The organism is Aliiroseovarius sp. F20344, assembly GCF_023016155.1.
Classification (GTDB): Bacteria; Pseudomonadota; Alphaproteobacteria; order Rhodobacterales; family Rhodobacteraceae; genus Aliiroseovarius.
This window is the reverse complement of the sequence record NZ_JALKBG010000008.1, coordinates 575897-633567: the sequence shown is the minus strand read 5'-3', so window position 1 is coordinate 633567 and position 57671 is coordinate 575897. Positions and strand designations below refer to the sequence as shown.

Below are 57671 nucleotides of genomic sequence, written 5' to 3'. Positions count from 1 at the left end.
CCACCGTGGACGAGCGCGCTGCCAATGACACGCGCGGGTTGCACATTGCCTCGGACACGGATCCGGCGGCTTTGGCTGATCTAATGGTGGGCGTGCCTGCCATTCGCATCGACTTTCCGTCTTTTGCGGATGGTCGTGGTTTTACACTGGGCCGTCAGCTGCGCCTTCTGGGCTTTGAAGGGCGTCTGCGCGCCCATGGCCATGTGATCTCGGACCAATACGCGATGGCGCGTCGCTCGGGCTTTGACGAGGTCGAGATCTCGGACGAGCTGGCTCAGCGCCAACCCGAATCCGAATGGCAGTTCCGGGCGGACTGGAAAGCCTATGACTATAGGTCGCGGATGACCGGCTAGACCGGCCTTCGCAACCCTCCTATATACTCTGACAAGAAAGGGCGAGGCACCGTACCTCGCTTTACGCTGATGAATGAAGTGACGCCCGTTATGGATGCTGAAACCAAAGTAAAACCGGTCCCGACCCTGCCCGACGCGCAGACGGTGACCGAAGTTGAACATTACACCGACCGCCTGTTCCGCTTCCGCTGCACGCGCCCTGCCAGCCTGCGCTTCCGCTCGGGCGAGTTCGTGATGATCGGGCTGATGGGCGACCCGGACCCGAAGACCGGCAAACAGAAACCGCTCCTGCGCGCCTATTCCATCGCCTCGCCCAGCTGGGATGAAGAGCTCGAGTTCTATTCGATCAAAGTGCCAGACGGCCCGCTGACCTCGAAGCTGCAGCACCTTCAGGTTGGGGACGAGATCATCTTGCGTCCGAAACCCGTTGGAACCTTGGTGCACGACGCGCTGATCCCCGGCAAGCGCATCTGGTTCTTCGCCACTGGCACTGGTTTTGCCCCCTTCGCCTCGCTTCTGCGTGAGCCGCAGACCTATGAAGATTACGACGAGGTGATCATCACCCACACGTGCCGCGAAGTCGGCGAACTGACCTATGGCGCGAACCTGATCGAGGCGCTGAAGGATGATGAGCTTCTGAACGAAGTGATCGGCGAGGGCTTCTGGAAGAAGATCAAGTACTATCCGACCACCACCCGTGAAGAGAGCCCCAAGATGGGCCGCATCACCGACCTGATGCGCTCGGGCGAAGCGTTTAAGGATCTGGGCGTTGAGCCCTTGAACCCTGAACATGACCGCGCGATGATCTGTGGCAATCTGGCCTTTAACCTGGAACTGAAAGAGATGTTCGAGGAATACGGGCTTGAGGAAGGCGCGAACTCTAAGCCTGCACAATATGTGGTCGAGAAAGCGTTCCTGGACTGATCCACGCTGATCACAGCTGACAGATTTGCCGCCCGCTGCACCCCCGTGCAGCGGGCGGCTTTGTTCTCTGTATGTTCCTTCCGGCGACGCGATGCTAATCTGAACCCATGCAGATTCTCGACCGGCCTCATTTCCCACCTACCAAGACCCGCACACACGAGGTCTATGGCCCTGGCGCACCGGTCTTCGCCTTCGCGCTGGCCGCGCGATTGGGCGGGCCCTGCTTGTGGGTGCGCGGCGGATGGGACGCGGCCCAGATCAACCCCAACGGCTTTGCCCCCTTCATCGACCCGGCTGACTTTGCCCTGTGTAACACCAAGGACCAGATGCAATCACTGGCCGTCGCGGAAGAGGCGCTGCGCGACGGGGCCGTACCGCTTGTCGTGATGGCGCTGCACAAGCCTCTTGGTTTGACCGAGGGCCGGCGCCTGCAACTTGCCGCCCGCGATGGAAAATCCACCGGCTTGGCAATTATTCCTGAAGGCATGGGCAGCAATGCAGCCGAGACGCGCTGGCATTGCGCGCCGGTTTTTGACCCGGAATATGGCGGCGAAGACTCGACTCTGCATCGGTGGGAGCTTAAAAAGAACAAATCAGGAACATTGGGTGTTTGGTATGTTCGATGGGATCGGGCGTCGCGTCGTGTCGTTGTGGTTCCCCCGGTTGGCAAGTGACCGGGTTCTACGCCGCTGTCCGCTGGATGGCCCCTTTGCCCTGACCCAGAAAATCAGCAACACGGATCGGCTGTATTGTCTGAACGCGCAGGCGCTGAAGCAAGGGTTGCACGCGGGCATGCCCTTCTCTGACGCCCGCGCCTTTTGCCCGGACCTGCAAACCGCCCCGGTGGAGCTGCCGCAGGACGAACGTTTCCTGCATCTGTTGCGCCGCTGGGCCACGCGCTATTGCCCGTGGGTCGGGCTTGAGGGTCGGGATGGGCTGGTGTTGGACGTGACCGGAGCCACCCATCTGTTTGGCGGCGAAAACCGGATGTTGGCCGACATGCGGATGCGTCTGATGCGCGCGGGGCTGTCGGTGCAAATCGGGATGGCGGACACGCGGGGGGCGTCTTGGGCCTTGGCCCATTTTGGCGAGGGCGTGGCCCCTGCGGGCAATCCCCTGCCCGTGCTCCAGACGCTGCCCGTGGCGGCGCTGCGGCTGGGGGACAAGACCACCACCGCGCTGGAGCGGTTGGGACTGCGCAAGATCGGCGATCTGGCCAGCACTGCCCGCGCACCCCTTGCACGACGCTTTGGGACGGATGTGCTGATGCGGCTGGACCAAGCCCTTGGCCATCAGCCCGAGGACATCACCCCGCTGGCCGACCCGCCCCATTTTGGGGTCCGCATGACCCTGCCCGAGCCCATTGGCCTGATCGGGGATGTGATGGCGGGCGTTTCGCGCCTGCTGGATCAGCTTTGTGCCAAGCTGCAAACGCATGAGATGGGTGCGCGGGTGCTGACAGTCACGGTGCGCCGGGTGGATCAGGACAGTCAGGATGTGGAACTGCGGCTGGCCCGCGCCCTGCATGATCCCCAACGCATCCTGCCGCTCTTTGAACGTGGCCTGACCGAGGTCGACGCGGGTTACGGCATTGATCAGCTCAGGCTTCAGGCCACCCATGTCGAACCCCTGCGTGCCCAGCAGATCACCCATGCCTCGACCACGCAAAACGGCAGCGCGGGGCAGCTTGAGGATCTTGTCACCCGGATCGGTGCGCGCATTGGGCTTGAGAACATCCAGCGTTTCCTGCCCGCCGACAGCCACATCCCTGAACGCAGCTTCCTGATCGCCCCCGTTGCCTATTCCGAGGCCACGCGCGGCGGGCCATGGGCCTGTACACAACCCCGCCCCCTGTCCCTGTTCCCGCCCGAATCGATTGCTGCCCACGGCCCACAGCCCCCCAAGCGCTTTCGCTGGCGGCGCATGTCCCTGATCACAGGACGCGCTACGGGGCCGGAACGCATCGCGCCGGAATGGTGGTTTCAAGATGAAAACTGGCGCGCGGGCCTGCGCGATTATTGGCGGGTCGAGACCACGCAAGGCCGCAGGCTGTGGCTGTTTTATACCCCACAGAATCCCGGCTGGTTCGTACAGGGGGAGTTTGCATGACTCCGCCCAACACGCCACATCTGCGCAGCCTACACACGCAGGGCAATTCCTATGCCGAGCTGTGCGTCACCACGAACTTCACCTTCCTGACCGGCGCCTCGCATCCGGAAGAGCTGATCGTCCGCGCGGCTGAGCTTGGGCTCTCTGCCATTGCCATCACGGACCACAACTCACTGGCCGGGGTGGTGCGTGCGTGGTCCGCCTTGAAGCAACTCAAGCAAGAGGCCGACGCGGCGGTGAAAATCCAGTCACAGCAGCGGGTGGATGCGTCTTCACGCCAGAAAACTGGCCCTGAGACACCGATTGCCAAGCCCGATACCGTCCAACTGCCAAAGCTGATTGCCGGATGTCGTTTGGTCTTGCAGGACAGCACAGTGGACTGGGTCGCCCTGCCCCGCGACCGCGCCGCCTATCAGCGCCTGACACGCCTGCTGACCTTGGGCAAACGCCGGGCCGAGAAAGGCCAGTGTATCCTTTACGCCAAGGACATGCTTGCCGCGTGCAAAAGCATGATCCTGATTGCCCTGCCGCAGAAAGGGTTCCGGCAGGCTGTGTCCGAGATCCAGCAAATGCGCCGCCGCTTTCCCGATCACGTTTTCTTGGGGGCAGCGCCTCGTTATGACGGAAGCGATCAGGCCTATCTGACGGCCTGTGCCGATCTCGCGCACCGCGCCTCGGCCCCGATGGTGGCCGTGGGGGATGTGCTGATGCACCACGCCAGCCGCAGGCAGTTGGCAGATGTGCTGACCTGTATGCGCGAACATATCACCATCGACCAAATCGGCACCCGCGCCCTGCCCAATGCCGAACGCCGTATCAAACCCGCCCACGATATGATCCGCCTGTTTCGCAACCACCCCGGCGCGATCCGCCGCACGTTGGAAATCGCGGATCGCTGCAGCTTTGATCTGGGCGAGCTGTCCTATGAGTATCCGCATGAAGAGGACGCGACCGAGCCCCCCTTCGCCCGGCTGGAACGGCTGGCGCAGGAAGGGCTGGAACGGCGCTATCCTAATGGCGCGCCGGACCGCGCGCGCACGCTGATGGCCAAGGAACTCGCGGTGGTGAAAGAGCTTGATTTCCCAGCCTATTTCCTGACCGTCCATGACATTGTGCAATTCGCCAAGTCGCAGGGCATCCTGTGTCAGGGGCGTGGATCTGCCGCCAATTCGATCCTCTGTTACCTTCTGGGCATCACCGATGTCAGCCCGGACATGATCTCGATGGTGTTCGAGCGTTTCATCTCGAAATACCGGGGCGAGCCGCCGGATATCGACGTGGATTTCGAACATGAACGCCGCGAAGAGGTGATCCAGTGGATTTACCAAAAATACGGCCGTCACCGCGCGGGGCTGTGTGCCACGGTGATCCATTTCCGAAGCCGTGCCGCCATCCGCGAGGTCGGGAAGGTCATGGGCCTGTCGCAGGACGTGACCGCCAGCCTATCCGGCCAGATCTGGGGGATGAGTAATGGCGGCGTCGATCTGGATCGCATCCGCGAGCTGGGGCTGGACCCCGACGACCGCCGCCTGATGCAAACCATCCACCTGATCCGCGAGGTCATCGGCTTTCCGCGCCACCTGTCTCAGCATGTGGGCGGGTTCGTCATCACGCGCGGACGGCTAGACGAGCTGGCCCCGATTGAAAACGCCGCGATGGAGGACCGCACCGTCATCTGCTGGGACAAGGATGACATCGACGCTTTGGGTATTCTGAAGGTGGATATTCTGGGGCTGGGGATGCTCAGCTGTCTGCGCAAGAGCTTCGAATTGCTGGACGAATTCGAGGGGCAGGATCTGAACATCGCCACCGTCCCGCAAGAAGACAAAACCACCTATGACATGCTCTGCGCTGCCGATGCGGTCGGGGTGTTTCAGGTCGAAAGCCGCGCCCAGATGAACTTCCTGCCCCGGATGAAACCGCGAACCTTCTATGATCTGGTGATCGAGGTCGCCATCGTCCGCCCCGGCCCCATTCAGGGCGGCATGGTGCAGCCCTTTATCAAGCGTCGTCAAGGGCTTGAGCAACCCGAACCCTTCGGCCCCGAACTGGAAGAGGTGACACGCCGCACCCTTGGCGTGCCGCTGTTTCAGGAACAGGCCATGCAGATCGCCGTGGTCGGCGCGGGCTTCACCGCGGAAGAGGCTGACCACCTGCGCCGCTCGCTCGCCTCGTTCCGGCGGATGGGCACGATTGGGCAATACCGCGACAAGTTCATCACCGGGATGCTGAAGAACGGCTACAGCACAGACGTCGCCGAGCGCTGTTTCGGCCAGATCGAAGGCTTCGCCGACTACGGCTTCCCCGAAAGCCACGCCGCCGCTTTTGCCATGCTGGCTTACGTGTCGGCCTGGATGAAATGCCACCACCCGGCGGTCTTTGCTTGCGCGCTTCTGAACTCGCAACCCATGGGGTTTTACGCGCCTGCCCAGATCGTGCGCGATGCCCGCGAACATGGGGTCGAAACGCGGCCTATCTGCGTAAACCATTCAGACTGGGACAACCGGCTGGAACGCCGCCCGGATGGAACGCTGGCGCTGCGGTTGGGGTTTCGCCAGATCAAAGGGTTTCGCGAGGAAGACGCAGGCTGGATCGTGGCGGCGCGCGGGAACGGATACCCGGATCCGCAAGCGCTGTGGCTGCGCGCGGGCCTGATCCCATCTGCGCTGGAACGGCTGGCCGAGGCGGACGCCTTCGCCGATATGGGCCTGACCCGGCGCGACGCGCTGTGGCAGGTCAAGGCGATCCAAAGCCCCAAGCCCCTGCCCCTGTTCAACGACCCAATTGACGGCGAAAACATCAACGAACCCTCGGTCGCCCTGCCCGCGATGCATCTGGGCGAAGAGGTGGTCGAAGATTACGTCGCCACCCGCCTAACCCTGCGCGCCCATCCGATGGAGCTTTTGCGCCCCAAAATACCCGGCCTGACCCGCCATGACACGCTGCAACAGGTGCCGTTGGGCCGCCATGCGGTCTGTGGCCTTGTCATCACCCGCCAGCGCCCCGGCACCGCTTCGGGCGTGATTTTCCTGACGCTGGAAGATGAAACCGGCGTCAGCAATGTGGTGGTCTGGCCCAAAGTCTATGAACAATACCGCCGCATCGTCATGGGTGCGCGGTTGCTGCAAGTGAAAGGCTATCTGCAACGCGAAGGCATCGTCGTGCACCTGATCGCGCAGGAGATCACCGACCTGTCTTACAAACTTTATGAACTGGGTCACCCAATGCCCGAGGCGCTCACCACAGAAGGGCCACGAGCAGACGACACCCCGAAAAAGTCCCGCTATCCTTCCCGCGCCATGCATCCGCGTGATCAGGCAAAACGACTATTTCCCAGCAGGGATTTTCACTAATCCGCAGGCCCCTCTCAATGACGCCCGCCCCAGCGCGCAGCCCTCTACCGAAAGGTGAATAAAAAATACCGCCTAATTAATAGTCAAATTTTTTCGCAATTTGTGTTAAAAGTACCGAGTGGGGGACATTTATTAATATTTTCAGACGCCCGGCAACTATTTTAGATCCGGACACATGACCCCTCGAATTTAAAAGATCCATTAGTTTCTCGAAAGAGAAATGCCTGTGGATTGTTAAATACTTGGAGGACTAAATTATGGTTGTAATTAACGGAAATGGTGCCAACAACACGATCACTGGCACGAATGGGAATGACACACTTCGAGGCAAAGGTGGCGATGACACCATTCGCGGTCTCGGTGGGAACGATAAAATCTTTGGTGGCATCGGTGCTGATCTGCTGCTCGGCGGCGCCGGAAATGATTATATCCACGCCGGACTCAACGGCTCCGGAGATTATGATGTCGTCAGAGGCGGCGCTGGAAATGATACGATTATTTCGAGCGGCGAAGGCGAATACTATGGCGGCTCTGGAAACGACTATTTCGTAGGCGGGTTCACCGACTTTGGCGCGACCGAGTTGCTGGACGGTGGCAGTGGCATTGACTGGCTTGATCTCTCGAACGTGCACGATAACTATACCATCAACATGACCACCGGTGTCACGTACTGGTCTGCCGAGTCCTTTATCAATTTCGAGAACATCCTGACCGGCCGCGGAAATGACAATGTGACCGGCACCAGTGGTAAGAACATCATCATGACCGGTGCTGGGGATGACACGATCAATGCCGGCGGTGGGAATGATATACTCGCCGGCGGAAAAGGCGCCGATACCTTGAATGGGGGATCGGGAACGGACACTGCTGACTATAGCAATGCGACCAGTTCGATCACGGTAGTCATTGATACCAACAGTGTCTACGATGGAACAGGAACCGATACCGTATCAAGTATCGAAAAGTTCAAAGGCAGTGACAACACTGATTATTTCTATTCAGATTACGGTGACAATTATACCTTCCTTGGCCGTGCCGGAAATGACTACTTCAACAAGACAGAATTCACCGGCGGCGGCAATATTCACACCTTCAATGGTGGAAGTGGAACTGACACATTTGTGGGATCCGGTCTTGGATCGGGCCATACGATCAACTTAACGAAAGGGAATATCTTTCTTGGTACAGCGGTACGCGACAAACTGATCTCGATCGAGAATGTCACCGCGTATAACGGCACGAGTGTTGTCGGCAGCCACGGGGACAATGTTTTGTCGTGCGTTGGCAGTTACTCTTATACCCTGAAAGGGAACAAAGGGAACGACACCATCAATGGCAATTCACTAGGTGACACTCTGTTTGGTGGCGCAGGGAATGACATTATCCGCGGAAACGGTGGCAACGATACTATCAATGGCGATCCGGGGAACGACAAGATGTGGGGCGGAGCTGGCTCGGACACATTCGTGTTCAAAGGCCAGTTCGGTAAAGACCGCATCAATGACTTTGACGCCTTTGATGGGAACGAGAAGGTCGACTTCAGCAATATCGGGGCCATCACAGGCTTCAATGACCTGATGAACAACCATGCCTCGCAGGTCGGCACCAATGTTGTGATCAAGGTTGGCAACAACAAAGTGACCCTGGTGGACGTCTATCTGGACGAATTGGATTCAGGCGACTTCCTATTTTGATGCAAGCATTTGCCCAGGGCGAGACAGTGTTCGGCCTGGGCGATTTGCAGAGCGTTAGTCCGGGTGTACCGATTAGACTCGACGCCAGATCGGGATTGCACACCAGAAAACCGTGTTGAAAAGAACCACCACAGACCAGGCGTTCACGCTTGGTCTGTGGTAGAGTTTTCCGCCTTACTGGGCGTCCAGCCTGTTCCTGATGTAACGCAGCACCTTTGGCGACATGGTCATGTCAATCTCTTCGTATTCAGATGGCAAACCGGTTTGGTTGAGTGGGAACATGTGGCAGACCCGCCGAACGACACCAAAACTGGATTTGAAAAAGAGCGGAGCGCTTCATCGGGTTGCAAGAAGCGTCTTCCATTCCCCAGGGCGAAACTGATGAAATGGTGCCCCACACGGACTCGAACCGCGGACCTACTGATTACAAACGGCCAAAATGGGATTTCTCAGGATTTCTCCAATCATCGCCAAACCGACATAAATGCATGAACTCAAACAGTATTTATTGACACTTCACGCGCTGATCTTTCATCACTGACGCCACGAAACGCTGCACAGTGCTTCCGATATGCTTCCGGATTTCGCAGCTAGGAGTGGATAAGAAGATGCCAAAACTGACCAAACGTCTTGTCGAAAGTCTAGCAGCAGAACCCAAAGAGCGCATCCTTTGGGATGATGAATTGGCAGGCTTTGGGGTCAGGATATATCCGACCGGACGGCGGGTCTATGTGGTGCAGTACCGCCTGCATGGGCGGACCCGGCGAAAGAACCTCGGGCAACACGGCGTACTGACCGCCGAGGAAGCCCGCAAGGACGCAAAGCTAGTGCAGGCAGATGTAGCGCGCGGGTCTGACCCCTCAGCAGAGCGCAAGGCGCGTCTGCGCAGCCCAACCATCAAGGAACTAGGAGAACGCTTCCTGACCGACCACGTAGCGCTACATTGCAAGCCAACGACCCTATACGACTATCGCAACATGCTGCGCGGTGTCGTGAACCCTGTTCTCGGTGGCATCAAAGTTTCTGAAATCACATTCACTGATATTCAAGCGTTTCACCTGAGACGGCGTGAAACGCCCTATCAAGCCAATCGCGGGGTCATGATCCTGTCGAAGATGTTGAACCTTGCCGAGGACTGGGGATTGCGCCCCATGAACTCCAACCCAACACGCCGCATCAAACGCTACCCAGAAGAAGAAAAGAAACGCTATCTGGACGAGGTTGAACAGGAACGCCTAGGTATGGTTCTGGCGAACATGCTGCAAAACGAAGAAATCACTCGGTACGTATTTGCCGCCTTCTATTTGCTTTTGCTGACAGGGTGTCGCCTTGGTGAAATCCAGAAGCTGAAATGGGATTATGTCACCCGCACGCATCTGGAGTTGCCCGACAGTAAGACCGGTCGTCGGCGCATCCCCCTGCCCCGCGAGGCTCGCGCACTACTGGACACATTGGAGCGCCGTGAGGGCAACCCTTATGTAATCTTAGGAACGCACTCTGAGGGCTACTACAACGACTTACAAAAGCCTTGGCGCAAAATCCGGGAACGCGCGGGATTGACTGATGTCAGGGTGCACGATCTGCGACACACCTATGCGTCAGTGGCAGTGATGAACGGGATTGATCCATTCACCCTGAAAGAAATTCTCGGCCACAAAAACCTGTCTACGACACTACGCTATGCGCACCTTTCTGATGATGCCGTGCAGAAAGCGGCGGGACAAATTGCCAATCGACTTGCAAGTGCGTTGGGAAGTGTGGCGTAAACCAAATAGTAAGTAGGCAAACAGTATTCAGCCAATTGAAAGATGTTAGCTTGGAATGAGCTCACGAGAAGAAATTGCCGACCGGGTTTCGGATGAAATTGTCGACAGGCTCCACCAACTCATAGAAGGACGGCGTGAAATTCACCTGTTCAAAGATAGGTTGGTTCATTTCTTGATCCGATACGAACGTTACTTGGCGAACACCCCACAGATCACGCGAAAGGAGCGCCGAACGCAGGTTTCTCGGCTTCGTGATAAAACTGCGGGTTTCTTGAGCGCGCTGGCTCAATTGCACGATGAAATCGAGCGCGATTTGAATTCCCAGTTGGATCACCTAACGCATGATGAGAGGTGGGAAGGGTTCGACTTCTTAAATAAAAATAAAGGGTTACCCCCCGAAGATGATACCCTGCAACAAGCAAAACGCGCGAGCGAGAGAATTCTCGAAGTATGCCAAGCAGAACTTGATCACCTCGAAACGACCAAAGGTGTTAAAAAGGGCAGTTTAAACCCTGCTCTAGACCAAATTCTTGTTGACTTGGCAGCATTGTTTGAAACGGAAACGGGGCTTCCAGCGCATTCACAATGCTATCGTGACGAAACCGCTTCTGATGAATTCAGTGGTAAATTCTTTCATATGGCAAAAGCAATTTTGGATGAGTTTTTGCCGGACAGTTTCGGCACTTCAATTGCCCTAGGGAGGCGCATCAATCGGGTCATTACAAAAGACTAATTTATTCCACACCACATAGGGTTCAAAATTTTCCCTATGTGGTGTTACAGAACAATTCCATTACGCCGCACTTTCACCTCAACGCAAACAGCGACAACGAGGTGAACATGACAAATGCAGATCAAAACAGCCAGTTAGTGGACGAACGCGAAGCCGCGTCGATCCTTTGCTATTCCGTCCGGGCCTTGCAGAATTGGCGGCATCGCGGTGGCGGTCCGAGCTTTGTGAAAGTGTCCGCCCGATCGATCCGGTATCGCCGTGCCGATCTGGAAAAGTGGATTGCGGATCGCACTGTGTCCAACACGTCGCAAGCACCAAACACATAAGAGTTTTGCCCCGCAACAGTTGGTAGCGGTTGTGGGGATTTTGGGGCCGAGAGGCTTTCAAACGGGGCGCGAGGTGTCGCCACCTTGCGCCCTTCCTATGCCTGCCAACAACATAAATTGGAGAAAGGAAATCCATGAGTAATTTACCAGATTACAAATTCCGGGTCGGGCTGATCACAGCCACGATTTGGAAGAATGACAACTTCTATTCTGTCGACTTCACACGCTCCTACAAGGACGCACAAGGCGATTGGCACAGCACTCAGAGCTTTGCCCATGCCGACCTTCTGAACATCTCTAAATGCGCTGAACGCGCCGAAAACTGGATTGCGAGAAAAACCAATGACCAAGCCTAATCAGAAAACCGAATTCAACTCACGGCCCCAAAACACAAGCTACCCCGCCGGAGGCTCTCACGCGTCCAGCGAAAGCAGCCAGTCGAAGGGCATGCGCCTCAAGAGGGGGGTGATAGTAGCACCCCCCTCTGGAAATACAGAACCCCCGGAAGACTATACCGTGTTGCATCGGGGCTTTGACACTCTGGCCCTGTCCATTCAGGCCAATATTGGCCCAGAACTGTTCGAATACTTGGAAGCGCAGAAAGCGATTGCCGAGGAAGAGCAGAAAGATGTGCTGATCTCCTATGGCGGCGCAGAGTTCCTGCTGAAGCCTTATGGCGGTAAGGGTTATCGTTTCTTGTTGGACGGCGGGCCGGAAGGCGCGAACTGGTCGATCAAGAAACCCAACGCGCGGGACAAATGGGGCATCCGCCTGTCCTTTGGGTCGTTCTTCATGTCCCTCTATGGTCTAGGTGCCGCCAAGGCCCATTGTGAGCGCGTTCTAGGCGCCTTTGGGGTGCGATATGGCCCGGAGGACGTTAGCATCTCTCGTGCCGACTTCTGCGTCGATGTGCTGGTGAATGGGTTGGTGCTGGACCCGAACAACTTGATCGCCCACTCAGCCGCCGGTCGCCGTGACAACATCACCTATGAGGACGTGGCCGTGCATGGCAAATCCGGCTGGGTATCGTCCGTCACATCCGGCAGCATCACCAACCGGCAGGTGATCATCTATAACAAACGGTCCGAGGTAATCGCCCATAGCAAGCGCCATTGGTGGGACATCTGGAACCATACGTTACGTAGTGGGGTTGGGAACACCAACGCCCCCTATACGTTACATAGGGGCCATGTTCCCGGCCCCCTGACCCCAGACAAGACCCAAGCGGCCCAGAACCAAGTCTGGCGGGTGGAATTCCGAGCGGGAAAGAGCCTCCTGAAAGACCGTTGGGACATCCGCACATGGGAGCAGTTCTTTGACCAGTTCGGAGACCTCTGCCGCTCGTCAGGAGAGCGTATCCGCTATACCGAACCCGACCCCAACGACACCAACCGCGCGCGCTGGCCGAACCACCCGCTCTGGGAGGTGGTCTGCGCCGAGATGAATGACGACCTGATCGAGATGCGCAGCGGTGCCGACCCGAACCCGATGAAGGAAGTGCACCGTGAGGAACACATCGCAAGCTTGCTCAAACAGGTCACCGGCACCTGCATCACAATGGCCGCGCTGGAAGGCTGGGAGCATGAGGAACTGCCCGTGGCGTTCCAAGGTATTGCAGAGCGTATGACCGAAGTTGTTAAGGATGATCCGGAACGGTCCGCCAAGCAGTTGCAGGATGCCAAGGATCGGTATGTGTTCACAAGGGAAGCCCGCGAGCCGCCTACGTAAGGTTACGTTACATAAGATGGAGAACTGCTGAGAGCGCCCTATGTAAGGTAACATGGGGCGCTCTTCTTTCGTGGGCACTGCAATGGTTGGCTCTAGTAGATTGGAAGAGGCAGTTCCCGGAAGTTTAATAGCAATCCCTATCTTGCGCCAAATTCGCCAATCAATCAGAATGCGAATTACATTCTTTGGGAATATTTATGCAAGACGACAAAGTAACAGGATCGGCCACCACAGAAGCGCTGGTAAGTGAAATTTTATCAGATGATGTTGAAGGTTTATCACTTCACCAGCTTCTCTCTGACAAAGATGTTAAAGCCGCACTAGTTGCGGAAATAAGAGACGCCGGAGTGCCAGCTCCGGGAATTGTATATCGGCTGATCGTGTTTGCTCTAGGCGGGTGTGAGCGCTTCTTGGGGGGATCGATAAAGTCCAGATTGCAGGCCTATATCGATCGGCACCAACAACTAGCGGGCATTTTTCAGAAGCTTATCGAGTTGCGGCATGGTGAGAAAACAAAGGACGAACTCAAGACTTCATTGCTGAGTGTTCTCAATGATGGCGGCAAGTTAGATACCGGTATCCAAGCAGATGAAGCTACCCCACTTGAGATGGTGATTGCATTACACACATCTAAAGAGCTTGGAGCTTTGGATCGTTCAATTACCGCGCTTGGAGACAACCTTTTATCAGATTTCCGGGATGATCTAGCAAATCAGTTCAATGAACTGATTGCACCAAATCTGAGATGGCAAAATGAGGTGAACAATTCGGACAGCCTCTCCGCTTTTGATCGGATAAAGTATACATCCGGAATTGATCAGTTCATAGGCAGAGAAAAGGAAACCGATCTTCTCCATAGGTTTGCCGGAGACCCATCTTTCGGGGGAAAGATATTTAATTTCAGATGGATGCTAATGACCGGTCCCGGCGGGGAAGGTAAGACAAGGCTGGCATATCATTTTACTCGGAACGAATTGAGCGAGCACTGGTATAAAGGCAAGTTGGATTTCGCTAGTTTAAAAGCATTCGATCAGCCAGAAAAGTGGCGACCGAGACAACCAACTTTCATTGTTATCGACTATGCACAAAGCGTTCCGCTAGAGATCAATAGGCTTCTGTTAGCATTCAGCGCCGAAGCGGAAAATTACGAATTCCCCGTGCGAGTGTTGCTCTTAGAGCGAAGTGCGGAGGCACGCTGGACGGACAAAATGCTGCCGGAGACAAACGATAAGCCGGTTATCGAGCAGCATAATTTCGGCGGAGACAGTGTTCGGGGTACAGTTATCTTGGCGCTTGCACCGACGCACATTGTCAATCTAATGCAGCACCGAATTGCAACGGCAGGACTTGAAGCTCCGGTGGGACACAAGCTTCTTAAACTAGCCCTCGGAGTCGATCCAAGAAGAGTTCCAGTTGAGATGCGTGGGCAGGTGGTTGCCGCTCCATCACCTCGCCCTCTTTTCGCGCTTGCAGTCGCAGAAGCAATCATCGAAGCCCTCAAGTCCGGACAAGAATTTCCTGACAGCTTTGAGCAGGAAAGTGTGTTGCGAGGGATCATCCAGCGCGATCGGCATACCATTTGGGAAAAAGCGGTTCCAAATGAAGGAATGCGCCGACGTTACGAAATGGGGTTGGCTATTGTGACATTAGCACAAGGTATTTCGCTTAGTGAACTGAGCAAAGTGAACTTTGAAGGTGCTTGTGAGTGGTTGCCACCGACCCCGCCAAATCACGATAGCATCGCCTTGGCTGCATTCGGGTATAGTGGCAATCATTGGCCCCAAATGGAGCCAGATATTTTGGGAGAGTTCTTCCTCTCGGAACAACTATCTAACTGTGAACTGTCTCTTGAACAACGCTCGGCCCTCGTCGGGGGCGCGATGTCTTGTGGGGAAGATCAATCCATCATCAGCCTGATCCGATTGGCAAGGGACTTTCCCAAGCGATTAGTAGATCTCAAACTAGCCGAGATCGCGCAAGTGGTTAGCAAAGATGAAGCTCTGCTAAGTTTCGGGCGGCTGACTATTGGTCTTTCGAGCGATTGTTTGGACGAAGAAACCGCACTTCAAGTATTCAAATCTCTGTTTGATCGTGCCGCCTGGAAAACGTCAACCCGACAGTCTTTGGATCTGGCAAAGTCAGCATACAATATCGCCAAATACGCTGGACAAGCAGGTAATTGGGCAAGAGTTGATGACATGCTTACAGCGCTGGAAACGTTGCAAACTGCATTCCCTGAGGATCGAGAGATTGCTCTGCGAATGGCACATGCAGCGGTCAACACTTCCGTTTACGCGGGAGATGCAGACGATTGGGCTAGGGTCGATGATATGTTAGCAAAGCTGGAAAGGCTGCGAGGCGCATTCCCTAAAGATTGCGAAATTGCTGTGGCGCTCGCGGACCTAACGTCCAATATCTTAAAACACGCGGGAGACGCAGGCGATTGGGCGCGGATCGACGATATGCTCGCAAGACTGCATGCGCTGCTAAAAGAGTTTCCTAAGGATCGCAGTGTTGCCCTAGCAGTAGCAAATTCAGCTATCAACATTTCCAAGTACGCGGGAGCTGCGGGCGATTGGGCGCGAGCCGATGATATTCTTGCATGGCTAGATATGTTGCGAAATGTGTATCCTGAGGATAGCGAAGTTGCCCTGACATTAGCAAAAACAGCGGTCAACATCTCCAATTATGCCGGAGATGTAGGTGACTGGGCAAGGATCGACGATATTCTTGCAAAGATGGATTCACTGCGAGGTATGTTTCCAAAGGATCACGAGATCGCTCTGACAGACTCCCAGATAGCCTTCAACATCACCAAATATGCAGCGGTTGCAGGAGATTGGACGCGGGTCGACGATACGCTTGCAAGGTTGGATGCACTGCGCAAAACTTTCCCTAGGGATCACGAGATTGCGCAGGAGGAGGCAAAAACAACGGTCAACATCTCCATCCACGCAGGAGCCTCAGGCGATTGGACGCGTATCGACAATATGCTTGCTAGGATGGATGCGCTGCAAGGTGTGTTCCCAGAGGATCACGAAATTGCTCTAACTGCTGCAATCATTGCGTTCAACATCTCCAACGATGCTGGAGCAGCAGACGATTGGGAGCGTGTCGACCACATGCTAGCACGACTGGAAACGCTGCGAGATGCTTTCCCTGAGCATCGCGAAATCGCTTTGAATCAGGCAAATGCAGCGGTCAACATCTCCTACTTTTCGAGAGCCGCAAGCGATTGGGAACGGGTCGACGATTTGCTCGCAATGCTGGAAACGCTGCGAGGCGCATTCCCGGAAGATCGCGAAATTGCACTGGTATTTGCAAAGACAACTTTCAACTTGTCCAAACGCGCGGGAAATGTAGGCGAGTGGGCGCGGGTCAACGATTTGCTAGCAAAACTGAATACTCTGCAAATCACGTTCCCAGACAGCCGCGAAATTGCTCTGGAAGAAGCAAAGGCCTTGGCCAATGCTCTCACAGTTGCGGGGGATGCAGGAGATTGGGCACGTATTGACGACATGTTTACAAGGCTGGATGTACTGCGAGAAGCGTTCGCGGAGGATCGCGAAATTGCGTTGAGAGTAGCAAGAGCGGCATCCGGTATCTCGTTTATTGCTGTAGAAGCACGCGACTGGACGCGTGTTGGCAAAATGCTTGCAAGGCTGAATGAGTTACGCGGCACGTTTGTTGAGGATCACGAAATTGTCTTGATGGAGGTAAAGGTAGTGGTCGGAATCTCCACTTACGCGGCTGATGCAGGCGATTGGACACGGCTCGACGATATGCTTGCTAGGATAAATGAAATTCTCGAAAGTGTCGGAAGCTTCACCTTCTCGGGCCCAGAAGGTTCACAAATTTCGCTTCTAGAGCTTCGAGATCGAGTTGCCCTTTGGCGGGAACTCGGAGCAGAGTAGAGAAATTCTGGCACATCGCCCAGACTATGTTGACGGCACATGCTGCCACATGCCGACCAGAATGCAATTCCTGTTCAAACTGCTTCTGCTTGACCGCGTCGAATCTATCACTTGACCGTAACGCACCTGCCACAGCCCAAAACCTGCTTCCGATATGCTTCCGGATTTTTCCAACCAAACGCAGTCATAATGTAGAACGCGGCAAACACTTGATATTATTTATAAAATGGTGCCCCCACACGGACTCGAACCGCGGACCTACTGATTACAAATCAGTTGCTCTACCAGCTGAGCTATAGGGGCACTTCGGTCGATCTAATTGCTTCTTTCGGAAGGTGCAAGAGAAAGTTCAACGTCGGCTTGCGCGCGCCATCAAAGCGACTGCACATAGGCCGACTGCGATCACCATTAATGCGGGGGGTGCGGCTTGGCCAAGCTGCTCAAGCGAGGCTTGTTCATAGACCCGCGTGGCCAGTGTTCCATAGTTAAATGGGCGCAGCAGAAGGGTCGCGGGCAGCTCTTTCACGCTATCGACGAAGACCAGCAGAAGCGCTGTGCCGACCGACCCGCGAATTAGTGGAAAATAGACCTCGGACAGGGTGCTGCCCGCAGACCGGCCAAGCGATCGGGCGGCCATCGGGATGTTGGGCGAAACACGCTCGATCGCCGCGTCGGTGGCCCCTTGCGCAATCGCGAAGAAGCGCACGCAATAGGCGTAGATCACCGCAAACGCGGTGCCGGTCATGACCAGTCCGGGGTCCCAGCCTGTCAGGGCCAACACTCCGTCTGCCATGGCATTGTCTGCCGCCGCCATGGGAATCAGTATTCCGATGCCCAGAACAGCCCCCGGTGCGGCGTAGCCAATGGTCGTGACCGGCATCAGTTTCCGGGCAAGCATATTTCCGGACAGGCGCACGCCGTAGACAAGGAACATAGCCCCCAGAACGGTGACAAGCGCAGCGATGGACCCCACGGTCAACGTGTTGATCAGTGCCGACACCAGCCCATTCGACAGCCAGTATTCTGGTTTTGACAAGGCGTGTGAAACCAACACGGAGACGGGCAATACAAAGCCAATTATAAACGGAACGCTGCACGCTGCCAAAGCCGCCACTCCGCCCCAGCGATCCAACTGGCGGGGTTCAACTGGGCGGCTTTGACGGGACATCCGGTAAAACCGGCTGCGCGACCGTCCGATTTTTTCAAGCGCGGCCAGTAGGAAAACGAAACCAAGTATGACCAAGGCAATCTGCGCTGCCCCGCCGGCATTGTGGCTCTCAAGCCAGACGGTGAAAATCCCTGTGGTCAGGGTTTGAACGGCGAAGTAATCAACCACCCCGAAATCGGACACTGTTTCCATCATCACAATGGCGACACCGGCTGCAATGGCAGGACGAGCCAAGGGAAGGCCAACACGCCAAAAACGTGCAAAGGGCCCTGCCCCCAAGGCACGGGCAACTTCGTAGGCATCTGCTGATTGTTCACGGAATGCCGCGCGAGCCAAAAGGAACACATACGGATTCAGCGCCGCACCCAACACCACGATAGCGGCCCAGCGAGATCGGATTTCTGGGAACCAGTAGTCGCGTGCGCTTTCCCATCCAAACAGGGATCTTAACCCGGTTTGTAACGGACCCGCATACTCCAGAAAATCAACAAGCGCGTAGGCGCCAACGTAGGCAGGAATGGCCAAGGGGGTGAGCAACAACCACTCTAACCAGCGTGCGCCCGGAAACCGATACATGGTGATCAGCCAGGCTGATCCTGTTCCAACGGCCGCCGAAAGAAACCCAACAGACAGCGAGATGACCATCGTGTTGATTACATAACGCGGCAACGTTGTTGCCATCAGGTGCGGCCAGGCATTTTCTTCGGGCGTAAACGCCAACCATAGGATCGAGAGAATGGGCAGCAAGACCAGCGCGGCAATCAAAATTGCCCCGAAAGACCAAATGTTTAGGCGCAACCGATTGCGGCCCACCTTATCTTTCCGAGTCTTTTGCTCAACCATATACCGGCTTTAACCTGAAATTAGTTTAACTGTCCAGAAATCCCCGGTATGTTTTACTCCGGCAGGACATCAGGACGCGGGCGATAGATGAAAATTGCAATACATATCGGTGCTCATTGCACGGACGAAGACCAGCTGACCAAATCGCTGCTCAAGAATGCCAACAAATTGTTCATCAAGGGCGTCGCTGTACCGGGGCCGACGCGCTATCGTGGTTTGCTTGGGCAAATCATGACGAAGCTAAACGGAAGCGTTGCAAATTCCAACACCCAAGACATGTTAATAGATGAACTGATCGACTCCAAACAGGCGGAAAGAATTGTGATGGGGCATCAGCACAGCTTGGGGACACATCAACAGGCGATTGAAGGCGGCAGGTTGTACCCGCTTGCTGGGCATAACTCAGCGGGGCTGCGAAAGCTTTTCCCGTCACATGACGTCAGCTATTATATCGGCATCAGCAACATCGCCAATTTCATGCCAGATGTTGCGGCGCGTTTGGATGACAAGACGCGCGCCCAGATGCTTGAAACGACCAATCCTCTGGAGCTCTATTGGGCGGATGTGATCGAAAGCATTCGCCAAGCAAACCCTGACACCCCGATCACTGTTTGGTGCAATGAAGACACGCCACTGATTTGGCCCGAAATAATGCATGCGATTTCAGGATTGGATGATGACACGCAACTGGATCGCGGTGACTTAGACATTCTAGAACAGATTACCAAGGAGGACGGAATGACCCGGTTGCGCAACTATCTGTTTGACAACCCCTTTCAAAACGAAGTCCACCGCCGCCGCATCTTGGCAGCCTTTCTTGATAAATTTGCGAAGGATGGCGTTGTTGAGCGCGAGATCGATCTTCCCGGATGGACCCAGGGCTTGGTCGATGAACTGACCGAGAATTACGAAGAGGATCTGAAAGACATTTCCGGGATTGAAGGCGTAACTTTGTTATCCCCATAAAAAAAGGCCCCACGAAGGGGCCGTTTTTTAGAAACTTTCGGGCAGACTTACATGCCCAGCGCTTCTTTATACATTTCAAGTACGGCTTCTTCTTCAGCGATGTCATTGGCGTCCCGTTTGCGAAGAGCAATAACTTTGCGCATGACTTTCGTGTCATATCCGCGACCTTTCGCTTCAGCCATGACTTCTTTCTGTTGATCCGCGATGTCTTTTTTCTCCATCTCGAGACGTTCAATGCGTTCGATAAACTGGCGCAACTCGTCGGCTGTGACGCGGTAGCTGCTTTGGGTCTGATGATCGTCCATTGGGCCCTCTTGCCTGTGATCGCCTGCGGTTCACCACGAGATGTGGCATCAACTGCGTATCTGCAGCATTTCGTGACAGGCATTGTTGCAATCCGATTTAGCCTGACAGATACCAGCCTTCAAGACCTCTCGGGGCTTGCGAAGCGTCATTGCGCGCTGTAGGCGCAGACAAACCGGAATAGGAGACCGCCATGGAGTGGCTGATTATCATTGGGGCAATCATGTCCGGCCTTGGCCTGATCGGACTGGTGGCCAGTGCGCTCAAGGTTATGAAAGCGAAGCGCGAAGGGCTTGACGACGCCGAGCTGCGCGCCCGAATTCAAAAGGCAATGGCGCTAAACATGGGCGCACTTGGCCTGTCGGTGCTTGGCCTGATGTGTGTGATCGTGGGAGTATCGCTGGGTTAAATTGGCAAAGGGCTTGTTTATCCCCTCGCCTCAACCCAGAACTTCAGCTCATAAATCGCTGAATTTTCGCCCATTTTTGATCAGCTCATCAAACATGGGGCTTGGCTCCCAGAATCGCGGCTCTTCCGCTTTCCACGACAACAGCGCGTTCTTAACAGTTAGCAGCCCAACCTGATCTGCCGCCATCATCGGGCCACCGCGATAGCGCGGAAAACCGTAGCCATACAGAAGCACAACATCCACGTCAGATGGGCGCAAAGCCACCCCTTCCGACACCAGGCGCGCGCCCTCGTTTGCCATGGCAAACAGGCAGCGGTCTTGGATTTCCTTGGCCGAGAAGCTGCGGGGAGTGATGCCAAGCAGCTTGCGTTCTTCTTGGATGATGGCCAGAACGTCCGGGTTTTCAACGGGTCCACCATCTTGATCATGGATGTAATACCCCCTGCCCGTCTTTTGCCCGAACCAGCCCTGTTCGCAAATCTTGTCTCCAATCGTGACATAGCGATCCTCGGGCGCACGCGTTGCTGCAAGCCGTTTACGCCGTGCCCACGAGATATCCAGCCCCGCCATATCCAGAACTTGGTAAGGTCCGATTGGGAACCCATAGGCGCGCATCGCCGCGTCAATCTGTGCCGGGCTTGCTCCATCCTCAAGCATGAAATCCGCAGCCAGGCGATAGGCTGCCAAAACGCGATTGCCGATGAACCCGTCAGCCACCCCGGCCCGCACGGGAACTTTGCGCAGTTTCTTGGCAAGTTTGAAGCCCGTTGCGACCACGTTGGGATCGGTTTTCTCTCCAACAACAATTTCTAGCAACTTCATGATGTGAGCGGGCGAAAAGAAGTGATAACCCACCACATCCTGAGGACGCGAGATCGTGGCGGCCAGTGCATCAATATCCAGATACGAGGTGTTGGTCGCCAGAATCCCGCCCGGCTTCATAACCGCATCCAACTGGGCGAACACGTTGCGTTTCACATCCTCGTCTTCAAACACGGCTTCGATGATCAGGTCGACCTTGGAAAGGTCCTGCATGTCGGTGGTGCCGGTTAGGCGCGACAGACGCTCTTCCCCCGTTGCTGCGTCGATACGCTTTTTCGCGACGGACTTGTCATAATTGGCGACGATACGTTCGACACCGCGTTCCAACCCGTCCTGATCGCGTTCAACCAGAACAACGGGGAAACCTGCATCTAGGCAAGAGATTGCAATTCCCGCCCCCATCGTGCCTGCGCCGACCACACCAATTGTATCGATCTTGCGCAGTTTCGCACCCTTCAGTTCGGGAACTTTGGCGGCACGCCGTTCAGCAAAGAAGGCGTGGCGCATGGCTGTCGCTTCAGGGCCAGTTTCACATTCGTCAAACGCAGCGCGCTCCATTGCGATGCCTGCTTCAAAGGGCAGGATTTGCGCGGCTTCAACGCAGTCGATGATCTTTGCGACCGAGGGCTGCGGATCGTTTTTCTTATTTTCACGTTGTTTGGCGACGGCATTGGCGAAACCAACAGCGTCCTGAAACCCTTCTATCCGATCACGCGTTGGAACCGTTTTTGCCCCCGCTGCGATCACATCTGTGGCCATGGACATCGCGGCCTGATCCACGTCTTCGTCCGCGATTTTGTCAATCAATCCAAGATCGTGCGCGTGCTTTGCGGAAATGAGTTTGCCGCTCAGCATCAATTCAAGGGCTGCTTCGGCACCGACGATCCGGGGAACACGCTGTGTCCCACCGCCGCCCGGCAAGACGCCCAGTTTTACTTCTGGCAGCCCCACCTTGGCACTGCGCAGGACAACACGGTAATGGCAGGCCAGAGCCAGTTCAAATCCCCCCCCCAATGCGTTGCCATGTACCGCGGCAATTGTGGGTTTCGGACTTGTCTCAAGCAGGTCACATATCTGCGAAAGGATCGGAGTTTCCCGCGGCCGACCGAATTCACTGACATCCGCACCCGCGGGGAAGGTCCGCCCGCTGGCGTTTAGCACAATGGCCTGAACCGCGTCATCAGCAATCGCGGCTTGGATCTTGTCCGACAGCCCAACACGCACCCCGTGGCTCAGTGCATTGACCGGCGGATTATTGATCGTGATGACTGCAATATTGTTTTCGATGCGAAGTGCGACAAGTTCGGACATGGTTCCTCCGTGATCAGTTCCCTTCAAGGGCCAGATCAAGGGTGGCGTTGTCAATGCCTCTTGGCGTCATTTGCAAAACTTTCCCGACCATTTGGTCGGTTTTGCCACTTGTGTGCCATATAACCGGTGATCAAACAGGCATATTGTCGAACAGATCGTCCGCGTCGTCGTCTTCCAACTTGTCTTCAAAGCGCCGAATGTCTTCCGGCACCGGCAGACCAAGCTTGTCCAGCTCTGCAATCTTTTCGCGCAGCTGTTCTTGCAAGACGTGCCGATCTTCTGGCCGCTTCGCAATCTCATCCAAGATCATACTGATCGAGGCCTTAAGCTCTTCAAACGCCATAGCGTCCTCCCTTCATTTCATCGAATGGGTTTGCACCCAATCTACGTAGTGGGGTGTCGCAGCAGGTCGCCCTGCAGCGACAATCCGTCATGCATGCTTGGCCGCGCAGTCGCGACAGAATGGTGTATGAGGCAGTACATTAAGGCGTTCGGGCGAAATCTCATTCCCACACTCGACGCAATACCCAAACTCGCCCTCATCCATTCGGGCAAATGCCGCTTTAATCTGCGCGATTTCAGTCTGTCCCGAGGTTCCAAGACCTTCCAGAACTTCATCCTCTTCGCGTTCCACGGCCAGTTCTTCCCAGTCTTTTGACTGGTGACTGTCCAATTCATCTTCAATCTCGTGAAGTCGTTTGTCCAGTTCATTCATGCGCGCGTTCAGAATGGCGCGATATTTGTTCACATCAACCATTGCGTTCTCCTTCGGATCAAATTTGAAGCGATATGCGGAGGTTTGCATTGATACAGGTCAAGCTTTTGGACGGACCTTATACCACCGGAATATCCACCTGATCAGCGGTTGCAGCAGGATCAGTGTCGGGCTGAGCCAGCACATTGCCTTGTAAAGGATCGGTATTCTGAGGTGCTGCCGATGTGATCGCTGTCAAACCCGTGAGATCCCTATTAGGCACTGCCGCTGTTTCAAATGCCATCGCGGGCCCAATGCGCAGTGCCCGTTGCCCCCTGACCTGCCCCAACCGGCAAGTTGTGACTTCAGCCCCATCCGTGTCCATCAGGCTGACTTGCCCAAGCGCTTGCAGCGGGACCGGCAGTACCATGCCGACCTCAAGACCAGCCACATCGGTCACCGGCAGCTGCACCTCATGTAGTATCGCGCGCAGCTCTGCCTGACAGGTCAGGGCCACATCCGCTACCGTTTGAACCTCTGCCCCATCGCCACCTGATGCTGCTTGTTTGGATTTTGCAGGAGGCTCTAACGGCAGGATCAACGTTAGAACGCCCCGCCTTGCGTCACCATCCAATCCCAGCTCAACACGGAACGTGCGATACACCACGTTTTCAAGCGTCAGAGAAATCACCTGGGGATCCATGAACGGCAAAGCATACCGATAGCCAGAGACACGCGCAGCCATGGATAAACCTGCGTCGGAAGCCTCGGTTTCAAAGCATTCCAATGTACGGTCTAAATAATCCGCGCATATCGCAGCATCAGTGCGTGTGGGTTCGCGGTTTGCCGAGGCATTCGCGGACAGTTTTCCAACTGTCATCGCCTCGACCAAACCAGCCGTAAGCTGGTTGTCCAATATCGCCATTCCGAAACTGCTGTCAGGTCCTTCAACCATGCACAAAAGCGCCTGCTCTGGAAGCTCGCCAAGAATACTCTCAAGCACCGCTGTACCTTCTGCGGCAGCCCCCACAGAAACCGCAATACTTGCTATATCCTGCCCGGCGCGGCGTAACGCATTGCCAAGCGCCCCTGTCACCGTCAGGGGGCTTATTTCCGCCGTAGCACGGCGCGCGCCCGCTTTGCGCTGCAGGACGCTGATGGTTTCTGTGTCGGCCATGTCCGCTCCAAGCGATCAATCGCTCTGACATTGCCGCGACAAGGTTTACAAATGATTGATTTGGGCGTGTGGATTGTCGGTTTGATGCAATCTTGCCCGCACTGGCAATGTCACACGGAAGGCACCGCCACTTTGCCCCGGAAGATAAGTGATCGAACCACCCAGCTTGTCCATAATCTCGCGACAAATGGCGAGCCCAAGACCAGCGCCACCAGCTGCGGCTTGGTCTGATAGGCGCGAGAATTTTTCGAATATCATCGACTGGCTTTCCAACGGCACGCCGCTGCCATTGTCCACAAAGTCCACTTGCAGCTCTCCGCCGCGCTCCCGCACCCGAATGGCCAGACGTTTGCCCTTGGCATCGCAGTATTTCGCGGCGTTTGAGATCAGGTTGATGAAGACCTGCGCCAAGCGGTCCGTATCCGTATAAAGGGCGATGCCTTCGTCTGATCGGTTTCTGTGAATATGGACCTTCTCTTGATCGATCACAGAACTGGTCGCAGCCAGTGCCCGATCCAAGACAGTGCGCACAGCCTCGCGTTTTGGATAGAGCTGCACCTGACCATTCTCCAAAACGCTAAGGTCCAGAAGGTCATCCAGCAACCTCGTAAGCCGCACGCTTTCATCATGAATGATCGAGGCATGCCGCGCGGCCGCTTCGGGATCATCCGCGCCCCCATCCCGCAGAATTTCCGAGAATGCGCGGATTGACGTCATGGGCGTGCGCAGCTCGTGGCTAATTTGGCTTAGGAAGGCATCTTTCTGGATCGACAGCTGTGTCAGTTTCTCGTTCACATCGGAAAGCTGACGCGCGGTCGTTGCGAGCTCTTCCTGCTTGGCTTCCATCAGAGATGTCTGTTCCAACATCTGTTGCGTTTCATCCGCCACAGCCAAAAGATCATCCACCGAAACCGTCGCCCCCCCCAGAATTTGGGCGATCATCGCATGTGCGGTTGCTGTGCCAACCAAACCTGACAACTCACGCTCTAAGCGCGCGATGAAATCTGGGGTTGTGTCCGGAAGGTAACCTTGTTTGCCTTGCTGTTCGGCCTGCGATTGGAACCAAGCCTGAGCCTGCTCTGCCCCCATGATTTGTTGCGCCATCACCAACAGGTCTTCAGACGTTGCTGCATTGAAGCTTCGCCCACGCGCAGAGCTTGTGTGATCAAGCACATTTACAAATTGCGCAGCCTGAAGGCGCTCCAACGGGCTGGGGAAGGACATCAGAGATATGAAAACGAACACAACGCAATTCAGGATCAACGACCAGAAAAGCGCGTGAACCACGGGATCCAACCCATCCACGCCAAACAAAGCTTGTGGGCGAAGGGCTTCGATCCCCCAAGGGCCATTCGCGAGCACGGATGCACTCATCACACCCGCTTCGCCAAAGCTGGGCAGAAACAAAGTGTAGGCCCAAATTGCGAACCCCGTGACCAGCCCGGCAACCGCGCCGCTGCGCGATGCACCGCGCCAAAACAATCCGCCCGCCATCGCCGGAAGCACTTGTGCCACACCTGCAAATGAGATCAGGCCAATCGCAGCTAACGCAGCACCGCCACCGGACAGGCGGTAGTAGAAATAGCCCAACGCCAGAATGGCCCCAATGGACAATCTGCGAGCTGCCAAAAGGATCTGGCGGGCGTCGCCGTATTCCGCAGCGCCGCTAAGGCGTGTTGATAGCCAGATCGGCATGATGATATGGTTTGACACCATCGTCGACAAGGCGATTGAGGCCACGATCACCATTGAAGTCGCGGAACTGAACCCTCCAAGGAAGGACAGCATCGCAAGGCCATCCTGTTCGAAGTAAAGCGGAAGCGTCAGAACAAACAAATCGGGGTTCTCACCCGCTGGCATCAGCGATAACCCGACGACAGCGATCGGGATGACGAAGAGGCTCATCAAAAAGAGGTAGAGGGGGAACGCCCAAGACGCCATGGCAAGCTGGCGCTCGTTCACGTTCTCGACGACAAGAACCTGAAACATGCGCGGCAGGGTCAAAAAGGCAGCCGCAGATAGGAACGTCAGCCCAACCCAGCGTCCACCTTGCATTGCCCATGCCCCTTCGGGCGCATCCTGAATGACCTGATCCATGGCTGCGGCGATACCTTGAGGACCACCGCCGATCCCCCAAACAACGAAGATCCCAACCGCCAAAAGCGCTACCAGTTTGACCACGGCCTCGACCGCGATCGCAGTGACAACGCCGTGATGACGTTCGTTTACATCAAGGTTCCGCGTGCCGAACAAGATCGTGAACAGGGCCAATCCACCCGCAACCCAAATTGCGGTTTGTTCAAGGTCTGGCACAGCCCACCCGGCGGAACGATCACGCGCAAAAACAGCAAATGACAATGTGACCGATTGCAGCTGGAGCGCGATGTAAGGCGTGGTGCCCACCACAGCGATCAGCGTAACCAGCACGCCCAGAAGATTCGACTTTCCATAGCGCGACGATACAAGGTCCGCGATGGACGTGACCCGTTGGCTGCGCCCCACGCGCACGAGCTTGCGCAGGAACCACCACCAACCGATCATGACCAGCGTCGGGCCGAGGTAAATGGTGACAAATTCCAACCCGGATCGCGCGGCATATCCAACGGCCCCATAAAAGGTCCATGCCGTACAGTAGACGGACAGCGACAGGGTATAGATCATGGGTGTGCTGAGGAATCGCACCTTGCTTCGGCGTGCGCGCTTGTCAGCGCCGAAGGCCACCAGAAACAACAGCACAACATACAAAAAACAGACGACGACCAGCGTGTTAAACGTCAGCATCAGAGGCGCCTTGTATCGTCGCTGGTTTTATCAATTCCACCTGAGCTTTCCGGCCGCCCCGTATCTTCACCAGATGCATCCTGATCCAGATTCTGGCCAAGGAAAAATGACAGAATGCCAGCTGAAAAGATCAACAGGAACCAAGCGGTAAACACATATGCCAACCGCATTGATCCCACCTCCCCGCCAACCATAAGCGGCAGCAGAAAGAGGATCACACCCAGAAGAGGCAGCAAACGCGCTGCATCCTCGATCCGGCGTTTTCTGTAACTTTGACGGGCGAGGAATAAAGGTTCGCGCGGGGTTCTCATGCAGGGTCCGCCTTTTCAGTTAGCCCCCGACCAGCTCGCGCAGATTGCTGAGCATCTCGGTGTTAGAGAAAGGCTTGGTCATGAAACGATTGACGCCTAAGCGCTGTGCCAGCTCCCGGTCAGTTTTCTGACCGCGCGCTGTCAGCATTAGGACAGGCAGTGCGCGCGTTGCATCTGAACTGCGCAGATCCTGCAAGATATCATAGCCAGACTTGCCGGGCAGCATGACATCCAGAATCAAAACATCAGGCGATACATCATGAACGGCCTGAACAGCGGTTGTTCCACTGGAGTGGATCGACACCTTCCAACCTTCACGGCTTAGAATAAAGCTGATGGCCTCGGCGATGTTTGGTTCATCCTCGATAACCAGCACCTGTTTTGTCATGAAGTCCTCCCCCGGGATGCGCATGGCCGCAACCTCTTGTGACTATTGCCAAGAAAGTGGTCTCAATCAAGCGAAACACGTGAAGTACATCTATCACGGGAGGTGGCGATGGCGCTGTTAGAGGGGAGAGCCTGCCGATAGGATGGTCGCCTCACGTCGGGCGGCACAATCGGTGCGAGGGCACACACGGCAAGACGACCCGACCTCGGTTGGCGTTGCATGCACCAAAGCTTCATCGTCCAAAGTGTCATTCAGTTCTCGGATCAGCATATAGGCTTCAAACGCAGCTGGGCGGTCAAACGATGGTGCATCTTTCTGAACACATATTGCTTGGCAGACAAAGCGGCGGCGCGCCCCGCCCGGATGGCGCACCACCGCCCTCACCGGTCGTTCCGGCTGGGAAAGCGCTTGAAACAAAGGCCAATACGGGCACGCGGCACCAAAGCGGGGCAAAGGAAAACCGGGAAGCGTTCTGCGCAACTCCAATGCGCCCGCCCCGTCACAACTGACCACCCCAGCGCTGACCGTTTGAGACGTCGTGGGCAAAAACGCGATCCGCCGCATGACCGCTGGCAGCGCTTGCCCAAACTTCTGCGCAAGCGCCGTTGGGTCCCAGTTCAAGACATTCCGAGCCGCGTTGAATTCCTCTTCCGGCATCGCCTGTGCGTCCGCGATGTAACGTTCCAGAAATTGCCGCGCCATGTCCTGCGCTTCTCTAGACGTCAGGGCATCGTCGCCCGCAATCACCTGCCCGATCGCTTGATCCCGAACTCCGGTTTCCCACGCGGTCGGATTCTCCAACACAGGGAAGTAATGATCATTTTGATCCAGAAATGTCGCAAGTTCTTCGGACGGACCGATGGGCACAACGTCTTCGCTGGCCCCTGCATCCAAAAACTCAACCAATCCCTGCGCTGCGGTGGACAGACGCATTCCTTCATCGCGCATGTTACGCAGGAATCTGTCCTGCCATTCCTGGTCCACCTCACCACCGCCTGACAAAATGGCCGCTGTCGACCGGATCGCCGTCACCGCCGAGATCACCTCGTGCAATGACGCGGCAAGTTCGGGGTCGTGCGTCAAACGGTCTGAGAGCGCTTCAACCATTTGCTCCAGCTCGTGAATGCGCTGGTTCTGAGCCATCACCAGTGACGCCCAACCGGGAAATCGGCCAGCGAAGTCTTCTGACTTCTCCAGCTCTGCCTGCGCATCTGGAATACGTTTGTCAGCTTCGCTCAGCGCACCCAAAAGCGCAGCTTCTGCCCCTTCGGCCAGAACGGATGGGTCGGTTTTAAGTTCCTGTGCGATGACATCCAGAAGCGCGTCACCAACGCGTCGGCGGTTGTGCTCGATCAGATTCAGATATGCCGCGGATATCCCCACAGACTTGGCCAGACTTGCCTGTTTCAGCCCCAAAACAAGGCGACGTTCCCGGATACGGCTTCCTGTCAATCGGGATTGGGGCATCGGCGTATTCAGCTTTCATGCATTGGGTTGGTGTTTTCGTCGACTTATCAATCGAACCAAGGCTACCTCGGCGGCTTTACAGAAAGATGCATACTTTTTAGCGCTTTAACAGAGAATTTTCCCTACGCCTCCCCTCCAGCCCAGTTTGTTTACAAGCCCCGTATGTGATTTAACATCTTCAACTGAACCTCCAACGGCGAAATACCGCCGGGATTTCACTTTGAAGTAACAGTTGAGTTTCCTTGACCTCGCAATCGCCTAGAAAGAGTATGAAAACTGCATTCATCCAGGAGGATATGATGAAAAAATCAGTATTGACCCTTGCCTGTGTGGCGTCGTTGGCCCTGACCGCCTGCATGAACCGCCCACTAACAGATCAGGAAAAAACCATCGCCGGCGGTCTTGCTGGTATCGGTGCTGGTCTGATCACGGCCAACGCCATTGGCGCCAACAAAAACTGGACTGTTCTGACCACCTTGGCTGGCGCTGCCGCCGGTATCATGGTTGCGCGCAACTATCAGACCAACATGTGCGCCTACTCGAATGGCGACGGCACATACCGCGAGCGTCCCTGCCCGGTCTGATTTCGGACCAGCATGGCAAGAAATCACGCGCGTCAGAAATGGCGCGCGTTTTTTATGTAAGCCGTTTGCGCAGTTCTGTTTTCAAAACTTTGCCGTAGTTGTTCTTTGGAAGCTCTTTTAACGCTATGTAAGCCTTTGGCCGCTTGAACCGGGCGATATTTGCCAAGCAATGCGCATCAAGCGCTGCCTCATCCAACTTGGCCCCGCTCGCAAGCACCACAAATGCGACCACGTCTTCCCCCCATTCCGCGCTGGAGCGCCCAACCACGCTCACCTCATGCACATCGGGATGCGTTAGGATCGCTTCCTCCACTTCGCGTGGGTAAATGTTGCTTCCGCCCGAAATGATCACGTCTTTGGACCTGTCGCGCATGGTCAGGTAACCATCTTCATCCAAAAACCCCATGTCACCCGTCATCAGCCAGCCATCCTCCAGTGTTTTCGCTGTTGCGTCTGGATTGTTCCAATAGCCGGGCATAACCGGCGTACCGCGCACCATGATCTCGCCCACCTCTCCGGCAGGAAGTGCCGCGCCGGCTTCATCCCCGATCCGCAGCTCAACCACGCTTTGCGCCCGTCCGACCGAGGCAAGCCGTTCGCGCCATCGCGGATGGGTCCGATCCGCAACATCTTCGCGCGACAACGCCGTGATGGCCATCGGGCATTCGCCTTGGCCGTAGATCTGGATGAAGCGCGGGCCAAACCAATCCACGGCGTCTTCGATATCCGCCAGATACATCGGCCCACCGCCATAAACGATGGTCTTGATCCCCTCCCCGCGTCGCCCCGCGGCTTTGGCAATATCTGTAAATCGCCGCACCATGGTCGGCGCCATAAACATCTGTAGCGGCCCTTGATCACGCGCTGCGTCCAGCAGCTCGATCTCATCAAATCCACCAGAGGCAGGTGTGATATGGCGCGCACCGCATGCGACGTGAATGGGGGCATAGATTCCTGCCCCGTGGCTCATCGGGGCCATATAGTAAACGCCATCCTCAGACGCGACAGTGTCGCAATCCAGCAAATAGGAAAGCGACGTCGACCGGATCATACCGTGGCTGATATACACCCCTTTTGGCTGCCCCGTTGTGCCGGATGTGTAGAACAACCACGCCAAATCCGTGTCCAAACACGAAGCCACGGGCAAAGGGTCCGTCGCGCATAATTCGTTGAATTCTGGCTGCTCGATACGGATCAAAGGCACAGAGGTCACTTCTGCCAAATCGGATGCCATATCATCACTGACCAAAGCCAGCTTTGCCCCTGAGTTTTCAATAATATACGCCGCTTCTTTCGCGTGCAGTTTGGCGTTGATCGGCACCACTGCCGCACCCAGCCCCCAAACGCCAAAGAATCCCAACAGATATTCAGGGCAGTTTTTCATGAACAGAGCAACCCGATCCCCAGGTTCGATTCCTCGGGCAGCAAGACCCGCCGCAAGCCCCTGTGCGGCGCGAAAGAACTGCTCATAAGTAAAAATCTGAGTTGGCCCACAAAACACAGCCGGTTGGTCACCTTTTGTCTGTGCGGTGCGTTCAAGCCAATGCGCCAAATTCATGAAACTGCCCTTCCGTTCAGATCGTTATTGCGACTATCCGCTAAGAATTTCACGTCAGGCAAGCCCCGTAATACTACGCAACTGTTTGAATTGCTGCAAAAGCTTTGGCAGGATGGCAGGCATGACGCAAATGGACCTTGCCTTTATGCACGCGCCCACCGGGCTCGCGTTGACCGAAAACAGAATTGTACGCCAATGCAATCTGCGCTTTGCCGAAGTATTCGGGGCTGAGGTCGATGCCTTTAAAGATATGCCCCTTGAGCGCCTGTATCCATCGCTCAAGGAATACGAAAAGGTCGCCCGTGTTGGCGGCGACATTCTGCGTGAAACAGGGCGTTATGAGGACGAGCGTGTCATGCGCCGACTTGATGGCAACATGTTTTGGTGCAGGGTACGCGGCACAAGCCTGACACCAGATGACCCGTTCAGACAAGGTGTTTGGAGCTTTGCAGACCTATCGGCCGAGCGTCCCGTGGTCGAGTTGACCCCACGCGAACGCGACGTGGCCATCCTGACATGTCAGGGCAAAACCTCGAAAGAAATAGGGATTGCTCTGGGGTTAAGCTATCGCACGGTCGAAGCGCATCGCGCGCGATTGCTTCAAAAATTTGGAGCACGAAAACTGCCAGAACTTGTCGCAAAGTTCTCGGGCATGCCGTTGTGACGAGACTTAACCTCCTGTTAACCTTCATTAAAACTTCCTCACAAATCGTAAGGCTCTGTTAATCAGTAGCGGCTCAATTTGGGAATTGGTGGGGGCTTCGCATTCGATGGAGCTTAGAAATGGAGTTTACGCTATCCTCGGCTTTGGGGGCACAAGCCAGCATCGCGGCACGACAACCTGCGCGCAAAGCGCCGGATCCAACGCGTGTTGAGAAAGCGAACAATACGGGCAAGCCACGGGCTGACGCCCATAACTCTCAGGATCATGGGACGCAGAGAATTCTGCACCAGCCCCCTGACCCGGATCAGCCTGTCGGACCGCCCCCCTCGTTTCAACTCAATATTCTTGAAATGGAGCGCGAACTTCAGCAGCGGCTTGCAAAGATCGAGGTTTCGCGCACGCTTGTGAATGAAGCTTCTGCCCCAAATTCAACACCTCCTGCCACGCAGACCGACGATCCGCCCATATTGTCCGTTGATGTGCTTGATTCAGACAGGGTCCCAAAAGGCGAAAATATGAACAAGCCCTGAAAACCTGACAGATTTCGGGGGAATTTCTGATTTGGCAAACCTTCTTGCTTTTCTCCCCTTACGTAGCGTCCTATAAGCATTGCAAAGAAACAAGGCCTGCATAAATGACAGGCAGACAATCTAGGGCGAGGACCCATGGCTAAGAAAAATCACGAGACCGATGTGGTCTTCATCGAAGCGCTGGCAAAACTGCTTCAGGAAAACGACCTGACCGAGCTGGAAGTTATGCGCGACTACGGAGAAAACGACAGCCTGAACGTGCGAGTAAGCCGCGCCAAGGAAGTTGTTCAGCAAATCGCGGCCCCGGTTGCCGCTGCCCCCGCCGCCGTGGCAGCTGCCCCCGCAGCGGCCGCCCCTGCGGCTGAAGCCTCTGCGGCCTCGGACGATCCGGCAAGCCATCCCGGCGCTGTTCCGTCCCCAATGGTTGGCACTGCCTATTTGCAGCCTGAGCCCGGCGCGCCTTCGTTTGTAAGTGTGGGCGATACCGTTTCTGAAGGTCAGACCGTTCTGATCGTCGAAGCGATGAAAACCATGAACCAGATCCCGGCCCCGCGTGCTGGTAAAGTTACACGTATCTTGGTCGAAGACGGCTCGCCGGTCGAGTTTGGCGCGCCTCTGATGATCATCGAATAAGGGGCAGACCATGGCCCAGTTCGATAAAATCCTGATCGCCAACCGCGGCGAGATCGCGCTTCGCGTCATCCGCGCGGCCCGCGAAATGGGGATTAAAACCGTTGCCGTGCATTCAACCGCTGATGTGGACGCGATGCATGTGCGTATGGCAGATGAAAGCGTCTGTATTGGCCCGAATGCGGGAACTGACAGCTATCTTTCAATCCCCGCCATCATCGCAGCCTGCGAAATCACTGGTGCACAAGCCGTTCACCCCGGCTATGGCTTCCTGTCGGAAAACGCGACCTTTGTGCAGGCGTTGGAAGATCACGAGATCACCTTTATCGGCCCCTCGGCCGAGCACATCCGCATGATGGGCGACAAGATCACCGCAAAAGACACTGCGGACAAGCTGGGCATTCCCTGCGTTCCTGGGTCCGAAGGTGGAGTGCCCGACATCGAAACGGCCCGCAAAGCGGCGGCCGAGATGGGCTATCCGGTGATCATCAAAGCCACCGCTGGTGGCGGCGGTCGCGGCATGAAAGTGGCCGAATCCGAAGCTGACATCGACACGGCCTTTTCGACCGCGCGTTCGGAAGCAAAAGCCGCCTTCGGCAATGACGAAGTTTACATGGAGAAATACCTCCAAAAACCGCGTCACATCGAAGTGCAGGTCTTTGGTGACGGGCAAGGCGGTGGCGTACATTTGGCAGAACGCGACTGTTCGCTACAGCGCCGCCACCAGAAAGTTTTCGAAGAGGCCCCCGGCCCATCGATCACCCCGGAAGAACGCGAAAAGATCGGTACGATCTGCGCCGAAGCCGTCGCTGAGATGAGCTATTCAGGTGCTGGCACAATCGAATTCCTCTATGAAGATGGCGAGTTCTATTTCATCGAAATGAACACCCGTTTGCAGGTGGAACACCCTGTTACGGAAGCGATTTTTGGGGTGGACCTTGTGCGCGAACAGATCCTTGTGGCCGAAGGCAACAAACTGTCCTTTGCGCAGTCAGATCTGGAAGTGAACGGTCACGCCATCGAGGTGCGCCTGAACGCCGAGCGTCTGCCGAACTTCACACCAAACCCGGGCAAGATCACCCAGTATCACGCCCCCGGCGGCTTGGGTGTGCGCATGGATAGCGCGCTTTACGACGGCTATTCGATCCCGCCCTATTACGACAGCTTGATCGGTAAGCTGATCGTACACGGACGTGACCGTCCAGAAGCGCTGGCACGTCTAAGCCGAGCATTGGGCGAGCTGATCATCGACGGCATCGAAACCACGGTCCCGCTGTTTGATATGCTGCTGGCCGAAGCTGACATCCATTCCGGTGACTATAACATCCACTGGCTGGAACGCTGGCTGGATGAAAACATGGGGTAAGGGCCATTGGCCCTCCCCCCTTCCGATCACCCTCCTTTGACCGCTGATTTACTATTGCGTGCCTATGCCATGGGCATTTTTCCTATGGCAGAAGCGCAAGATGATCCTGAGGTTTTCTGGGTTGACCCCAAACAGCGTGGCATCGTGCCGCTGGACGGCTTTCGCATCTCGCGAAGCCTTGCCCGCACAATTCGCCGATGCCCATATCACGTCACATTGAACCGTGATTTCGAAGGGACTGTGGCAGGCTGCGCTGACCGCGAGGAAACTTGGATCAACGACACAATCTTTTCTCTCTACAAACAGTTACACCAGATGGGACATGCCCATTCGATTGAGATTTGGGATGCGGAAGAGTTGGTTGGGGGAGTCTACGGCGTGACCCTTGGGCAGGCATTTTTCGGGGAAAGCATGTTCTCGCGCCGCCGGGATGTTTCCAAAATCGCGTTGGCATATCTGGTCGCACAGTTGCGCCAAACAGGATTTACCCTATTCGACACGCAGTTCCTAACACCACATTTGGAAAGTCTTGGCGCGATCGAAGTCCCGCGTGAAGCCTATCACCAACTTCTCAGATCGGCACTTGAGGGCACGGCGGACATTGAAAGCTGCCCCTTGCCAGACGCTTATTCCGTCGCGCAGCGCAACACCCAGACGTCATAACGCGGGTGATCCAGAGCGCTCAGCGCAGGGGATGACGCGATCATCCAGCCTTCGAATGTTGTCTGTTCAGCATTTCCGTCGCGCACAACCAGCCATGCAAAAGCGTCACCCGACGGGTTGTCCGTTGGATAGCGACATTCGCCCAAGGTCACACGCAGCCGTCCAAGCTCAACCGTGTCACCCACGTTCATCTTGAAATCGACAGGCGTTCCCGAGATTTTGTCCAACCCACGCAGATGTGCGCCCGGTGCCTTTGCCGTTTCCGCCCAAACAGGCGCGGCTGCCAACAGGGCAGCGGTAAAAGCAACGGCGCGTAAAATCACTGGGAGCTGTCCTCGCCACCGGCGACGTATTTCAGCAAAAGCTGCACAAGGCTGACGGAGCCCTGCGTGTCCTCAATCTCGGCACCCGGATCCAGATTGAAGGGTGACCCGCCGGGCAGAAGTTCAACGAAATTGCCGCCCAGAAGGCCCTCGGAAGAAATGATGATTGCCGTATCCTCGGGCAAAGCGACGTCCGATTGAACGGTGAAATCCGCATCTGCGCGGAAGGTTTCGGGGTTCAGATTGATATCCGTCACGGCGCCAACTTTAACGCCGCCCAAGCGCACATCCGTTCCGATCGAGATGCCATCGGCTGTACGGAAAGACGCAGTATAGGTGCTTGTTGTTCCAGTGCCCGACAAGCCTATAATTTGCCCCGCATACAGCAGAAAGCCAACGGCAACGGCAAGAACGATGCTGCCAGTGACGACTTCAGTTGTGTGACTGTTGCTCATGTGAAACTTCCCGTGCTCAAGGGGCCAGACGCCAACTCGGCTTGCGTTACTCGGGCTGCCAAGCTTCGTAATCGCTGCGGTCTGCAGGTGCCGACTGACGCAAAGATCCCACAGGCGCATATGCCATGGCTGTGCCGGTCAGGTTGTCCTGATGCGGTTTTTCCCATGGCTTGTGGGCCAGTGGTTTGTCTTCCGGGCAGTTGTCAAAGGTGTGGTGCAGCCACCCATGCCATTCGGGGCTTACACGGCTGGCTTCGGGTTCGCCATTATAGATCACCCAGCGGCGGCTATCGTCTTTGTTGCGATAGAAGACGTTGCCTTGTTCGTCCTCGCCCACTTTCACGCCTCTGCGACGCGTAAACAGCCAAGTTCCGATTGTCTCACTGTGATACCAAGTCAAAAGCGAAAGAAGCCGCATGTTGATCTCCGAAATTTCTTACACTTGATATGGCCTATGGCAGTGCGAAGGTCCAGAGCTTTGCCTGCCTTTCCCCCTGCATTGCGCAAAATGAAGCCTGTTTCGCCTTAAGAGCGGCCGAAATAAGAAAAGCCACCGCAAAGGCGATGGCTTTCCAAATGTATTGGGAATCAGTTTTCGCCCTTATCAGCTGGCGCTGACTTCTTCTTTGGCGGTGTCTGAATAGATGATCAGCGGCTTTGCGTCCGAATTCACAGCCTCGTCGTTCACGACAACCTCATCCACATTCTCAAGCCCCGGCAGGTCGAACATCGTGTCCAGCAGGATGTCTTCCATAATCGAGCGCAATCCGCGTGCACCGGTCTTGCGTTCGATGGCGCGTTTCGCGATGGCTTTCAGCGCATCTTCGGTGAAGGTCAGCTGTGCCTCTTCCAGTTCGAACAGGCGCTGGTACTGTTTGACCAACGCGTTCTTAGGCGCGGTCAGGATGGTGACCAGTGCTTCCGCATCCAAATCTTCCAGAGTTGCGATCACTGGCAGACGGCCGACGAACTCCGGGATCAGGCCGAATTTCAACAGATCTTCGGGTTCCAGCTCTTTAAACAATTCGCCTACGCCGCGATCATCATTCTCACGTACGTCAGCACCAAAGCCCATCGCCGAGCCTTTGCCGCGCTGCGCGATGATCTTGTCCAGACCGGCAAATGCACCGCCACAGATGAACAGGATGTTCGTGGTGTCCACTTGCAGGAATTCCTGCTGCGGGTGCTTACGGCCACCCTGCGGCGGAACCGAGGCCACAGTGCCTTCCATGATCTTCAGAAGTGCTTGTTGAACGCCTTCACCCGACACGTCGCGCGTGATCGAGGGGTTGTCCGACTTGCGGGTGATCTTGTCGACTTCGTCGATATAGACGATGCCGCGCTGCGCGCGTTCGACATTGTATTCGGATGCCTGCAGCAGCTTCAGGATGATGTTTTCCACATCCTCGCCCACGTAACCCGCTTCGGTCAGCGTGGTTGCATCTGCCATGGTAAAGGGCACGTCCAGAATGCGCGCAAGCGTTTGCGCGAGCAGCGTCTTGCCGCAACCCGTCGGGCCGATCAGCATAATGTTGGATTTCGCCAGCTCAATCTCGTCACCATTGGCGGCGGCGTGGTTGAGGCGCTTATAGTGGTTGTGAACCGCCACAGACAGCACACGTTTTGCATGCCCCTGCCCGATCACGTAGTCGTCCAGAACCTGGCAGATCTCTAGCGGGGTTGGCACGCCGTCCGAGGATTTCAGTCCGGAAGATTTCGTCTCTTCCCGGATGATGTCCATGCACAGCTCGACGCATTCATCACAGATGAAAACGGTTGGTCCCGCAATCAGCTTACGTACCTCGTGCTGGCTTTTGCCGCAGAACGAGCAGTAGAGCGTGTTCTTGCTGTCACCAGAGGAATTATTCGCCATAGTCCAGTCCTATTAGGCCGAATTCCGACCCCGTTAAGCCCATCTGGGCGGTCTTGTGCCCCTTTCGCCAGCTTAGGCCAGGGATGGGGCATGCACAATCAGCTTTTTGAAAGGCCCTTATGCGGGCCCTCCAGAGTTTGATCAGTCTTCAGCGTCGTCACTTTTGGCACGGTTCTCGACGATCTCGTCGATCAGGCCCCAGTCTTTGGCTTCTTGGGGATCCATGAAGTTGTCACGCTCCAGCGCTTCAACAACCGCAGGCAACTTCTGGCCAGTGTGTTTGACATAGATACCGTTCAGCCGATCTTTCAGCTTTTGGGTTTCTTGTGCGTGGATCATGATGTCTGTGGCCTGACCCTGATACCCACCAGATGGCTGGTGCACCATGATACGCGAGTTCGGCAGCGAGAAGCGCATGCCTTTTTCGCCGGCGGCCAACAGAAGCGACCCCATTGAAGCGGCCTGGCCAATCACCAAAGTCGACACTTTCGGTTTGATGTATTGCATCGTGTCATAGATCGACAAACCCGAAGTAACCACGCCGCCGGGCGAGTTGATGTACATCGAGATTTCTTTGTTAGGGTTTTCCGCTTCCAAATGCAGAAGCTGTGCCACGATCAGGCTGGACATGCCGTCATGCACCGGACCGGACAGGAAAATGATCCGTTCCTTCAACAGGCGCGAGAAAATATCATAGGCCCGTTCTCCGCGAGAGGTCTGTTCAACCACCATTGGGACAAGAGTATTCATATAGGTATCAATCGGATCGTGCATGTCGCCTGCTTTCTTTTCGCGCCTAAGCCCGTTCTGGGCACCTGCTGCCAACCTAGTCCCGTGCAAAGGGGGCTGCAAGGGGCCGAAACCCCGCTCACCCTAGACTGAAGCACATTTCAAACAGAGATGCCGGAAAACGGTTAATAAATTCCTTCCCAAAGCATCGTCTAAGCAACGTTGTCCAAAAGAAAAGGCGCTATGAAAGCGCCTGATCTGAGTTCAATTGTTTGTCGGGATCAGCCCGGTGACATTCCGCGAAGACGCTCGGACCGGCGGCGCAGAAGCTCAACCGTGGTCAAAAGCGCAATCGAAATCACAACCAGGATCGTCGCAACCGCCAGAATGGTCGGGCTGATCTGCTCACGCAGGCCAGTGAACATCTGCCATGGAAGCGTCTGTTGCTTGGCAGAGCCCACGAATATCACGACCACGACTTCGTCGAACGAGGTGATGAAAGCGAAGAGTGCGCCCGAGATCACGCCTGGTAGGATCAGTGGCATCTGCACCCGGAAGAATGTGGTCACAGGATCTGCACCCATGTTCGCTGCCGCACGGGTCAACGAACGGTCAAAGCCCACAAGCGTTGCGGTCACCGTGATGATCACGAAGGGAATACCCAGTGCGGCGTGTGCCAGAACGACGCCCCAATACGTACCTGCAAGGCCGATGCGCGAGTAGAAGAAATACATTCCCGCTGCAGAGATGATCAGCGGCACAATCATGGGTGAGATCAGCGTCGCCATAATCGCCCGGCGCGCGGGTACATGCGGCTGGCTCAGGCCAATCGCGGCCAAGGTTCCCAGCGACACCGACAGCAGTGTCGCCGCGGGCGCGATCTTGACCGAGTTCCACAAGGCGTCTTGCCAATCAGGATTACCAAAGAAATCCCTGTAGTGCTTCAGCGAATACCCAGCGGGATCAAAGCTCAGCATCTCTTTGGTGAAGGTAAAGAAGTCCTGCGAGTTGAAGCTCAGAGGGATTACCACAACGATGGGAGCGATCAGGAAAAAGAAGATCAGCCCACAGATTACGCGGAACGTATAGTGCCAAACGCGCTGGCCGGTGCTTGCATATGGAGGAAGTGCCATGTCGATTACCCCAGCTTCACGTTGTCAATGCCGACGATCTTGTCATAGGCCCAGTAAAGGACCAGCACGACCGCCAGAAGAATTGCGCCCAGCGCCGAGGCCAGACCCCAGTTCAGAGAGCTTGAGATGTGGAAAGCAATCTGGTTCGAAATGAACGTCCCTTTGGTCCCCCCAACAAGCGCCGGCGTGATGTAGTAGCCAATCGCCAGAATGAACACGAGGATCGAGCCTGCGCCAATGCCCGGAATGGTCTGCGGGAAATAGACGCGCCAGAACGCGGTCCAATCGGTCGCGCCAAGGCTTTTGGCAGCGCGCAGGTAAGTGGGCGGAATGGTCTGCATTACCGAATACATCGGAAGGATCATGAACGGCAGCAGAATATGGGTCATCGCCACAATGGTGCCGAACTGGTTGTTGATGATGACAAGCCGTGCGCTGTCATCCACCAAGCCGATCCAGACCAAAATATCGTTGATCACCCCCTGTTGTTGCAGAAGGATTTTCCAAGCGGATGTTCGTACCAGAAGTGATGTCCAGAAGGGTAGCAACACCAGGATCATCAGCATGTTGGCTTGACGCATTGGCAGGTTGGCCAAGATCCATGCAACCGGGTACGCCAGCAAAATGCAGCACACGGTGATGGTCAGCGACATCCACAGAGTGCGTCCCAACAGGTTCATATAAATCTGTTCGCTTTCAGGACGGGCTTCTGGGCCATCGGGACCAACGCGCATATCCACGGCGTTTAGGAAGTAACCTGCTGTCACCGGCGGAGAATAGGTTTGAATGGTGCGCCAGAGATCTGGGTCGCCCCACCCTTTGTTCAGGTCGATCAGGGCTTCTTTCCAAGGGCCATCATTCTCAATGTCAAACTTCTTGGCTTTCCGGCCAGTTTTGCGGAAAACCGAAGATATGCCCGGGTTTTCATAGTTGAGGCGCGTGCCGACCTTGGTATGGGTCTTGGCCGCCGCCGCATCCTTAAGATCGGCTGCCATCGCCGCGTACACGGCTTCTTCAGGCAAGTCGCCGCTATCGGCATCCCAATCCGCAAGCGCAACCACTGTGCGTGGCAGCGTTTCGCTTACAATCCCGTTTTGAACCGAACGATACAACATGTCCGCTACTGGCAGAATGAAGCTGATCAGGATGAACAGCAAAAGTGGTGCAATCAGCATCAAGGCCCGCAGCTTCTGCCGGCGCAACGCGCGCGCAAGGCTGCGCTTTAGCGGTGTTCCATCTGCGGCCAGTACCGGGCCGCCGGTGTCGGTCATATCGCTCATATCTTCCCTGTCGGCTGTTGCCGTTTCTTGGTTTCAGTCAGGTTAATTGACAAACAAATCAGGTATATAAAAAGGGAGGTGAAGGAGGCCCGAAGGCCCCCTTCAAGATCGGATTACTTGGCAAGCCAAGCTTCGAACTTAGCGTTCAGATCATCACGGTTGTCTGCCCACCATTCGTAGTCATAGACGTGAACGTTGGAGGCATTGGCCGGATCGGTTGGCATATGCGGTGCCATGTCGATGCCCAGATCGGCGTGCTTACCAACCAGCGGGGCCGACGATGCACGTGCCGGACCGTACGAGATGTACTTGGCTTGGTCAGCCAGACGCTGAGTGTCGGTTGCGAACTTCAGGAAGTCCATCACGCGCGCTTTACGATCTGCTGGCAGACCGGCGGGAACAACCCAACCATCAAGGTCAAACGACTGCATATCCCAGAGCATGCCAATCGGCTGGTTCTGTTCAGCAATTGCCGAGAAAAGGCGACCGTTGAAGGTCGAACCAAAGACAACTTCGCCATCGGCCAGAAGCTGCGGGGTTTCTGCACCAGCAGTCCACCAAACAACGCTGTCTTTGATGCTGTCGAGCTTGGCAAGAGCACGCTCCATACCACCGTCTGCGCCGAGAACGTCATAGATCTCGTCTTTGGCTACGCCATCGCAATATAGTGCCCATTCGACGTTGTCGATCGGACGCTTCTGCAGCGAACGCTTGCCTGGGTATTTCGCCAGATCAAAGATATCGCAAACCGAGGAAGGTGCCGTATCACCAACCATATCGGTGCGGTAACCGAATGTGGTCGAGTATACGATCTGCGGTACGAAGCAATCCGAAACGATCAGATCACCGAAGTCATCGGATGCCGAAGTGCCATCGGGGGCAGCAGCCAGGGCTTCGTCGTGGTTGATTTCTTCCGCCAGACCTTCGTCACACAGACGCATCGAATCCGATGCGGTCGCGTCGACAAGATCCCAGGTCACATTGCCCGCTTCGTTCATCGCGCGCAGCTTGGCCACGGCTTCACCCGAGCTTTCGTCCCAAGTCACTTTGACTTCAGGATGCATAGCCAGGTAGGGCTCTACATAAGCTTTGTTCTGGCTGGCCTGATAGGCTCCACCCCAGGACACAAGCGTCAGTTCGTTGGCCATTTCCTCAGCGGTTGCCACGTTGGCAGCAAGCGTCAGGGCCGAGGTGGCCATAAACATCTTCGCAAGTTTCATACTATTATTCTCCCTAGTTATCCCGTTTGATTTGTCGGAACTGCATGACGGGCTGCATGGCAATTCCCTGGCAGAATGCCCGGGGCCATGATCACATGCCCCCAGCGCAATTGATGTTACGCGTCCAGCGCGCGGCAATCCTGTGGCAGCCAACCGATCTCGATCTGCTGACCCGGCTTAAGGCGCTCAACATCCGGCGCGTTACGCGTTTTGATGATGAATTCGTCATTGCCCGCGACGCGAAGGCGGGTGCGGAAAATATCACCCATATAGATGAATTCCAGCACTTCAGCCTTAAGGGTGTGCGCACCTTTCTGAAGGCGTTCTTTATTGTATTCAACACGCTCAGGACGGATCGACACCGTAGTGCGATCGCCGACATTCGACACGTTGATCGGGGTCGCGTCCAGCTCTTCCCCGTCATCCAGACGGACAACGCAGGTATCGCCGGAAATCTCGGTCACCACGCCTTCAAGCGTGTTGTTTTCACCGATGAACTGAGCCACGAAGCTGTTTTCTGGCTTTTCATATAGAAGATCAGGTGGCGCTAATTGCTGAATGCGGCCATCGTCAAACACGGCCACGTTGTCAGACATGGTCAGCGCTTCGGTCTGATCGTGAGTCACGTAAACCGTGGTGATGCCCAGATTGTGCGCCAGGTGCGTGATTTCGAACTGCATTTTCTCACGCAGTTGCTTGTCCAAAGCGCCAAGAGGTTCATCCATCAGCACCAGTTCAGGCTCAAACACCAGCGCGCGCGCCAAGGCGATACGCTGTTGCTGACCACCTGAAAGCTGTGCAGGACGGCGACCACCGAAGTCACCCATCTCAACCATGTCCAAAGCGCGCTTGATCTTCGCCTCACGATCGGACTTACCAATTTTCCGCACTTCCAAGGGGAAGGCGAGGTTTTCGGCAATCGTCATATGTGGGAACAACGCATAGTTCTGGAACACCATGCCAATGCCACGCTTGTGTGGTGGAATGTTGTTGATTGGTTGGCCGCCCAGACGAATGTCGCCATGGGTTGCGGTCTCAAATCCAGCCAACATCATCAAGCATGTGGTCTTACCAGAGCCTGACGGTCCAAGCATGGTAAGAAACTCGCCCTTAGCAACGGACAGGTTCAGGTCTTTTACAACCAGTGTTTCCCCGTCATAGCTTTTCTGGACACGATCAAAAACGACAAATCCGTCGTCGGAAGCAGTTTCAGCCAAGTGACCCCCCTGGTCTATGTTCTTTTTTATCTCGCACCAGCCAACACGAAGAAATGAGCAAATTCAACAGTCAATTCGACTTTATTCACCTCATTCCACCGGAAGATGCGCTTTTCGACGGCTCAAACGAGCACTTCAGCGCCTCCTCCAACACTCGCACGTGCGTTCTGGTCTTTCCCGTCTTTTGGTGCCATTTCGCCGTATTGTCCGGCGAAACGGCTTTTTTGAAAACAGGGCATCTTGTGCGATGATTCCCGCCCTGCCTTGGATCATGGTAGCTTTGTGCCCACGACACTTTTCGTCGAATACATGTAGTTTGACGACTATTTTTGTCGCAATTTAGCTGGCAAGCGACCAGCAATGAGGTTTTTGCGCCAAAATCAGAGCTTATCGCAAGATGATGTTATGCTCCGGTCCATAAGGGAAACCGGTGATGTTTTCCGCACTATCTTCTCCGACCACCAGAATATCATGCTCGCGATACCCCCCGGCGCCAGGTGTGCCTTCGGGCAGAAACAACATCGGCTCCATTGAAACAACCATGCCGGGTTCAAGAACCGTGTCGATGTCTTCACGCAACTCAAGGCCTGCCTCCCGGCCATAGTAATGCGACAGAACCCCGAACGAGTGGCCATAGCCAAAAGAGCGATACTGAAGCAGCCCTTCGCTTTCGAAGAACTTGTTGATCTCAGCCGTGATGCCCGAGCATGTCGCGCCCGGCTTGATCAGGCTAAGCCCCAGTTCATGCGCGGCCACGTTGGCTTTCCAGATCCGCAGGCTTTCGGCGTCAGGTTCACCAACAAACAACGTCCGCTCAAGCGCGGTATAATAGCCCGAGATCATCGGGAAGGTGTTCAGCGACAGAATATCCCCATCTTCCAGACGGCGTGTGGTGACCGGGTTATGTGCCCCATCGGTGTTGATGCCTGACTGAAACCAAACCCAGCTGTCACGAATTTCGCTGTTGGGATGGGCATGGGAAATCTCAAGCTCCATCGCGTCGCGACCCGCCATGGCGATGTCGATTTCGCGCGCCCCGACCTTGATGGCTTCATGAATAGCGGCCCCGCCCACATCTGCAACACGCGCGCCTTCGCGGATCAATACGATCTCTTCAGCGGATTTGATCATGCGCGCCTGCATCGTGTCTGGCGCGATATCCGTGAAGGTGCTGCCGTCAAGAAACTCTTCTGCCAATCCACGCTGCGCCAAAGTCATGTGATCGCCTTCGATCCCGATCGCCTTGGCGTTCCCCACAAGGTTTTTCACAGCGCGCCAATAGTTGTTACGCTCCCAATCCGTGTAGATGACGTTGTCACCATAACAACGGCGCCACGGCTGACCGGCGTCAATATTGGCCGACACTGTTGTGCAGCGGTCCGCGGTCACCACCAGCCCATAAGGGCGGCCGAACGAGCAATACAAAAAGCCTGAGTAATAGGCGATGTTGTGCATCGAGGTGAACACAGCAGCTTCCATCCCACGCGCGGCCATAATCGCGCGCAATTTGGTCAGGCGGCGTTCGTATTCCGCGTCTGAAAAGGGTAGCGGGGCTTTTTTCCCGTTTTCACAAACAAAGTATTGGGGGCGTGACATCTCACATCTCTCCATCTTCCGAGGCCGGGGTGATCTGAGTTATGCCCGGCCAACCAAACCCCCCGGCGTGCAGGGCAGTTGATCTCCGGACCGGTGCGGCGGAAGTTACCTTCGCGTTTGCACTGGGCAGCGACGCCATCGCTGCGGATGTGTTTTTTTGTCGCGCATTTGCGTGTCTGTCAACACGAACCGTTCAAGCCTATCCAAATGGCTAAGCCAGAATGAAGTCCTCCCGACCAAGCACCTTAACGCCTTCGGACGAGGCCGACACCACGGGCAAGATGCCCGTTCGGTACGCTCCTGTATCAACCGCGATCCTTCCGTGACGAACCGAGACATCGGGAACGATGGTGTGACCATGTGCAACCCAAATACCATCTTGACGCGGAAGCCTTCGAAAGTCCGGGTGACCCCACACAAGAAAGTCTTCTTCTTGGTTTTCAATCGAAACGGCGGGATCCGCACCCGCATGAACAACAGCTACGTTTCCAGTGGTCCAGCGGGTCGGCAATCCTTCGATGAAGGACAGAGCAGCCTCTCCCATTTCCTTCTTCAAACGCTCGCGCACCATCATCACACGGTCACCGCGCATATCCAGTTTGGACGCGTTCACACCAAAGCTGCGTAGGGTTTCAAGACCGCCATTCGAGAACCAAACAGGGGCATTAAGTACGGGGTTCTCAAGAAAACTCAGTAGTAGTTGTTCGTGGTTGCCACGCAAGCAAATCACCTCGCGCCCAGCGCCCGACTGTAGCGCCATGATCAGCCGAAGCACTTCGGCGCTGGCCGGGCCACGATCCATGTAATCTCCGACGAACACTAAAGGTGACTGATCGTACTCTGGATGGCGTGCGATCAGATCGAGGGCTGCCTGCAACGCATCCAAGCGACCGTGAATATCCCCCACCACCAGAAAAGGCTGATCCGGGGCCAATGCGGCGTCAAATTCAGACGCGGCCCCAAATTTACGGAACAGGGTATCCAGCAGCTTTGCCATTCAGTCCTTTACCTTACTTGCCAGCATTCAGCGTGTTGCAGAGCTGACGACCTGTTGAAGACAGTCAGACATGTCCTGCGTGCGCTCTGTGCCCCATGTCGGGTCGACAAGGAAACAGAGACTTGTATCGCCCAGCTCACGCGCCACCGGAAGCGGCGCATCCGGCCCCAAGCCATAACGTGTGAACGTGCCTTCGCGATAAATCTCACTACAGCTGCCCGAGAAAATCGGGAAGCCTTGATCCGAGACCTCGGCGATGATGCGATCGCGGCTCCAATCGTTTTTCAACACTTCGGGGCGTACAAAGGCATAGAACCGATAGTAAGCGTGGGTCAGCCCACTTGGAAGCTCGGGCACACGTACGGCATCAAGACCAGCAAGGGCCTGGGCAATAATGCCGGCATTCGTCGTTCTGTGCGCGCGCCAGTCCGACAGACGCTTAAGCTGTACCCGGCCGATCGCAGCCGATGGCCCCGTCATCCGAAGATTGGTTCCCGGCCCTGCCCCATGCAGCCAACGAAACCCGGGCGGGTGTTCGGTATTGAACACCACATCATAGTCTTTGCCGTGATCCTTATAGCTCCACACTTTCGACCACAGATCACGATCATTGGTGGTCAGCATGCCGCCCTCACCACCAGTGGACATGATCTTGTCCTGACAGAACGAGAACGATCCGAACGTACCGAAATTGCCCACATGTGTGTCCCCGATCATCGCTCCATGGGCTTGGGCGCAATCCTCGATCACCCACAGGTCATGAGCGCGCGCCAGCTCCATGATCGGCGCCATATCACAAGGCCAGCCCCCAAGGTGGACAGGAATAATCCCTTTGGTACGCGGCGTGATCAGCGGTGCAATGGTCTCGGCCGTGATGTTTTGGCTGTCCGCATCAACATCTGCGAATACGGGCACGCCACCTTGCAGGGAAACCGAGCTAGCGGAGGCAATGAAACTGCGGGGAGTGACAATTACCTCATCGCCGTCAGACAGGCCCAAGACATGAAGGGCCGCGTCCAAAGTGACGGTCCCATTTGCCATGGCGATGGCATGAGGCGTTCCGAACCAATCCGCAAACTCAGCCTCAAATGCACGCACATCCGGGCCGGTCCATGCATTCACTTTGCCGGACTTCAGCACCTCAGTGACAGCGGCGATTTGTTCATCGTCGAAAACGGGCCAGGTGGACATTGGCTTTCCCCTCAAATCACGCTGCGCACAAGGACAAAGCCCTCGGCCGCAGGACGATGAACCGTAGCACCACGTAATGTCGCCAAAGCGCGAAGCGCGTTGACGGATCGTTCATGCGGGGCTTCTTTCACCTGACTTGCGAACAACTGGAAGGCTTCCAGTTTGCGCTCTAAGGTTTCAGAAACATCAATGAAGACATTGGGAACGAACGCAGGTGTGAGGTACGGTGCGTTCCAGTTGGTTTCTGAAAGGGTTTCATAGGCCATGATCGCGGTTGGATAGTCCTGCTGATGTGGGCGACTTGCGACCAAAGTGGACAGGAAAGACAGCTGGTGATCCATGTGGATATCACCGGGATGTGTGACAAAAATCAGCCCCGGCGTCAAATCTCGAACCAACGCACCGATTCCGGCGTTCAGCCCACCATGGGGATGTTCGGCCAATTCCGCCGCTGGGAAATCCAACCAATGGGTTTTCGCAACACCCAGATGATCATGGGCCGCGCGCGCTTCGGCACGGACGCGTTCAGTCATTTCTTCGGTGAAAAGCGGCAAGCCACCTTTGGTGATAACCGCCACATGAACCTCACGCCCTTCGTCCGCGAGGCGTGCAATGGTGCCGCCGACCCCTAGCACCTCGTCATCAGGGTGCGGAGCGATAACCAGAACCGGAGCCTTTGGGTCGCCCCCGAAAGCCAAAGAAGCGTGATTGCTCATGTCGAATTCTTTCCAAGTTTCGTATGTAGTTTTGGCGGAGCGTCCGCCCCATGCCATTCAAGAACATCAATGCAGGCGCCATCCCCGCAGCAGATGGTGATGGTCCGTCCCTCAATGGCTTGAACCTGCCCGGGCAGGCCAATGTAATAGCCCTTTCGCTGCGTGTGACGCACAGCGGTTAAAATCAGTTTCGCGCCATCTGCCGCATAGGTAAATGCCCCGGGATAGGGCGGTCCAGCGGCACGGATCAGGCGATGAATTTCAGCGGCAGGTGCCGACCAATCGATCAGCCCATCTTCGGGACGTCGAAGCGCACAGGTGCTGGCCCCATCTTCGATCTGAGGCTCACGCGGCACTTCACCCGCAGCAAAGCGTTCCATCAAAGGCGGCAGCATTGTACCCAAGGCCTTCATCTGAAGATCATAAAGCTCGCGAACCGTTATATTGTCCGGGTCCACCTCAAATCTGGCCTTTGCGGCGATATCCCCGGTATCCGCGCCCTCTGCCAGCCAGAACAGTGATGCCCCAACCACTTTTTCTTGCAGCAATATGGTCCAAGGCAAAACAGCCCGGCCCCGCAGTTTTGGCAAATCTGACGGGTGAAACCCAATGCATCCAAGCTTAGCCACGGCGCGAAACTCAGGTCCGCAAAGCTGCGACCAGCCGATCACCAACACCAGATCAGGATCAACCCCACGAATGGCTGCGATGGTCTCGGCGCTGTCGCTTTTGCGGGTTAAATGCAACGCGCAGCCATATTCCTGAGCCAACGGCCCAACATCCACAAAATCCGAGTGACGGTGCGCAAGTTCTGGTGGCAGCGTCACGACCAATTCCGGGATGTGGCCCGATTTACAAAGCGCATTTAACGCGATTTCGGTGCTTTCCACAGCGCCAACCAAAACGATCTTCATGCGCGTGCCTTCGTGTTCGTTGGCTCTGTTCCCCAATGTGTGGCCGCTGCAATCCGATCCTCGCGCCGGTGCTCGCCAAACAAGGCGACGCCCAGTGTTTCCATAAGGATACGGAAGTCCAGCGCGGTGGAGCGGTGGGCCACGTACCAAAGGTCCAGTTTCAGTTTCTCTTCGTCACTCAGCGCAGTGTTCCCGCTGACTTGCGACCACCCTGTCAGGCCGGGTCGAACCGATCCCCGAATAACGCCATCCGCACCGAACCCCTCAACCGTCTCGGCCATCAGGGGGCGCGGCCCAACCAGCGCCATACGACCTGAAAGAATGATGAAAAGTTGCGGCAGCTCATCAAACCGTGTGCGTCGCAGAAGCTTTGTTGCCGGGGTTAAACGCTCTTCATCAGGAAGCCACACGCCCTGCGCGTCGCGATCATCTGTCAGGGTGCGAAATTTGACGACCTCAATGGGTGCTCCACCCTTCCCAGCCCGGGTCTGACGAAACATGACCGGTCGTCCAAGTTTCAACACCACAACCAAATAGGTGACTGCACAAAGAGGTATGGCAATCAGCAGCATGCACAAGCAAATCAGAATCTCGAGCAATCGATTCATGAGTGTCCAACAATCAAGGGCCTTCAAAAGGCAATAAATATCTGTGAGGGCATCCTAAAGCACTTTGATCGCCGCAGATTTCGGACACAAATGCCCAGAGTGACGACAAAATGGCGATTTACCAGAAAATCCTGCCCCAACATGCACATACGCAATGAATCAAGCTTGCCAGACATTCAGATTCCATGCAAGCTCAAGGCATGAAAGTTATTCATGTCGTCACAACTACGGATGTCGGCGGCGCTCAAATCATGTTGCAACGATATTTGTCTGCTTTGAAGGATGATGCGCAGTCTCATTCCGTGATATCGTTGGTACCTCCTGGCCCTATTGCTTCGCAGATCGAAGCGCTGGGGGTTGAGGTCACCGATCTTGGGCTCCGTCCAGGAAAAATCACGCTAGGCGCCTTGTGGCAGCTGCGGCGCCTGTTGCGCGAAGCACGTCCCGATATCGTTCATGGCTGGATGTATCACGGCTGCCTTGCGGCATGGGCGGGGCTTAAGCTGCTCCCCAAGCGCCAGCGCGCGGCACAGGTCTGGGCCGTTCACCATTCACTTCAGGACATCCGGAATGAGAAACGCTCGACTCAGATAGTTGTGCGTATGATGGCGAAACTGTCGCGCAGTGTCGAATTGATCACTTATTGTTCGGGGGTATCTAAAGAACAGCACGAAGCCATCGGGTTCTGCCCAGATCGGGTCGAACTGATTGCCAACGCGGTTGATACCGAGGTGTTTCGGCCAGACCCGGGCGCGCGTGCTCACCTGTCTGAAATTGCAGGCATTCCAGAAGGTCGCCTCATCATCGGAAATGTGGCGCGCAACCATCCGATGAAAGATCATGTCGCAATGGTGAAGGCCACGGCGCAGCTTCTGCATATGGGGCATGACGTGCATGCGGTGCTTGTTGGTGAAGGGCATCGTGACAGCCTGGCCGAGAAAACCGCAAGCGATCTGAACATCCGGGATCGGGTCAGCATTATCGACACGCGCCCCGACATTCATGAAATCGTACCCGGCTTTGACATCTTCCTTTTGTCATCCGCTTGGGGAGAAGCCTTCCCACTTGCTGTGTCCGAGGCAATGGCCGCCGAAGTTCCCTGTGTGGTTACTGATGTTGGGGATTGCGCGATGCTTGTAGGGGACACGGGCCGCGTCGTTCCGCCGGGATCACCGGAAAAACAAGCCTTTGCAGTTGCAGAACTCATTGACGAAGGCCCTGTCGCTAGGGCAACCTTAGGGAAACTGGCGCGCGAACGCGTGACCGAACATTTTTCGACACAGATTTATGTCGATCGTCATTTTGCGGCTTACAGCCGCGCATCCTCTGCGAAGTAAAAACGTGGAGAAATATTTAAACGACGTCTGGTCCTGGGGGGGTTATGGGCTGGACGAATTTGGGTGGCCCGTCGAAAGGCGGCAAGAAGAAGTTGATAGGGGTTATGTGGCGAGTTCCAGGCGAAGTCGTCATCATGTTTTCGCCATTCGGAAACGGATCGTGACCCGAATGGAGATTTGGACATGAAGATCGACGCGCAAATCGGTGGCGACGACAATTCGAACGATTTCGATCGTATCGGATTGGATGGCTTTTGGCTGATCCTACGTCGCCATCTACGCCTGATCGTCCTGACGGTGATCGCGGTGATTGCCGCCACGTACTTTGTCGTCGACAGACTTGAGGAACGTTTTACGGCCCGTGCCACATTGGTTCTGACTGGGCTTGATACACGTGTACGTCAGACCGATACCCAACTTGAAAGTTTCGAGCTGTCACGCGCTGTGATCGAAACCGAGATGGATGTGTTAAAATCACGTGCCTTTGCGGATCAGTTGGCGGATCATCTTGCTTTGTATGACGACCCCAGCTTTGTGTCGCTTACTTCAAACGGCCAACCCATAGACCCAGCCCTTCATCAAGAACAGGTGCTGGACAAGATACAATCGTCTTACGTGGTCTTTCGCTCTGGTGAAAGCTTGGCAATCGACATCATCGCCACAGCGAACGCGCCAGCGCTTGCCGCAAACATCGCGAATGCCATTCCTGCCGTTTACATTGAAAACAGCCTTTCGGAACAACGTGAAAACGTCTCAAGCTCGATCGTGTTTCTGCGAGAGCGTGTCGAGACATTGGGCGAAGAGCTTTCACTTTCTGAAGTCGATCTTGCGAATTTCATTCGCGAAAACAAACTTGATGACGAGCAGCTTCCTGACCGCCTTCGTTCTCAAGTTCAGTATTTGACCACGTTCCTGAAAACCGCCGATTCCGAACAAGATGCTGAGAACAAAGAACGACTGCTAGGGGAACTTGCCAAGGTCGAGGCCGAGCTTCAGGACAGAACCCGCGCCGAACTTACACAGATGCGCAAAGAGCGACTGCTTGAAGTACAGCGCCTGCGATATCAAACCGCTATTGAGAAATTGAACGAGCTTGAAACACAGATTAACCTCGTTTCTCAGGGCGCGCGTCAGGTCTCGGTTGCGCGGCCGCCGGTTTCAGCATCTTGGCCAAACAAGAAGGCATCGTTGATAATCGCAGCTGTCGGCGGGTTGGTTCTTGCATTTGTAATCGCGCTTGTTCTGGACCTTATGAACCGCAGGATATGGAACGAAGGCCAAACGATGCGGATTTCTGGCCTTCCGAATGCAGGGTTTCTTCCCCGCATTGGGCGTGCCGCCGGCGCGATGCGGCGCAAAGGCGTTGCCAGATTTCTTATCGCCAAGCCACATACGATGTTCGCACAAGCAGTGCGTGGTGCCACGGGTCTTTGGTTCGATGACAACGCAGATGGTTGGGTGGTCATGATCACTTCGGGCTTGCCGCACGAGGGCAAGTCAACCGTTACTGTCGCACTTGGCGTCTCGGCGGCTCTTGATGGAATGCGTACTTTGGTGATTGATATGGACAGTCACCGCGAAGCCGCAGCACGCCTTTTAGATGCAGACATGAAGCCTGCAAAATTGGAAGACATCCTTTCAGGAGACGTCACCCCCAGCCCTGTGGTGCTGGATGGCGAAACTGTCGACGGATTGGAATTTTTGTCCATCGACGCACGAAGCACATCTAATTTGAAAACACAGCGCCAACAATTATCGGCGCTAAAAGAGGAATTACGTGGTACATATGATTTGGTAATTGTTGACACGCCGCCAGTGCTGGTCGTGGACGACACAATTCGCATCGGCGTTTTGGCGGACGAAATCTGGCAAGTGGTCCGTTGGGGCCGCACTCCAGAAAACGTACTCGTAGATACAGTTGAACGTTTGAAACGAGATGGTCTGCCGATCACGGCGACACTTATCAATGACGTTGATACGCGCAGACATCAAAGATTGGGATATGGTGGGTATGCTCAATACTATAATTATGGTGAAGGATATTATTCGTAAACGTCGCGCAACGCGCGGGGTGAAATTGAAATCGATGGCTTCGGCCATCGTTGCCGGCTTTGGTTTTGTCGGAGCATCACTGCTGCCAGCGCAAGCGCAAGACATAGCCTTTCCAGGTGCAATAGGGTTTGGCGCCAAAGCAGTTGGATGGAAAGGCGGCGACGTGGTCGCGGTCACGACTTTAGCGGATAGCGGACCAGGAAGCCTGCGCGCCTGTGTTAAAAACCGCGAGCAGCCGCGTGTCTGCATTTTCCGTGTTTCGGGAACGATCATGCTGGATAGTCCAATCTTCGTTGGATCAAATCTGTATATCGCCGGACAGACTGCACCGGGCAAAGGGATACAATTACGCAATCGCAATTCGATCCAGACACCCTTAATTCTGAAAAACTCGCGCCAAGTGGTGATGCGGTTCTTAAAGGTCAGACCGGGCCCCAGCATCACCCCCTCTGCCAATGTGGATGCTGTTACACTCGAAGACACCAAGAATATCTACTTGGGTAACTTGTCGATGAACTTCGCCACGGATGAGACATTCAACATCCATGTCTCAGGTGGCAAGGTGGTTAACATCACGCTGGCAGACAGCATTCTTGCACTCAGCTTGGATCGAAGCACACACCCAAAAGGAAAACACTCCAAGGGTGCGCTGATCTGTTCACATGAACAGAAGAACAATAGCTGCGGTCGCATCACCCTCGCCCGAAATCTGTTTGCGCACCATCGTGATCGGATGCCCGACATCAAAGGGACAAATCTTGGACCCATCGAAGTGCTGAACAACGTGTTTTACAACCCAATCAGTCAGTTTGGTGAATTCTACGATCTGCTTGGAAATGTTAAAATCATCTATGGTAGAAACATTGCCTTGAGCGGCCCCAGCACCCTGAGCAAAACGCCAGCAGCGGTTCAGGTTTTCGAGTGGAAGCGTAAGCGGCGCGTGTCACTTATGGCCTTTGGCAACAAAACTGGTGCGGCTACGGGGTGCAATTCGCGCAAATTTGCCGTTCTGAATTCAACCGCCAAAGCGCGCCGCATTCCGACAACATCCGGACCTTTCTCGGCCCCTCTCTATAAAACCAATCGCACCTTGCACAACGTATTGACCCAAGTGGGCGATCGCATGCCTGGTGATGCTCATCTGGATCGATTGGACAAACGCGTCATCAACGACGCATTGAAATGCCGTGGTAAAGTGATCAACTCTGTAGAAGAGGTCGGCGGATGGCCTGAAATTCAGAGCGCCCCCGCTCCTGCTGATCGCGATAGTGACGGGCTTCCCGATTATTATGAAGCTGCGACAGCGGGTCTGTCACCCACACAACCAAACAATCCTTGGAAACGCCCCAGAGGCAGCGATTATAGCCATCTGGAAATCTGGCTTGCAACCCTTGCCGGAGACCTTGAATGAAGTCACGCTTGCGCCAGCTCTTGCCGCGAGATCAAGTCGCTACACGACTGCTGCGTAACCTGAAGTGGATCATATCCTCTCAGGTCGCGATGGCCGTGTTGGGCATGATTGCGCTGGCAATCTCGGCGCGGGCTCTTGGAGCTGCGGGGTTGGGGGCGCTTGCATTAATTGAAGCGTTCGCCCGTATTAACGCAAGACTGGTTCACTTCGAACCATGGCAAGCGGTCATCCAATATGGGAGCGCCGCGCTGGAAAATCAGGAAACCGAACGGTTTGAGAGGCTCGTCGGGCTTTCCATCGTGCTGGACGTGATCGGCGGGTTGGCTGCTGCGGTTTTAATATGGTTTTTGGCCCCTCTCCTCGCCAACAAAATCGGATTGGAGGGCTCGGACGCCTGGCTATTGTCGTTTGGTGCGCTTGCCGTTGTCTTGTCTTTGCGTGCGACAGGTGTTGCTTTACTTCGGCTATATGATCGCTTTGATCAGCTTGCCAAAATAGATACGGCAACTGCCTTCATGCGGTTGGTTCTTTCAGTTATCGCTTGGCTGGTCGGTGGTGGATTGATCCATTTCGTGATCATCTTCGTTGCCTTCAGCCTTGCCGAAGGTCTGATCGCGTTTGTTTATGGACGACGTGAAATGCGCAAACGGGGACAACATCCCCGTTTCAGAAACCTTCTCGATACATTGCGACAGAACAGTGGTTTCCTTCGGTTTATGTTTAACTCCAACCTGTCCGTAATTCTGCGGCAAACCACTCAACGGCTTGATGTTGTGATCCTTGGCGCACTGGTCGCACCTGTGTTTGTCGGCCACTATCACATCGCCCGGAAATGTGGAGACGCAGCGATCCGGCTTGGCCGTCCCATCAAGCAAGCTATTTTCCCTGAGTTCAGCCGCCTTTCAGCAAGCGGTGACTATAACAAGATCCGCAAAACAGCGATCTGGGTTAGTGCAGGTTTTGCGGCAATCCTATTTATCGGCATCGCACCGATACTTCTTTATATAACGCCGATCCTAAATGCCGCATTCGGGGAAGCCTTCATCGAGGCCGCCCCTGTGGTTTCCATTCAGGCCGTTGCGGTTGCACTCTTTCTGGTAGGCGTCATACTGGGCCCCGTTTTGCTGAGCCTTGGTCGGGACCGAGAACTCATGCGGGTCGGGGCAGCAACCGCAACTCTATTCTTTGTTTTGATCTACCCGCTTGTCATCACCTTTGGCGTCAAAGGTGCTGCCATGAGCCACCTCTTTAGCAACGCACTTTGGTTGGTGAGTTGCAGTTGGTTGGTCATTCGTGCTCTTGACGCGAAAACCCGGCATAATGCACCGGGGCAGACCGAGGTGCCGTCATGATCGCCCGCGGTGGTAATTCCGCGCCGATGCACAGTTCTGTGCGGGCGACACGCTCCGGGCGTAAGGCGATGGATCCGTTTGGCTTGGTCAGCTCGGGCCTGACAACGCCAACGGGATTGCTGATTGCTGCTGCCGTCATTCTGGCCCCAATGAACCACGTCAAACTCGATTCAGTTTATGTCACCGCCTCTGACATCGTGGCCCTTATGGCATTTGTTTTAATGCTGGCCAGTGGAACCTTAAGCATTCGCTTTTTCGGCCCAGCCACTGTGTTTTGGTTCATGTCGTTCTTTGCTTTTATGGGTGGTCTGACCATCAGCTCGGTCGTGAATGGCAACCCTATGGCCTTGCCCAACATCTTTGCACAATACGGATACTCGCTGCTCGTACTGCCGATGCTGTTGGGTGGGCGGTCTTACGCACAGACAATGGCGCTGGTTAAGCTGCTAATTGCGTCTTACGTCTTTGTCATGGTTTTCGGGGCCTATGTTGTTCATTTCGTTGACAACCCTAATCGGATGTTGGTTTCGGGCTCGGGCCGCATGCGATCCTTGATCCAACGCGAAAACGAATGTGCGGTTCATGGAGCCATCGCGATCGTTTTGGTTCTCGGACTTTATAAAATGGGCGAGCTTCGTCTGCGCACCGTGCTTTTATGTCTGCCGCCGCTTGTCTACGGGATAATGCTGACCGGCTCGGTATCGGGGTTGTTGGCGACCATCCTTGGTGTCGCCCTTCTGATCACCATCGTTGGACCGTTTAAATACCTGCCTATTTCCGCGGCCGCTTTCATCGCCATTGCCGGTATCATGATCATGTTAGGCGACAATTTTATGCCCGCAGTGTTTCAGGAGCGTGTTCTGAACCCACTTTTGGATCGTAACTTGTCCGAAGCCGGAACATTTTCCGATCGCGCGCAGCTGATGCAGGAAGCCTTCGCAGTTATGAAGGACACGATATTTGTAGGTCTCGGCGTCGAGCAGTTCCGCCAAATCAGTTCGCACCACGCAGCGGTGCACAATACTTATCTTCTTGCCTTCGTCGAAGGTGGCCTTATTTCAATGCTTGGACTGATCGGGCTTCTCCTATCAGGCCTTGTACTAATTTGGGCGGCAGTCGTTGCGCGGGCCAACCGTTTGGTCTGGGCAATCACACTGGTTGTGCTGATTATCTACGCTGTGGCATTCAATATGTTCCCGACCTTTTATGCCCGATTTTGGAATGTTCCGTGGATCCTTCTGTTTTCTCTCACCGCAGCGACGCTACAACAGCCCCAAAGAACACCGCGCCCGCCAAACCCTCAATCCTTCGAATTTCGCAGCAAAAGAGTACGCCCATGATCCGTGTAGTATCGATTGTTCTGACCTTATTGCTTGCCTCGGTTCTTCCACCCCACACCGCTATGGCAGAAGAGTATCAACTGAACATTCAGGATGAACTGCGAATCCGCGTGCTGCGTTGGGATGGCGATCGAAATGCGTTTACGGTTCTGGATGGTGTGTCTGGCGATTATCGTGTTTCAACCGATGGGATTTTGTCCCTGCCTTTGATTGGCAGCTTGTCCGCGCAAGGGCAAACAGCCCCGGCGCTTGCACGCCAGATCGAGTTTGAGATCGAAAGAAAACTCGGCATCTCTCCTGCTCCGCGGGTAGGCGTTGAGGTTACAGGGCACCAACCCGTGTTCGTGTTGGGCGAAGTCACATCGCCCGGTTCGTTTGCATATCGCCCAGGT

Annotated in this window: 51 protein-coding genes, 1 tRNA gene and 1 pseudogene (2 of these 53 running past the window's edge); 26 read left to right on the top strand and 27 right to left on the bottom strand. The window is 55.4% G+C overall.

The genetic code is table 11. The features are described from left to right. From MWU55_RS12030 to MWU55_RS11975, 12 genes are all read left to right on the top strand, one after another. Positions 1 to 353, top strand: the 3' portion of a protein-coding gene (locus MWU55_RS12030) for a DUF934 domain-containing protein (protein ID WP_246936415.1). It extends 58 nt beyond the left edge of the window; the window shows 353 of its 411 coding nt (coding positions 59–411); the start codon falls outside the window, past its left edge; it ends in the stop codon at positions 351 to 353. A 69-nt stretch (positions 354 to 422) separates the two neighbouring features. After that, positions 423 to 1277, top strand: coding sequence for a ferredoxin--NADP reductase (locus MWU55_RS12025; protein ID WP_246936414.1), 855 nt, complete (start codon positions 423 to 425; stop codon positions 1275 to 1277). Positions 1278 to 1384: 107 nt separating this feature from the next. After that, positions 1385 to 1951 (top strand): hypothetical protein, encoded by a 567-nt coding sequence (locus MWU55_RS12020; RefSeq protein WP_246936413.1) that lies wholly within the window; start codon positions 1385 to 1387, stop codon positions 1949 to 1951. Further along, on the top strand, positions 1893 to 3386 hold the full coding sequence (locus MWU55_RS12015; protein ID WP_246937890.1) for a DNA polymerase Y family protein: 1494 nt from the start codon (positions 1893 to 1895) through the stop codon (positions 3384 to 3386). The genes MWU55_RS12020 and MWU55_RS12015 overlap by 59 nt, the downstream gene beginning before the upstream one ends. Further along, positions 3383 to 6739: an error-prone DNA polymerase gene (locus MWU55_RS12010; RefSeq protein ID WP_246936412.1), complete on the top strand. Its 3357-nt coding sequence runs from the start codon at positions 3383 to 3385 to the stop codon at positions 6737 to 6739. Before MWU55_RS12015 ends, MWU55_RS12010 begins: the two co-directional genes overlap by 4 nt. 257 nt (positions 6740 to 6996) lie before the next feature. After that, positions 6997 to 8433, top strand: coding sequence for a calcium-binding protein (locus MWU55_RS12005; protein ID WP_246936411.1), 1437 nt, complete (start codon positions 6997 to 6999; stop codon positions 8431 to 8433). 608 nt (positions 8434 to 9041) lie between these two features. Then, positions 9042 to 10199 carry a site-specific integrase gene (locus tag MWU55_RS12000; protein ID WP_246936410.1) on the top strand — a complete coding sequence of 386 codons (1158 nt, stop codon included), beginning with the start codon at positions 9042 to 9044 and terminating at the stop codon, positions 10197 to 10199. Between the two features lie 55 nt (positions 10200 to 10254). Further along, positions 10255 to 10932, top strand: a complete 678-nt coding sequence (locus MWU55_RS11995; protein ID WP_246936409.1) for a hypothetical protein — start codon at positions 10255 to 10257, stop codon at positions 10930 to 10932. Between the two features lie 107 nt (positions 10933 to 11039). Further along, positions 11040 to 11258, top strand: a complete 219-nt coding sequence (locus MWU55_RS11990; protein WP_246936408.1) for a helix-turn-helix domain-containing protein — start codon at positions 11040 to 11042, stop codon at positions 11256 to 11258. A gap of 134 nt (positions 11259 to 11392) precedes the next feature. After that, complete coding sequence (locus MWU55_RS11985) at positions 11393 to 11614, top strand: hypothetical protein (RefSeq protein ID WP_246936407.1); 222 nt, start codon at positions 11393 to 11395, stop codon at positions 11612 to 11614. 109 nt (positions 11615 to 11723) lie between these two features. Continuing rightward, on the top strand, positions 11724 to 12986 hold the full coding sequence (locus MWU55_RS11980; RefSeq protein WP_246936406.1) for a hypothetical protein: 1263 nt from the start codon (positions 11724 to 11726) through the stop codon (positions 12984 to 12986). A 197-nt stretch (positions 12987 to 13183) separates the two neighbouring features. Next, positions 13184 to 16900 (top strand): hypothetical protein, encoded by a 3717-nt coding sequence (locus MWU55_RS11975; protein WP_246936405.1) that lies wholly within the window; start codon positions 13184 to 13186, stop codon positions 16898 to 16900. Positions 16901 to 17127: 227 nt separating this feature from the next. Here MWU55_RS11975 and MWU55_RS11970 read toward each other — a convergent pair. Together MWU55_RS11970 and MWU55_RS11965 are read right to left on the bottom strand one after the other, a co-directional pair. Further along, positions 17128 to 17203: transfer RNA gene (locus tag MWU55_RS11970), tRNA-Thr, on the bottom strand. A 46-nt stretch (positions 17204 to 17249) separates the two neighbouring features. Further along, positions 17250 to 18911 (bottom strand): iron ABC transporter permease, encoded by a 1662-nt coding sequence (locus MWU55_RS11965; RefSeq protein ID WP_246936404.1) that lies wholly within the window; start codon positions 18909 to 18911, stop codon positions 17250 to 17252. Between the two features lie 87 nt (positions 18912 to 18998). On the opposite strand from MWU55_RS11965, the gene MWU55_RS11960 reads away from it, so the two are divergent. Next, positions 18999 to 19877 (top strand): hypothetical protein, encoded by an 879-nt coding sequence (locus MWU55_RS11960; protein ID WP_246936403.1) that lies wholly within the window; start codon positions 18999 to 19001, stop codon positions 19875 to 19877. A 47-nt stretch (positions 19878 to 19924) separates the two neighbouring features. Here the strand turns inward: MWU55_RS11960 and MWU55_RS11955 are convergent, their stop codons facing one another. Further along, the gene (locus tag MWU55_RS11955) at positions 19925 to 20182 is read right to left on the bottom strand and encodes a DUF2312 domain-containing protein (protein WP_246936402.1); all 258 of its coding nucleotides are present in this window, start codon (positions 20180 to 20182) and stop codon (positions 19925 to 19927) included. Positions 20183 to 20373: 191 nt separating this feature from the next. Between MWU55_RS11955 and MWU55_RS11950 the strand changes: the two genes are divergently transcribed. After that, the gene (locus tag MWU55_RS11950; protein WP_246936401.1) at positions 20374 to 20589 is read left to right on the top strand and encodes a hypothetical protein; all 216 of its coding nucleotides are present in this window, start codon (positions 20374 to 20376) and stop codon (positions 20587 to 20589) included. 48 nt (positions 20590 to 20637) lie between these two features. On the opposite strand, the gene MWU55_RS11945 is transcribed toward MWU55_RS11950, so the two are convergent. From MWU55_RS11945 to MWU55_RS11910, 8 genes are all read right to left on the bottom strand, one after another. Further along, positions 20638 to 22722, bottom strand: coding sequence for a 3-hydroxyacyl-CoA dehydrogenase NAD-binding domain-containing protein (locus MWU55_RS11945; RefSeq protein WP_246936400.1), 2085 nt, complete (start codon positions 22720 to 22722; stop codon positions 20638 to 20640). Positions 22723 to 22852: 130 nt separating this feature from the next. After that, on the bottom strand, positions 22853 to 23065 hold the full coding sequence (locus tag MWU55_RS11940) for a hypothetical protein (protein WP_246936399.1): 213 nt from the start codon (positions 23063 to 23065) through the stop codon (positions 22853 to 22855). Between the two features lie 87 nt (positions 23066 to 23152). After that, entirely contained in the window at positions 23153 to 23479 is a 327-nt protein-coding gene (locus MWU55_RS11935) for a TraR/DksA family transcriptional regulator (RefSeq protein WP_246936398.1), read from the bottom strand. A 76-nt stretch (positions 23480 to 23555) separates the two neighbouring features. Then, positions 23556 to 24593: a FliM/FliN family flagellar motor switch protein gene (locus MWU55_RS11930; RefSeq protein ID WP_246936397.1), complete on the bottom strand. Its 1038-nt coding sequence runs from the start codon at positions 24591 to 24593 to the stop codon at positions 23556 to 23558. Between the two features lie 45 nt (positions 24594 to 24638). Next, a complete protein-coding gene (locus tag MWU55_RS11925) occupies positions 24639 to 27374 on the bottom strand; it encodes an ATP-binding protein (protein WP_246936396.1) in 2736 nt (911 codons plus the stop codon). Further along, positions 27374 to 27685 carry a hypothetical protein gene (locus tag MWU55_RS11920; protein ID WP_246936395.1) on the bottom strand — a complete coding sequence of 104 codons (312 nt, stop codon included), beginning with the start codon at positions 27683 to 27685 and terminating at the stop codon, positions 27374 to 27376. The genes MWU55_RS11925 and MWU55_RS11920 overlap by 1 nt, the downstream gene beginning before the upstream one ends. Before the next feature lie 19 nt (positions 27686 to 27704). Continuing rightward, entirely contained in the window at positions 27705 to 28073 is a 369-nt protein-coding gene (locus MWU55_RS11915; protein WP_246936394.1) for a response regulator, read from the bottom strand. A gap of 117 nt (positions 28074 to 28190) precedes the next feature. Further along, on the bottom strand, positions 28191 to 29540 hold the full coding sequence (locus MWU55_RS11910) for a helix-turn-helix transcriptional regulator (protein ID WP_246936393.1): 1350 nt from the start codon (positions 29538 to 29540) through the stop codon (positions 28191 to 28193). Between the two features lie 299 nt (positions 29541 to 29839). On the opposite strand from MWU55_RS11910, the gene MWU55_RS11905 reads away from it, so the two are divergent. Continuing rightward, on the top strand, positions 29840 to 30124 hold the full coding sequence (locus MWU55_RS11905) for a glucose-6-phosphate isomerase (RefSeq protein WP_246936392.1): 285 nt from the start codon (positions 29840 to 29842) through the stop codon (positions 30122 to 30124). 52 nt (positions 30125 to 30176) lie between these two features. Here the strand turns inward: MWU55_RS11905 and MWU55_RS11900 are convergent, their stop codons facing one another. After that, positions 30177 to 31682, bottom strand: a complete 1506-nt coding sequence (locus MWU55_RS11900) for an AMP-binding protein (protein ID WP_246936391.1) — start codon at positions 31680 to 31682, stop codon at positions 30177 to 30179. A gap of 121 nt (positions 31683 to 31803) precedes the next feature. Between MWU55_RS11900 and MWU55_RS11895 the strand changes: the two genes are divergently transcribed. From MWU55_RS11895 to aat, 5 genes are all read left to right on the top strand, one after another. Beyond that, positions 31804 to 32346 (top strand): helix-turn-helix transcriptional regulator, encoded by a 543-nt coding sequence (locus tag MWU55_RS11895; RefSeq protein ID WP_246936390.1) that lies wholly within the window; start codon positions 31804 to 31806, stop codon positions 32344 to 32346. A gap of 119 nt (positions 32347 to 32465) precedes the next feature. Then, positions 32466 to 32876, top strand: a complete 411-nt coding sequence (locus MWU55_RS11890) for a hypothetical protein (protein ID WP_246936389.1) — start codon at positions 32466 to 32468, stop codon at positions 32874 to 32876. A gap of 135 nt (positions 32877 to 33011) precedes the next feature. Continuing rightward, entirely contained in the window at positions 33012 to 33509 is a 498-nt protein-coding gene (gene accB / locus MWU55_RS11885; protein WP_246936388.1) for an acetyl-CoA carboxylase biotin carboxyl carrier protein, read from the top strand. A gap of 10 nt (positions 33510 to 33519) precedes the next feature. Continuing rightward, positions 33520 to 34872 (top strand): acetyl-CoA carboxylase biotin carboxylase subunit, encoded by a 1353-nt coding sequence (gene accC / locus MWU55_RS11880; RefSeq protein WP_246936387.1) that lies wholly within the window; start codon positions 33520 to 33522, stop codon positions 34870 to 34872. A 36-nt stretch (positions 34873 to 34908) separates the two neighbouring features. After that, positions 34909 to 35535 (top strand): leucyl/phenylalanyl-tRNA--protein transferase, encoded by a 627-nt coding sequence (aat, locus tag MWU55_RS11875; RefSeq protein ID WP_281501862.1) that lies wholly within the window; start codon positions 34909 to 34911, stop codon positions 35533 to 35535. Here aat and MWU55_RS11870 read toward each other — a convergent pair. The 15 genes and pseudogenes from MWU55_RS11870 to MWU55_RS11800 form a co-directional block, all read right to left on the bottom strand. Then, on the bottom strand, positions 35499 to 35858 hold the full coding sequence (locus tag MWU55_RS11870) for a DUF2155 domain-containing protein (RefSeq protein WP_348646234.1): 360 nt from the start codon (positions 35856 to 35858) through the stop codon (positions 35499 to 35501). The two genes, aat and MWU55_RS11870, sit on opposite strands and share 37 nt — an antisense overlap. Next, positions 35855 to 36313 (bottom strand): outer membrane lipid asymmetry maintenance protein MlaD, encoded by a 459-nt coding sequence (locus MWU55_RS11865; RefSeq protein WP_246936385.1) that lies wholly within the window; start codon positions 36311 to 36313, stop codon positions 35855 to 35857. The genes MWU55_RS11870 and MWU55_RS11865 overlap by 4 nt, the downstream gene beginning before the upstream one ends. 46 nt (positions 36314 to 36359) lie before the next feature. Beyond that, positions 36360 to 36731 carry an NADH:ubiquinone oxidoreductase subunit NDUFA12 gene (locus MWU55_RS11860; RefSeq protein ID WP_246936384.1) on the bottom strand — a complete coding sequence of 124 codons (372 nt, stop codon included), beginning with the start codon at positions 36729 to 36731 and terminating at the stop codon, positions 36360 to 36362. Between the two features lie 186 nt (positions 36732 to 36917). Further along, the gene (clpX, locus tag MWU55_RS11855; protein ID WP_246936383.1) at positions 36918 to 38186 is read right to left on the bottom strand and encodes an ATP-dependent Clp protease ATP-binding subunit ClpX; all 1269 of its coding nucleotides are present in this window, start codon (positions 38184 to 38186) and stop codon (positions 36918 to 36920) included. Positions 38187 to 38327: 141 nt separating this feature from the next. Then, complete coding sequence (locus tag MWU55_RS11850) at positions 38328 to 38960, bottom strand: ATP-dependent Clp protease proteolytic subunit (protein WP_246937886.1); 633 nt, start codon at positions 38958 to 38960, stop codon at positions 38328 to 38330. 236 nt (positions 38961 to 39196) lie between these two features. Further along, positions 39197 to 40042: pseudogene (locus MWU55_RS11845) on the bottom strand (ABC transporter permease); the annotation flags it as partial. An 11-nt stretch (positions 40043 to 40053) separates the two neighbouring features. Next, positions 40054 to 41328 carry an ABC transporter permease gene (locus tag MWU55_RS11840; protein WP_246936381.1) on the bottom strand — a complete coding sequence of 425 codons (1275 nt, stop codon included), beginning with the start codon at positions 41326 to 41328 and terminating at the stop codon, positions 40054 to 40056. A gap of 113 nt (positions 41329 to 41441) precedes the next feature. Continuing rightward, a complete protein-coding gene (locus tag MWU55_RS11835) occupies positions 41442 to 42548 on the bottom strand; it encodes an extracellular solute-binding protein (RefSeq protein WP_246936380.1) in 1107 nt (368 codons plus the stop codon). 116 nt (positions 42549 to 42664) lie between these two features. Then, positions 42665 to 43765 carry an ABC transporter ATP-binding protein gene (locus MWU55_RS11830; protein WP_246936379.1) on the bottom strand — a complete coding sequence of 367 codons (1101 nt, stop codon included), beginning with the start codon at positions 43763 to 43765 and terminating at the stop codon, positions 42665 to 42667. A 387-nt stretch (positions 43766 to 44152) separates the two neighbouring features. Next, the gene (locus tag MWU55_RS11825) at positions 44153 to 45361 is read right to left on the bottom strand and encodes an aminopeptidase P family protein (protein ID WP_246936378.1); all 1209 of its coding nucleotides are present in this window, start codon (positions 45359 to 45361) and stop codon (positions 44153 to 44155) included. Between the two features lie 211 nt (positions 45362 to 45572). After that, on the bottom strand, positions 45573 to 46358 hold the full coding sequence (locus MWU55_RS11820) for a metallophosphoesterase (protein WP_246936377.1): 786 nt from the start codon (positions 46356 to 46358) through the stop codon (positions 45573 to 45575). A 27-nt stretch (positions 46359 to 46385) separates the two neighbouring features. Next, positions 46386 to 47549, bottom strand: a complete 1164-nt coding sequence (locus tag MWU55_RS11815) for a DegT/DnrJ/EryC1/StrS aminotransferase family protein (RefSeq protein WP_246936376.1) — start codon at positions 47547 to 47549, stop codon at positions 46386 to 46388. Positions 47550 to 47560: 11 nt separating this feature from the next. Then, positions 47561 to 48265, bottom strand: a complete 705-nt coding sequence (locus MWU55_RS11810) for a PIG-L deacetylase family protein (RefSeq protein WP_246936375.1) — start codon at positions 48263 to 48265, stop codon at positions 47561 to 47563. Continuing rightward, a complete protein-coding gene (locus MWU55_RS11805; protein ID WP_246936374.1) occupies positions 48262 to 49179 on the bottom strand; it encodes a formyltransferase family protein in 918 nt (305 codons plus the stop codon). The genes MWU55_RS11810 and MWU55_RS11805 overlap by 4 nt, the downstream gene beginning before the upstream one ends. Beyond that, on the bottom strand, positions 49176 to 49787 hold the full coding sequence (locus MWU55_RS11800; RefSeq protein ID WP_281501861.1) for a sugar transferase: 612 nt from the start codon (positions 49785 to 49787) through the stop codon (positions 49176 to 49178). The genes MWU55_RS11805 and MWU55_RS11800 overlap by 4 nt, the downstream gene beginning before the upstream one ends. A 200-nt stretch (positions 49788 to 49987) precedes the next feature. On the opposite strand from MWU55_RS11800, the gene MWU55_RS11795 reads away from it, so the two are divergent. The 6 genes from MWU55_RS11795 to MWU55_RS11770 all read left to right on the top strand — a co-directional run. Continuing rightward, positions 49988 to 51124, top strand: a complete 1137-nt coding sequence (locus MWU55_RS11795; RefSeq protein ID WP_246936373.1) for a glycosyltransferase — start codon at positions 49988 to 49990, stop codon at positions 51122 to 51124. Between the two features lie 183 nt (positions 51125 to 51307). Further along, a complete protein-coding gene (locus MWU55_RS11790; protein ID WP_246936372.1) occupies positions 51308 to 53176 on the top strand; it encodes an AAA family ATPase in 1869 nt (622 codons plus the stop codon). Then, a complete protein-coding gene (locus MWU55_RS11785) occupies positions 53136 to 54587 on the top strand; it encodes a hypothetical protein (protein WP_246937959.1) in 1452 nt (483 codons plus the stop codon). The genes MWU55_RS11790 and MWU55_RS11785 overlap by 41 nt, the downstream gene beginning before the upstream one ends. Beyond that, positions 54584 to 55939: an oligosaccharide flippase family protein gene (locus MWU55_RS11780; RefSeq protein ID WP_246936371.1), complete on the top strand. Its 1356-nt coding sequence runs from the start codon at positions 54584 to 54586 to the stop codon at positions 55937 to 55939. The genes MWU55_RS11785 and MWU55_RS11780 overlap by 4 nt, the downstream gene beginning before the upstream one ends. Then, positions 55936 to 57279: an O-antigen ligase family protein gene (locus MWU55_RS11775; protein WP_246936370.1), complete on the top strand. Its 1344-nt coding sequence runs from the start codon at positions 55936 to 55938 to the stop codon at positions 57277 to 57279. Before MWU55_RS11780 ends, MWU55_RS11775 begins: the two co-directional genes overlap by 4 nt. Beyond that, positions 57276 to 57671, top strand: partial view of a polysaccharide biosynthesis/export family protein gene (locus MWU55_RS11770; RefSeq protein WP_246936369.1) — the 5' portion only. Its footprint extends 834 nt past the window's final position; 396 of the gene's 1230 nt are visible here — the first part of the coding sequence; its start codon is at positions 57276 to 57278; its stop codon lies beyond the right edge, outside the window. The genes MWU55_RS11775 and MWU55_RS11770 overlap by 4 nt, the downstream gene beginning before the upstream one ends.

Excerpts from the sequence above, each read along its gene's own strand:
- MWU55_RS11920 (WP_246936395.1), bottom strand. The coding sequence starts at position 27,685 with ATGAGAACCCCGCGCGAACCTTTATTCCTCGCCCGTCAAAGTTACAGA.
- MWU55_RS12015 (WP_246937890.1), top strand. The coding sequence starts at position 1,893 with ATGTTCGATGGGATCGGGCGTCGCGTCGTGTCGTTGTGGTTCCCCCGG.
- accB (WP_246936388.1), top strand. The coding sequence starts at position 33,012 with ATGGCTAAGAAAAATCACGAGACCGATGTGGTCTTCATCGAAGCGCTG.
- clpX (WP_246936383.1), bottom strand. The coding sequence starts at position 38,186 with ATGGCGAATAATTCCTCTGGTGACAGCAAGAACACGCTCTACTGCTCG.
- MWU55_RS11990 (WP_246936408.1), top strand. The coding sequence starts at position 11,040 with ATGACAAATGCAGATCAAAACAGCCAGTTAGTGGACGAACGCGAAGCC.
- MWU55_RS11790 (WP_246936372.1), top strand. The coding sequence starts at position 51,308 with ATGAAGATCGACGCGCAAATCGGTGGCGACGACAATTCGAACGATTTC.
- MWU55_RS11995 (WP_246936409.1), top strand. The coding sequence starts at position 10,255 with ATGAGCTCACGAGAAGAAATTGCCGACCGGGTTTCGGATGAAATTGTC.
- MWU55_RS11865 (WP_246936385.1), bottom strand. The coding sequence starts at position 36,313 with ATGAGCAACAGTCACACAACTGAAGTCGTCACTGGCAGCATCGTTCTT.
- MWU55_RS12010 (WP_246936412.1), top strand. The coding sequence starts at position 3,383 with ATGACTCCGCCCAACACGCCACATCTGCGCAGCCTACACACGCAGGGC.
- MWU55_RS11835 (WP_246936380.1), bottom strand. The coding sequence starts at position 42,548 with ATGAAACTTGCGAAGATGTTTATGGCCACCTCGGCCCTGACGCTTGCT.
- MWU55_RS11840 (WP_246936381.1), bottom strand. The coding sequence starts at position 41,328 with ATGAGCGATATGACCGACACCGGCGGCCCGGTACTGGCCGCAGATGGA.
- MWU55_RS11905 (WP_246936392.1), top strand. The coding sequence starts at position 29,840 with ATGAAAAAATCAGTATTGACCCTTGCCTGTGTGGCGTCGTTGGCCCTG.
- MWU55_RS11935 (WP_246936398.1), bottom strand. The coding sequence starts at position 23,479 with ATGGTTGATGTGAACAAATATCGCGCCATTCTGAACGCGCGCATGAAT.
- MWU55_RS11960 (WP_246936403.1), top strand. The coding sequence starts at position 18,999 with ATGAAAATTGCAATACATATCGGTGCTCATTGCACGGACGAAGACCAG.
- MWU55_RS11900 (WP_246936391.1), bottom strand. The coding sequence starts at position 31,682 with ATGAATTTGGCGCATTGGCTTGAACGCACCGCACAGACAAAAGGTGAC.
- MWU55_RS11965 (WP_246936404.1), bottom strand. The coding sequence starts at position 18,911 with ATGGTTGAGCAAAAGACTCGGAAAGATAAGGTGGGCCGCAATCGGTTG.
- MWU55_RS12000 (WP_246936410.1), top strand. The coding sequence starts at position 9,042 with ATGCCAAAACTGACCAAACGTCTTGTCGAAAGTCTAGCAGCAGAACCC.
- MWU55_RS11940 (WP_246936399.1), bottom strand. The coding sequence starts at position 23,065 with ATGGCGTTTGAAGAGCTTAAGGCCTCGATCAGTATGATCTTGGATGAG.
- MWU55_RS11860 (WP_246936384.1), bottom strand. The coding sequence starts at position 36,731 with ATGCGGCTTCTTTCGCTTTTGACTTGGTATCACAGTGAGACAATCGGA.
- MWU55_RS11910 (WP_246936393.1), bottom strand. The coding sequence starts at position 29,540 with ATGCCCCAATCCCGATTGACAGGAAGCCGTATCCGGGAACGTCGCCTT.
- MWU55_RS11950 (WP_246936401.1), top strand. The coding sequence starts at position 20,374 with ATGGAGTGGCTGATTATCATTGGGGCAATCATGTCCGGCCTTGGCCTG.
- MWU55_RS11795 (WP_246936373.1), top strand. The coding sequence starts at position 49,988 with ATGAAAGTTATTCATGTCGTCACAACTACGGATGTCGGCGGCGCTCAA.
- MWU55_RS11975 (WP_246936405.1), top strand. The coding sequence starts at position 13,184 with ATGCAAGACGACAAAGTAACAGGATCGGCCACCACAGAAGCGCTGGTA.
- MWU55_RS12020 (WP_246936413.1), top strand. The coding sequence starts at position 1,385 with ATGCAGATTCTCGACCGGCCTCATTTCCCACCTACCAAGACCCGCACA.
- MWU55_RS11800 (WP_281501861.1), bottom strand. The coding sequence starts at position 49,787 with ATGAATCGATTGCTCGAGATTCTGATTTGCTTGTGCATGCTGCTGATT.
- accC (WP_246936387.1), top strand. The coding sequence starts at position 33,520 with ATGGCCCAGTTCGATAAAATCCTGATCGCCAACCGCGGCGAGATCGCG.
- MWU55_RS11810 (WP_246936375.1), bottom strand. The coding sequence starts at position 48,265 with ATGAGCAATCACGCTTCTTTGGCTTTCGGGGGCGACCCAAAGGCTCCG.
- MWU55_RS11850 (WP_246937886.1), bottom strand. The coding sequence starts at position 38,960 with ATGCACGATCCGATTGATACCTATATGAATACTCTTGTCCCAATGGTG.
- MWU55_RS11820 (WP_246936377.1), bottom strand. The coding sequence starts at position 46,358 with ATGGCAAAGCTGCTGGATACCCTGTTCCGTAAATTTGGGGCCGCGTCT.
- MWU55_RS11925 (WP_246936396.1), bottom strand. The coding sequence starts at position 27,374 with ATGCTGACGTTTAACACGCTGGTCGTCGTCTGTTTTTTGTATGTTGTG.
- MWU55_RS11785 (WP_246937959.1), top strand. The coding sequence starts at position 53,136 with ATGCTCAATACTATAATTATGGTGAAGGATATTATTCGTAAACGTCGC.
- MWU55_RS11890 (WP_246936389.1), top strand. The coding sequence starts at position 32,466 with ATGGAGTTTACGCTATCCTCGGCTTTGGGGGCACAAGCCAGCATCGCG.
- MWU55_RS11930 (WP_246936397.1), bottom strand. The coding sequence starts at position 24,593 with ATGGCCGACACAGAAACCATCAGCGTCCTGCAGCGCAAAGCGGGCGCG.
- MWU55_RS12005 (WP_246936411.1), top strand. The coding sequence starts at position 6,997 with ATGGTTGTAATTAACGGAAATGGTGCCAACAACACGATCACTGGCACG.
- MWU55_RS11955 (WP_246936402.1), bottom strand. The coding sequence starts at position 20,182 with ATGGACGATCATCAGACCCAAAGCAGCTACCGCGTCACAGCCGACGAG.
- MWU55_RS11915 (WP_246936394.1), bottom strand. The coding sequence starts at position 28,073 with ATGACAAAACAGGTGCTGGTTATCGAGGATGAACCAAACATCGCCGAG.
- MWU55_RS11985 (WP_246936407.1), top strand. The coding sequence starts at position 11,393 with ATGAGTAATTTACCAGATTACAAATTCCGGGTCGGGCTGATCACAGCC.
- MWU55_RS11895 (WP_246936390.1), top strand. The coding sequence starts at position 31,804 with ATGACGCAAATGGACCTTGCCTTTATGCACGCGCCCACCGGGCTCGCG.
- MWU55_RS11780 (WP_246936371.1), top strand. The coding sequence starts at position 54,584 with ATGAAGTCACGCTTGCGCCAGCTCTTGCCGCGAGATCAAGTCGCTACA.
- MWU55_RS11815 (WP_246936376.1), bottom strand. The coding sequence starts at position 47,549 with ATGTCCACCTGGCCCGTTTTCGACGATGAACAAATCGCCGCTGTCACT.
- MWU55_RS11775 (WP_246936370.1), top strand. The coding sequence starts at position 55,936 with ATGATCGCCCGCGGTGGTAATTCCGCGCCGATGCACAGTTCTGTGCGG.
- MWU55_RS11805 (WP_246936374.1), bottom strand. The coding sequence starts at position 49,179 with ATGAAGATCGTTTTGGTTGGCGCTGTGGAAAGCACCGAAATCGCGTTA.
- MWU55_RS11945 (WP_246936400.1), bottom strand. The coding sequence starts at position 22,722 with ATGTCCGAACTTGTCGCACTTCGCATCGAAAACAATATTGCAGTCATC.
- MWU55_RS12025 (WP_246936414.1), top strand. The coding sequence starts at position 423 with ATGAATGAAGTGACGCCCGTTATGGATGCTGAAACCAAAGTAAAACCG.
- MWU55_RS11825 (WP_246936378.1), bottom strand. The coding sequence starts at position 45,361 with ATGTCACGCCCCCAATACTTTGTTTGTGAAAACGGGAAAAAAGCCCCG.